40 protein-coding genes (2 of these 40 running past the window's edge) are annotated in these 57,671 nt (G+C 46.8%); 18 read left to right on the top strand and 22 right to left on the bottom strand.

Going from position 1 to position 57,671, the window contains the following annotated elements; all coding sequences use genetic code 11:
• Nucleotides 1-1,889, top strand: partial view of a TRAP transporter permease gene (locus M0413_RS02280; RefSeq protein ID WP_249553036.1) — the 3' portion only. 145 nt of this gene lie to the left of the window's left edge; the window shows 1,889 of its 2,034 coding nt (coding positions 146-2,034); its start codon lies off the left edge, out of view; its stop codon occupies nucleotides 1,887-1,889.
• 35 nt (nucleotides 1,890-1,924) lie between these two features.
• Nucleotides 1,925-2,323, top strand: coding sequence for a DUF1850 domain-containing protein (locus M0413_RS02275; RefSeq protein WP_047535123.1), 399 nt, complete (start codon nucleotides 1,925-1,927; stop codon nucleotides 2,321-2,323).
• A gap of 64 nt (nucleotides 2,324-2,387) precedes the next feature.
• On the opposite strand, the gene M0413_RS02270 is transcribed toward M0413_RS02275, so the two are convergent.
• Nucleotides 2,388-3,356 (bottom strand): sensor domain-containing diguanylate cyclase, encoded by a 969-nt coding sequence (locus M0413_RS02270; RefSeq protein ID WP_037427374.1) that lies wholly within the window; start codon nucleotides 3,354-3,356, stop codon nucleotides 2,388-2,390.
• A 143-nt stretch (nucleotides 3,357-3,499) separates the two neighbouring features.
• Nucleotides 3,500-3,835, bottom strand: a complete 336-nt coding sequence (locus tag M0413_RS02265) for an FKBP-type peptidyl-prolyl cis-trans isomerase (protein ID WP_011070807.1) — start codon at nucleotides 3,833-3,835, stop codon at nucleotides 3,500-3,502.
• A gap of 190 nt (nucleotides 3,836-4,025) precedes the next feature.
• Here M0413_RS02265 and trxC point away from each other — a divergent pair, with 190 nt between their 5' ends.
• Complete coding sequence (trxC, locus tag M0413_RS02260; protein WP_037413568.1) at nucleotides 4,026-4,448, top strand: thioredoxin TrxC; 423 nt, start codon at nucleotides 4,026-4,028, stop codon at nucleotides 4,446-4,448.
• 66 nt (nucleotides 4,449-4,514) lie between these two features.
• Here trxC and M0413_RS02255 read toward each other — a convergent pair whose 3' ends face one another.
• Nucleotides 4,515-5,915, bottom strand: coding sequence for a DASS family sodium-coupled anion symporter (locus tag M0413_RS02255; protein WP_249553130.1), 1,401 nt, complete (start codon nucleotides 5,913-5,915; stop codon nucleotides 4,515-4,517).
• A 659-nt stretch (nucleotides 5,916-6,574) separates the two neighbouring features.
• Here M0413_RS02255 and M0413_RS02250 point away from each other — a divergent pair.
• Entirely contained in the window at nucleotides 6,575-7,738 is a 1,164-nt protein-coding gene (locus tag M0413_RS02250; RefSeq protein WP_283771886.1) for an MFS transporter, read from the top strand.
• Between the two features lie 71 nt (nucleotides 7,739-7,809).
• On the opposite strand, the gene M0413_RS02245 is transcribed toward M0413_RS02250, so the two are convergent.
• Genes M0413_RS02245 through M0413_RS02235 form a run of 3 tightly spaced genes read right to left on the bottom strand, consistent with a single transcriptional unit; the run spans nucleotide 7,810 to nucleotide 9,983 of the window.
• Nucleotides 7,810-9,429 (bottom strand): PepSY-associated TM helix domain-containing protein, encoded by a 1,620-nt coding sequence (locus tag M0413_RS02245; RefSeq protein ID WP_249553034.1) that lies wholly within the window; start codon nucleotides 9,427-9,429, stop codon nucleotides 7,810-7,812.
• 5 nt (nucleotides 9,430-9,434) lie between these two features.
• On the bottom strand, nucleotides 9,435-9,725 hold the full coding sequence (locus M0413_RS02240; RefSeq protein ID WP_047535138.1) for a hypothetical protein: 291 nt from the start codon (nucleotides 9,723-9,725) through the stop codon (nucleotides 9,435-9,437).
• 3 nt (nucleotides 9,726-9,728) lie between these two features.
• Entirely contained in the window at nucleotides 9,729-9,983 is a 255-nt protein-coding gene (locus tag M0413_RS02235; protein WP_249553032.1) for a hypothetical protein, read from the bottom strand.
• A 334-nt stretch (nucleotides 9,984-10,317) separates the two neighbouring features.
• Here M0413_RS02235 and M0413_RS02230 point away from each other — a divergent pair, with 334 nt between their 5' ends.
• Entirely contained in the window at nucleotides 10,318-11,205 is an 888-nt protein-coding gene (locus tag M0413_RS02230; protein WP_037413580.1) for a prohibitin family protein, read from the top strand.
• A 107-nt stretch (nucleotides 11,206-11,312) separates the two neighbouring features.
• Here the strand turns inward: M0413_RS02230 and M0413_RS02225 are convergent, their stop codons facing one another.
• Both M0413_RS02225 and zntR read right to left on the bottom strand, forming a co-directional pair.
• A complete protein-coding gene (locus tag M0413_RS02225) occupies nucleotides 11,313-12,818 on the bottom strand; it encodes an SO_0444 family Cu/Zn efflux transporter (protein WP_249553030.1) in 1,506 nt (501 codons plus the stop codon).
• A 2-nt stretch (nucleotides 12,819-12,820) separates the two neighbouring features.
• Nucleotides 12,821-13,312: a Zn(2+)-responsive transcriptional regulator gene (zntR, locus tag M0413_RS02220; RefSeq protein ID WP_249553028.1), complete on the bottom strand. Its 492-nt coding sequence runs from the start codon at nucleotides 13,310-13,312 to the stop codon at nucleotides 12,821-12,823.
• Nucleotides 13,313-13,647: 335 nt separating this feature from the next.
• On the opposite strand from zntR, the gene purH reads away from it, so the two are divergent.
• The 4 genes from purH to M0413_RS02200 all read left to right on the top strand — a co-directional run bounded on the left by purH (nucleotide 13,648) and on the right by M0413_RS02200 (nucleotide 20,443).
• A complete protein-coding gene (gene purH, locus M0413_RS02215) occupies nucleotides 13,648-15,246 on the top strand; it encodes a bifunctional phosphoribosylaminoimidazolecarboxamide formyltransferase/IMP cyclohydrolase (protein ID WP_249553027.1) in 1,599 nt (532 codons plus the stop codon).
• Between the two features lie 105 nt (nucleotides 15,247-15,351).
• A complete protein-coding gene (purD, locus tag M0413_RS02210) occupies nucleotides 15,352-16,650 on the top strand; it encodes a phosphoribosylamine--glycine ligase (RefSeq protein ID WP_249553026.1) in 1,299 nt (432 codons plus the stop codon).
• Nucleotides 16,651-16,829: 179 nt separating this feature from the next.
• Nucleotides 16,830-20,039 (top strand): ImpA family metalloprotease, encoded by a 3,210-nt coding sequence (locus M0413_RS02205; protein ID WP_249553025.1) that lies wholly within the window; start codon nucleotides 16,830-16,832, stop codon nucleotides 20,037-20,039.
• Nucleotides 20,040-20,221: 182 nt separating this feature from the next.
• Nucleotides 20,222-20,443 carry a hypothetical protein gene (locus M0413_RS02200; RefSeq protein WP_037413589.1) on the top strand — a complete coding sequence of 74 codons (222 nt, stop codon included), beginning with the start codon at nucleotides 20,222-20,224 and terminating at the stop codon, nucleotides 20,441-20,443.
• On the opposite strand, the gene M0413_RS02195 is transcribed toward M0413_RS02200, so the two are convergent.
• The 3 genes from M0413_RS02195 to hemE all read right to left on the bottom strand — a co-directional run bounded on the left by M0413_RS02195 (nucleotide 20,440) and on the right by hemE (nucleotide 25,339).
• Nucleotides 20,440-21,243: an SDR family oxidoreductase gene (locus M0413_RS02195; protein WP_055648707.1), complete on the bottom strand. Its 804-nt coding sequence runs from the start codon at nucleotides 21,241-21,243 to the stop codon at nucleotides 20,440-20,442. The genes M0413_RS02200 and M0413_RS02195 overlap by 4 nt on opposite strands.
• 75 nt (nucleotides 21,244-21,318) lie before the next feature.
• The gene (gene pdeB / locus M0413_RS02190) at nucleotides 21,319-23,889 is read right to left on the bottom strand and encodes a cyclic di-GMP phosphodiesterase PdeB (protein ID WP_047535157.1); all 2,571 of its coding nucleotides are present in this window, start codon (nucleotides 23,887-23,889) and stop codon (nucleotides 21,319-21,321) included.
• A 385-nt stretch (nucleotides 23,890-24,274) separates the two neighbouring features.
• Nucleotides 24,275-25,339: a uroporphyrinogen decarboxylase gene (gene hemE / locus M0413_RS02185; protein WP_249553024.1), complete on the bottom strand. Its 1,065-nt coding sequence runs from the start codon at nucleotides 25,337-25,339 to the stop codon at nucleotides 24,275-24,277.
• 461 nt (nucleotides 25,340-25,800) lie between these two features.
• Here hemE and rsd point away from each other — a divergent pair, with 461 nt between their 5' ends.
• Complete coding sequence (rsd, locus tag M0413_RS02180; protein WP_086023981.1) at nucleotides 25,801-26,286, top strand: sigma D regulator; 486 nt, start codon at nucleotides 25,801-25,803, stop codon at nucleotides 26,284-26,286.
• Nucleotides 26,287-26,469: 183 nt separating this feature from the next.
• Here rsd and acnB read toward each other — a convergent pair whose 3' ends face one another.
• Entirely contained in the window at nucleotides 26,470-29,067 is a 2,598-nt protein-coding gene (acnB, locus tag M0413_RS02175) for a bifunctional aconitate hydratase 2/2-methylisocitrate dehydratase (RefSeq protein WP_047535159.1), read from the bottom strand.
• A gap of 421 nt (nucleotides 29,068-29,488) precedes the next feature.
• On the opposite strand from acnB, the gene hxpB reads away from it, so the two are divergent.
• A complete protein-coding gene (hxpB, locus tag M0413_RS02170; RefSeq protein WP_011715645.1) occupies nucleotides 29,489-30,145 on the top strand; it encodes a hexitol phosphatase HxpB in 657 nt (218 codons plus the stop codon).
• A 69-nt stretch (nucleotides 30,146-30,214) separates the two neighbouring features.
• Here hxpB and M0413_RS02165 read toward each other — a convergent pair whose 3' ends face one another.
• The 9 genes from M0413_RS02165 to ampD all read right to left on the bottom strand — a co-directional run bounded on the left by M0413_RS02165 (nucleotide 30,215) and on the right by ampD (nucleotide 48,653).
• A complete protein-coding gene (locus M0413_RS02165) occupies nucleotides 30,215-32,257 on the bottom strand; it encodes a M13 family metallopeptidase (RefSeq protein ID WP_218677974.1) in 2,043 nt (680 codons plus the stop codon).
• A 211-nt stretch (nucleotides 32,258-32,468) separates the two neighbouring features.
• Nucleotides 32,469-34,688 (bottom strand): patatin-like phospholipase family protein, encoded by a 2,220-nt coding sequence (locus M0413_RS02160; RefSeq protein WP_249553023.1) that lies wholly within the window; start codon nucleotides 34,686-34,688, stop codon nucleotides 32,469-32,471.
• A 225-nt stretch (nucleotides 34,689-34,913) separates the two neighbouring features.
• A complete protein-coding gene (locus tag M0413_RS02155) occupies nucleotides 34,914-39,386 on the bottom strand; it encodes an EAL domain-containing protein (RefSeq protein WP_249553022.1) in 4,473 nt (1,490 codons plus the stop codon).
• A gap of 167 nt (nucleotides 39,387-39,553) precedes the next feature.
• Nucleotides 39,554-40,981 carry a dihydrolipoyl dehydrogenase gene (lpdA, locus tag M0413_RS02150; RefSeq protein WP_011715641.1) on the bottom strand — a complete coding sequence of 476 codons (1,428 nt, stop codon included), beginning with the start codon at nucleotides 40,979-40,981 and terminating at the stop codon, nucleotides 39,554-39,556.
• A 149-nt stretch (nucleotides 40,982-41,130) separates the two neighbouring features.
• The gene (aceF, locus tag M0413_RS02145; RefSeq protein ID WP_249553021.1) at nucleotides 41,131-43,131 is read right to left on the bottom strand and encodes a dihydrolipoyllysine-residue acetyltransferase; all 2,001 of its coding nucleotides are present in this window, start codon (nucleotides 43,129-43,131) and stop codon (nucleotides 41,131-41,133) included.
• 12 nt (nucleotides 43,132-43,143) lie between these two features.
• Entirely contained in the window at nucleotides 43,144-45,810 is a 2,667-nt protein-coding gene (gene aceE, locus M0413_RS02140; RefSeq protein WP_037413614.1) for a pyruvate dehydrogenase (acetyl-transferring), homodimeric type, read from the bottom strand.
• A gap of 80 nt (nucleotides 45,811-45,890) precedes the next feature.
• The gene (gene pdhR, locus M0413_RS02135; protein ID WP_011070781.1) at nucleotides 45,891-46,643 is read right to left on the bottom strand and encodes a pyruvate dehydrogenase complex transcriptional repressor PdhR; all 753 of its coding nucleotides are present in this window, start codon (nucleotides 46,641-46,643) and stop codon (nucleotides 45,891-45,893) included.
• 382 nt (nucleotides 46,644-47,025) lie between these two features.
• The gene (ampE, locus tag M0413_RS02130; protein WP_037413617.1) at nucleotides 47,026-47,877 is read right to left on the bottom strand and encodes a beta-lactamase regulator AmpE; all 852 of its coding nucleotides are present in this window, start codon (nucleotides 47,875-47,877) and stop codon (nucleotides 47,026-47,028) included.
• 230 nt (nucleotides 47,878-48,107) lie between these two features.
• Nucleotides 48,108-48,653, bottom strand: a complete 546-nt coding sequence (gene ampD / locus M0413_RS02125) for a 1,6-anhydro-N-acetylmuramyl-L-alanine amidase AmpD (RefSeq protein WP_249553019.1) — start codon at nucleotides 48,651-48,653, stop codon at nucleotides 48,108-48,110.
• A gap of 223 nt (nucleotides 48,654-48,876) precedes the next feature.
• Here ampD and nadC point away from each other — a divergent pair, with 223 nt between their 5' ends.
• Complete coding sequence (nadC, locus tag M0413_RS02120; protein WP_249553017.1) at nucleotides 48,877-49,758, top strand: carboxylating nicotinate-nucleotide diphosphorylase; 882 nt, start codon at nucleotides 48,877-48,879, stop codon at nucleotides 49,756-49,758.
• Nucleotides 49,759-50,285: 527 nt separating this feature from the next.
• The gene (locus M0413_RS02115; RefSeq protein WP_249553128.1) at nucleotides 50,286-50,696 is read left to right on the top strand and encodes a pilin; all 411 of its coding nucleotides are present in this window, start codon (nucleotides 50,286-50,288) and stop codon (nucleotides 50,694-50,696) included.
• A 37-nt stretch (nucleotides 50,697-50,733) separates the two neighbouring features.
• On the opposite strand, the gene M0413_RS02110 is transcribed toward M0413_RS02115, so the two are convergent.
• A complete protein-coding gene (locus M0413_RS02110) occupies nucleotides 50,734-52,173 on the bottom strand; it encodes an O-antigen ligase family protein (protein ID WP_249553016.1) in 1,440 nt (479 codons plus the stop codon).
• Nucleotides 52,174-52,489: 316 nt separating this feature from the next.
• On the opposite strand from M0413_RS02110, the gene pilB reads away from it, so the two are divergent.
• The 5 genes from pilB to zapD form a co-directional block, all read left to right on the top strand.
• Nucleotides 52,490-54,199: a type IV-A pilus assembly ATPase PilB gene (pilB, locus tag M0413_RS02105; protein WP_249553014.1), complete on the top strand. Its 1,710-nt coding sequence runs from the start codon at nucleotides 52,490-52,492 to the stop codon at nucleotides 54,197-54,199.
• 119 nt (nucleotides 54,200-54,318) lie between these two features.
• Nucleotides 54,319-55,590, top strand: coding sequence for a type II secretion system F family protein (locus M0413_RS02100; protein WP_188871158.1), 1,272 nt, complete (start codon nucleotides 54,319-54,321; stop codon nucleotides 55,588-55,590).
• 134 nt (nucleotides 55,591-55,724) lie between these two features.
• Entirely contained in the window at nucleotides 55,725-56,651 is a 927-nt protein-coding gene (locus M0413_RS02095) for a prepilin peptidase (RefSeq protein ID WP_249553012.1), read from the top strand.
• Between the two features lie 126 nt (nucleotides 56,652-56,777).
• Complete coding sequence (gene coaE, locus M0413_RS02090; RefSeq protein ID WP_047534370.1) at nucleotides 56,778-57,395, top strand: dephospho-CoA kinase; 618 nt, start codon at nucleotides 56,778-56,780, stop codon at nucleotides 57,393-57,395.
• Nucleotides 57,388-57,671, top strand: the 5' end (the start) of a protein-coding gene (zapD, locus tag M0413_RS02085; RefSeq protein ID WP_037413632.1) for a cell division protein ZapD. 451 nt of this gene lie beyond the right edge of the window; only the first 284 of its 735 coding nucleotides appear in the window; it begins with the start codon at nucleotides 57,388-57,390; its stop codon lies beyond the right edge, outside the window. The genes coaE and zapD overlap by 8 nt, the downstream gene beginning before the upstream one ends.

The following is a 57,671-nucleotide window of genomic DNA, read 5'->3' as shown; positions in this document are numbered from 1 at the left end:
TTGGTTTTTTACTTTTAGTGGTTTTTTTAAGTTATCCCGCCGTGGGCAAGTCTCGCCCTTGGCAACCCTTAGCTTGGCAGCTTGGCCTTGCGGGCATGGCAACGGCCGCCTATCAATGGATTTTTGAGGCCGATCTGATCCAACGTTCGGGTGAATTAACCGATGCCGATATGGTCATGGGTATTATTTTGATTGTATTAGTGTTTGAGGCCGCGCGGCGGGTGATGGGTTGGGCATTACCAATCATTTGCTGTATTTTCTTAGCCTATGGCTTATTCGGCCAATACCTCCCCGGCGACTTAATGCACCGCGGCTATGGCGTTGATCAAATAATCAACCAGTTATCCTTTGGCACCGAGGGGTTTTATGGCACTCCAACTTATGTGTCGGCCACTTATATCTTCCTGTTTATTTTGTTTGGTGCCTTTTTAGAACAAGCAGGCATGATCCGTTTGTTTACCGATTTTGCGATGGGCTTATTCGGCCATAAACTGGGTGGCCCGGCCAAAGTCGCCGTGGTTTCCTCGGCGATGATGGGGACAATCACAGGATCGGGCGTCGCCAACGTGGTGACCACTGGACAATTTACCATTCCACTGATGAAACGCTTTGGTTACCGTCCCGCCTTTGCCGGTGGTGTTGAAGCCACCTCCAGTATGGGTAGCCAAATCATGCCGCCGATTATGGGCGCAGTTGCCTTTATCATGGCCGAAACCATTAACGTGCCGTTTATTGAAATAGCCAAAGCGGCCTTACTGCCAGCGTTACTGTATTTTTGCTCCGTTTTTTGGATGGTGCATTTAGAAGCCAAACGCGCCAATCTTTGTGGCTTGCCTAAAGATCAATGTCCCGATCCTTGGGCGGCGGTTAAAGCGCGTTGGTATCTGCTTATTCCATTGTTTATTTTGGTTTATTTGCTGTTTTCTGGCAGAACACCGCTGTTCTCGGGCATGGTCGGTTTAGCGCTGACCTCGATAGTGATCTTAGGCTCAGCCATTGTGCTGCGCCTGCCTTCTAATGCCCTGCGTTTTGCCTTTTGGATTGCCCTTGGCGTACTGTGCGCGGGCTTCTTCCAGATGGGGATTGGCGTGGTATTTGGAGTCATTGCCATACTCGTGGCCATCTGTTGGTTTATCAAGGGCGGTAAAGATACTCTGACTATTTGCTTACATGCATTGGTCGAAGGTGCCCGCCACGCCGTACCAGTTGGGATTGCGTGCGCCTTAGTGGGAGTGATCATCGGTATTGTCTCGCTCACGGGAATAGCCTCCACTTTTGCCAGCTATATTCTCGCTGTCGGGCAGGATAACCTGTTCTTATCCTTAGTATTAACTATGCTCACTTGTCTGGTATTAGGCATGGGAATACCCACCATCCCTAACTATATTATTACCAGCTCAATTGCCGCACCGGCGTTACTGGATTTAGGCGTGCCGCTGATCGTCTCCCATATGTTTGTGTTTTACTTTGGGATTATGGCTGACTTAACACCACCCGTTGCCTTAGCCTGTTTTGCGGCCGCGCCGATTGCAAAGGAGTCGGGGCTTAAGATCAGTCTGTGGGCGATTCGTATTGCTATCGCGGGCTTTGTTATCCCCTTTATGGCGGTTTACGATCCAGCACTAATGCTGCAAAGCGATAGCTGGTTGGCAACGGGTTTTGTGGTGCTAAAAGCAACCGTTGGTATTGGTATCTGGGGCGTAATTTTTACGGGTTTCTTACTGCAAAAACTCTATTGGTGGGAACGGGTTATCGGCTTCCTCGCTGGAGCCAGTTTGATCCTTGCCACCCCGCTCAGTGATGAAATTGGCTTTGGACTGGCGCTACTGTTTATCGTGCAGCACAGCCTCAGAGCCCGCAAACTGAAACGTCTTGCCGAGCAGGGGTAATGTTTTGGAAGTTTATGCAAAGGTAAGGCAATAGCATGCTAGGTCTATGTTTAGGCCTAGCTGGCACACTGTGGGCACAAGTGCCCACAGAGCAGTTCACCCTCGCGTGGAACCACAGCATCGAAAAAATTCGCTGGGAAGAAGACTATCAGCTCACACCACAAGGCTTAGTGTTAGTTGAAGCCAGAGTGAAAGGCACAGGTGCGGGTATGGAAATCCCTGATGATGCGGTGTTTAACAATGGAAGTTGGCATTATCAGCCCAAGCTGCCCGTGCTGCCCAAATTACGCTTAGGTCGCATCCCCGAAGCGGGAGATTTTGAGCTGTGTTTCGCCAACGCCACAGGTAAAGTGCAATGCCAAGCCATGAGTCATTGGCTTGGCCCTCCAAATAAGCAAGATGCCGCTGTTGAGGTATGGAGTTGTGAGCAGTGAAATATCACTTTATAGCGACGCGCAAGCAAGGCGCGATGCTGCCCATTAGCGCTCAATAATGCTCTTAACGAGAGAAGCTGTAGCCGTTTTTCCCTTGATGTTTAATGCGATACATGGCGGCGTCTGCACGCTCGCAACTTTCAGCAAAACTATCACCATCACTAAAAATATCAATGCCGATGCTCAGTCCAATCGCCACTTCATGACCTTCAAGTAAAAAAACCTGTCGATAAACATCAAGCAAGGATTGTGCAAGCATGCTTAATGATTCAATCTCGGTGGATGGCAGTATGATCACAAACTCATCACCACCTAACCGTGCGATCTTCGCTTGCTCCCCCGAATGAGCGACCAAAGAATCTGCAACGTGCACTAATAAATTGTCGCCAAATTTATGGCCGTAACGGTCATTTAAGGCTTTAAAACCATCAAGATCGATAAAAAATAACGCACCACTCATGCCGGGCTGCAAGCACTCATCGAAGGCCTTGGCTATAGCTTGGCGATTCATCAGGTTGGTAAGTGGGTCGCTATGGGCGAGTAGCGCTAAATCGAGTTCATAACGCTTTTCTTGGGTGATATCGATATGGCTGCCCATCATCCGCAGCGGTGTACCATCAGGTAAACGTTCTACAATGCGGCCCCGATCCGACACCCAAGTAACGCTGCCATCTTTATGCAGCATTCGGTGCACAGCCTGGTAATAATCGGCCTTGCCATTCACATGATCTTCAAAGGCTTGGATTACCCAGTCTTTATCTTCTGGGTGTAATTTGCTTTTCCAGATATCAACATGGGCTGCTAACTCATCGGGGCTAAAACCGAGCATTTCGCCCCAGCGCATATTGAAAATGGTTAAATTCCCACTTGGAATATGCTGTTCCCATAAGCACAAACCATTGCCATCAAGGGCGGCGAATAGTTTCTCTTCGGCACGACGATTCAACGCCGTTAATTGAGCGTTTTCACGTTTAAGCTGTGCAATTTCGGCCTGAAGTTGCTTAATCTGTTCTGCTGCCGTATCCGATGCCACAGAAAAATCTCTTTCCTTAACGTGGGGAAACCTCGTCCAGTGTAAAACAAACAATGCCGAAGTGACATAGTGAGGAGGGCGAGAAAACCCTAGATCATACTCGCCCTATCGAGCTTACACAGACTCTTACTATCTTGTCATACTTAGTCGCGAGTCAGTACTTCAAGCAATTCGATTTCAAAAGTGAGATCAGAATTGGGTTTGATATGAGCCCCAACTTGGCGCTCGCCGTAGGCTAAATGAGCTGGCACCAATAACTTGCGTTTGCCGCCCACTTTCATCCCCATAATCCCTTGGTCCCAGCCTTTAATCACTCGGCCAGTCCCAATCACACATTGAAATGCCTGACCACGGTCATAGGAGGAATCGAACTGCGTACCATCCTGCAAGAAACCGCGGTATTGGGTAGTGATCAACGCGCCTTTTACAGCCTCTTTTCCATCACCGACAACCAGATCGATTATTTCTAATTCAGTCATTTAATTAATCTCTTACTCTTCACTTAACACAGTGATTTATCAAAGTGTCTATTCTAACATCGGCACTCCTACTTGTCGGCGTGCCGTGGGGATTTTGTGGCTTATACCAATCTTGCTTGATCCTATCCTCCTTTAAATTCCACTTATTCAACCCCATATCTAGATCATCCCCGAGCTTAGGAGCCAGATTATGATTATCGCTTGCCCCCACTGTGACACCTTAAACCGCGTGCCCCAAGAGCGGTTAACTGAGCAGCCGACCTGCGGCAAATGCAAACAGAATCTGTTTGCGGCGGCTCCGATTGAACTCACAAGTGCCAATTTTATCAATCATGCCCATAAATCAGAGTTGCCCTTAGTTGTTGATTTTTGGGCCAGCTGGTGCGGTCCCTGTAAGAGTTTTGCGCCTATATTTTCTGAGGCCGCAAAAGTATGGGAGCCAAGATTCCGCTTCGGTAAAATCAATACTGAAGAACAACAAGCCCTTGCGGCTCAATTTAATATACGCTCCATTCCTACCTTAATGATTTTCAAGCAGGGACAACTCCTCGCGCAGCAAGCCGGCGCCTTACCTAAGCCAGCGTTCGATCAATGGTTAAAACGTTATAGTTAATGTGTCCTTCGCCCATAAAAATACCCAGCTAAGCTGGGTATTATTATTTGGATGAATCAGAGGCGATTACACTTCCCAGAAGGTGTGAGCAATAATGCCCAGCACTATCATGCTGAGGAAGTTAACTATCATGCCCACTCGCACCATTTCCGACTGCTTGATATGGCCAGAGCCATAAACAATGGCGTTAGGCGGCGTCGCCACAGGCAACATAAAGGCGCAGGAAGCTGCAATACCAATTAGCACGGATAGCATGACGGGGGATACCCCCAATGCTTCGGCAATCGCCGCAAATACAGGCACTAACAGCGCCGCACTCGCGGTATTACTGGCAAATTCGGTTAGCATTACCACAAAGGCGATCACCGCAAACACAAACAGCGACATGTGGGTGCTGCCAAAAATATCCGTCATCCAGTGCGCGAGGAACACACTGGTACCGGTAGTTTTGAGCACGGCACTCAAGGTCAAACCGCCACCGAATAAAATCAACACGCCCCAGTCAGTGGTCGATTCAATCTTCTTCCAACCAACTAAACCGAGCCCCGCCAGTAATACCACAGCACCGAGTGCAACGACGGTATCAAACTGGGTTATTCCGCCAAGCGCTTTTGCCAAGGGCACACTGAAAATCCAGCAAAATACGGTCGCAAGGAAAATAACCAGCGTCAGTTTTCCTTGGAACGTGAGCTTTTGATCTTCAAGTGCAAGCTCGCATTTAGCCGACAAGTCTGGCTTAAAGTACCAATAGAGCGCAATGAGCATCATAGGGAGCATTAAGATCACGGTTGGAATGCCAAATTTTAGCCAATCGCTAAAACTTAACCCCACCTGCGCTGCGGCAATCGCGTTGGGCGGACTGCCGACTAAAGTACCAATACCGCCGATATTAGCGGAATAGGCGATCCCCAATAATAGGAACACATAGGTACTGTGATAGGTTTTACGATCTAATTGCTGCAAAATTCCCAGTGCCAGAGGCAGCATCATTGCCGTGGTTGCGGTATTACTGATCCACATCGACAGCAGCGCAGTTACCCCAAACAACATTAAGCAGGCAATACTCAGCTTGCCTTTAGAGGCCAGCAGCAATTTTTGCGCGATTAAGGTATCAATCTTTTGATTGTGCAATGCAGCTGCAAGCACAAAACCACCGAAAAATAGATAGATAATTGGATTGGCAAAGTTACTCATGGCCTCTTTAGTTTCAAATACCCCAAAGAATACCGCCAAAATAGGCACTAAAATCGCAGTAATACTGATATGAATCGCTTCGGTTAACCACAGAATGGCTGCAAAGACTAAAATCGCAAGCCCCGTATTCACTCCCTGCTCAAAGGGTAATCCGTAATACAGTGCAAACAGCAGCACAATATCCGCCATTAAGACCAGCATGTTTTTCTTTTCAAGCCCAGTATTGGCGGGCGAATGATTAGGGGGAACCGACGTTGATTGCGTTAAGGACATGGTGACTACTACCTTCATACCATTATTTTTTCTAGCAAATTTAGGGCATAGGTCACACCAGTAAAAGCAGTTTATTTTGTACTTTAGCTACATAGCAACAACAAAATGCTAAGACTTAAAACGCAAAAAACCCATTTTCGCGATAAAAACCACCTATTTTTGATCTTAAGTGATGAACAAAACTTTCAAACGGATAAAAATACTGCAAAAGCTTGATAAAGCTGTAACTAAATAAATATTTAAAACTGTGACAAAGATCAAATCTCAGCGTAATTCAAAGTGATAAAAGCCTTAATTTAATATTAATTTTTAACAATATAAAATGCTAATTAATTGCATAACATCCAGATAATCATCCCACTGACTTTTCATCGCTAATAACAAAGCTTATGAGCACTAGAGCGTGTTAATATTTCGAGATTAGATTTTGTTCGTTCTGATAAGTAAGTGATCACCAAACAACGCGTTGAATGTTGCTTTTTCACCCAAACCAATAACATTTAAACTTCAATATCTATATGAATAATAAACACAAATATTATTCACCATCTCAGTCAATCTAACTCACTTTACCCCGTCAGCAATCCAGCCTAGAGTCGCGACCGTAATCGTGCCTTCTGTTTATTTTTTTACCTGTTTTGGTACCGCTTGTGGAAAATATGCTGTTAGCTCAACCCAATCAAAAGCCAGGGCTTTTTGTTCCAGTGGCAGGACTTAGTCTATTTGCTTTAGCGTCAGGCTACTTGATGAGTTTGATCCCACTCTCACTCACCTACTTTGATTTGAGCCTTGATCTTGCACCTTGGCTGGCGAGTATTTTCTACCTTGGCTTATTACTGGGCGCACCTTGTATTGCACCGATTGTCAGCCGCATAGGTCATAGTAAGGCCTTTATTTTGTTTTTAAATATCTTACTGTGCAGCGTTGTAGTGATGGTTTTGCTGCCACAGAGCAGTGTTTGGTTAGCAGCACGCTTGATTGCAGGCATCGCCGTGGCGGGGATTTTTGTGGTAGTTGAATCCTGGTTACTAATGGCCGATACCCAAAAACAACGGGCAAAACGTTTAGGTTTATATATGACCGCCCTCTACGGTGGCACCGCCATCGGGCAACTCGCCGTAGATTATTTAGGCACCACGGGTAATTTACCCTACTTGGTGGTGATCGGTTTGCTGGCCGCCGCCAGTTTGCCTGCACTGTTGGTTAAACGTGGCCAACCACAGTCCAGTGAACAACACGCTATTGCCCTTTCCGACCTAAAAACCTTAAGTAAACCCGCCGTGATCGGCTGTTTAGTCTCGGGATTATTACTAGGCCCCATCTACGGCTTATTGCCTGTGTATGTGTCGCGAGACATGGGTTTTGCCCAGCAAACAGGGCAATTTATGGCGCTGATCATTATGGGCGGCATGATAGTTCAGCCCTTAGTAAGCTATTTATCCCCGCGTGTTGAAAAGAGTGTGTTGATGACCGCCTTTTGCTTAGTGGGTGCAGCGGCGCTGTTGTTACTGATGCAAACATCGCTTGTGGGATTATGGTTAGGTTTTGTGTTACTCGGTGCCTGCGCCTTTGCTCTCTATCCCATCGCCATCAGTCTGGCCTGCGATCATTTACCCAGCAGCCAAATCGTCTCCGCCACTCAGATTATGTTGCTCAGTTATTCCGTAGGTTCGGTTATTGGTCCGGTTGCCGCCAGTCGTTTTGATGATGTAGAACATGGCTTACCGCTCTACTTAGCAGCAAGCTTTTTAGTCACGGTTTGCTACCTCAGTGCACACTTACTGGCCCGAAGTAAAGCTCGCCTACCCACTGCGAAGGCTTAGTCCAGAGCCGTTAATGTTAAGTCTCTCCCCCTGTGAATAGCAATGGGCGCCGATAACGGCGCTCATTGTGATTACGATGTTTGTTGGGTTAATTCTGCCACAGGCACTTTGGCGGGAATGGCCCAGACACTGTCCTGCGGCCCATTAAACACCCGATGGCGAGTAAGCTTGTAACCATAAAAGAACATCCCGCTAAAGGCCAAGGCCGCCAGATCGACGCCTAACGTTGCCGCAGAATAAGGTGCCCATAAGCCTAAACTTGGCGCGATTACCGCAACTAAAGACGTGATTGGCATCGCCAATGTAGCCAAGGCGCACAAAGGCAAAATCACTAGCGCCGCCTTGGCTGCACCACGCCAAAAGGCGAAAGCCACCAGCAATCCAAACACCAGATAATAGAGCCACAAATAGACGTGGTTAATATTGCCAACGTGTACATATAACCATTTACCCAGCAGCATACTTACCGCTAAAGCGGCAACAGAGCCAAGGCAAATCCCCACTGTGGCGCTGGCCATTAAACGGCAGGCACGGGTTTGCTCAGTTGCCAACTTTTTACGACGCTTTTCCAGCCACAGCAAATTGCCACTGTAAAATAAAAAAGCACCGCTCAAACCTAAAAAGAAATACACCCAGCGCCCGAGGTCGCCACCATAACTGCCAAAGTGTAACCCAAAGAACACTGCGACCGTTCTAGCCCAAATCCCCCTGTCACTTTGGTCAATAGTGCTATTGGATACGTTGAGGCTATAGGGATGCAGATATAAATAATCAGTGACGGGTCCACGCATAAAACCATTGGGGTTATATAACCCCAAGCGCAAGGTCGCACGGGGATTATCCAAGTTCATAAAGGTCATTTCATTCACTTGATAATCGGGGGCGATTTGCTGCACCTTGGCTAACACAGTGGTGACCTTTGGCAAATCGGCAAGTGTATAGGGCGTTCTGTCAGGCGCGGGCTGGATAAAGAGCGGTTTTTCACCATAAACCATATGCTTAAGCCCATCGTAAAGCTGATCATGGAAGGCAAACACAATCACAGTTACACATATCACTAGATGAAATGGCAGACTGGTAATGCCTACTAAATTATGGGCATCAAGCCAGAAACGACTCTCACCTTTATCTTTACGCAGAGCAAAAAAGCTTTTGGTTAAGGTGGGCAGTAAAAAAATCACCCCAGAAACCAATGCTAAGAAGTATAAAACGGCGGCTATCCCCAACACATAGACACCTGCCTGATCGTGACCGACTTCGCCGGCAATCCCTGCGGTGCGATGTAATTGGTCAATCAGCTCAGCCAACTCACTGGGCGTACTTAACTGTGTCAGTAGCTGCCCATTTTCGTCAAGACTGGCATGCCAAAGCTGGTGACTCATGCTGAGTTCACGCTCCGAGCCCTGTTGATACCAGGTCATCGGCGATTGATGCGCATCATTTAAGTGCAAACTAAAACCGGTTTTGGCCTTATCATCTTGCGCTAACACTTGCGCGACTAAATCATCCAGTTTGTCAGCGGGCACTTGAGGCAAAGTTAGGGCTGGCGGCATTGACCAAGCGTCAATCGCCCCCTTAAACATGGTGAGCGAACCAGCATAAAAGCCGATAAACAATACGATTCCCGCGATGATACCAGTCCAAATATGGATAGACTGATACACACGTAACACATCACTGCGAACTTTCATCCTTGTCACCTAAAGGTATATAACACTATATAAGTCAAAACGTTAAACAAGCCCAAGTAGCCAATTGCCCTGAGTCCGGTTTTAAACATAAAGCTAAAACTTAAGATCAATAACCAGATAGGCGTAATCAGCCACATGTTGAACTGCACTTTAGTATCGGCATCGATGCCGCCTGGGCCAAACCAGGCAAATAACCCCACCAATCCAAGTGCTAAGGTAAATCCTAAAATCAATCCAGCCAGTGACTTAGTCCACCAGTCGGGTTGCAATTTATCCTGTTCAGCTAAACGTGCCATGAGTTATTTCCGACCGAAAAGTGAGATAAAAGGCACTAACCCCGTCAATAACATCAACAGGGCTAACCAAATAAAAATCGCGGCGCTAAGGGTAAATAGACTGAGCCAACCGAGTAAACTGGCAAAGGCAAAACCATAGGCGAGTAACCGCCAAGGCCGCTTAGGAAGGGAGCTTGCAAATAGTTTTTGCTGCTTGTTCGTCACATAAAATAACAAACAGGCCAACAGCGTCGCTAACACAGATATAAGTTGCAACACGGGATGTTTTCCTCTCACCACAAAGCGTTAGCATTCGAGTCCATTTGCCTATGCTCGGTGTATATCCTATAAAAAGATAAACGCATGAAAGCAATGGAAGAATTTGAATCTCAGGACTCTAGCCATGGTGAGAATAATTCGCAATAAGATTTACAGTGTAAGGATGAGTTGTGATATTACTGTCACATATTGATAAGCTAGATACCCAATTGTTGCCAGTCGTTAACCATTAAGATACATTTTGCAGCAACCGTTTCGTCTCGATATAAATAGTCATCAACACGATCCGCGCTCACTCCAACCCCATCTCGACGACCCTAGCAAAGGAAGCTAAATGATAAAAAATGAACTCAACCTGCCAAGTTCCTTTGGCCTATCTAAAATCATTCCTTTAGTGATTTTACTCATCCTATTTATCTCACTCTTTGGCAGTTGGTACACGGTTGACCAAGGTGAACGCGGGGTGATTCTACGTAACGGTAAGATCATTGGTACAGCAGAGCCGGGACTTGGGTTTAAACTGCCCATGTTTGACACCGTAGTAAAAATCTCAACCCAAACCCACACGACTAGCTACAGTTCACTACAAGCCTATAGCCGTGACCAACAACCCGCGACACTTAACGCTTCAGTCACCTTTAGCGTACCGCCGGATCGGGTCGAAGAAGTCTATGCCAACTTCAAAAGTATCGATGCCATGGTGGCGCGCTTACTCGACCGCCAAGTGCCAACGCAAGTTGAAAACATTTTTGGTAAATACACCGCAATTTCAGTAGTACAGGAGCGGATCAAATTTGGTATCGATGTGACCAATGCCATCACCCAATCGGTGAAAGGGCCAATCGAGATCACCTCGGTACAGATTGAAAATATCGATTTCTCCAACGCTTATGAGAAATCTGTTGAAGACAGGATGCGCGCAGAGGTTGAAGTACAGACCCAACTGCAAAACCTAGAGAAAGAAAGAGTCAGCGCCCAAATCGCCGTGACCCAAGCGCAAGCGGAAGCAGACTCACAACTCGCCCGCGCGAAGGCTGAGGCCGAAAGTATTAGGATTAAAGGGGATGCTGAAGCCTCTGCGATTAAGAGCCGCGCCGAGGCTCTGGCACAAAATCAAAACCTTGTCGAACTGACCAAGGCCGAGAAGTGGGACGGCAAGCTACCTACCACAGTCTTACCCACCGGCACCCTGCCGTTTATCGATGCAAAGAAGTCGAACTAACAAACGACTAAGCATCGCAAGTAAGCTATTTGCCACTAGCGATACGCATTAGGCTTTACCATAAAAAATCCCCAGTCATTGCTGGGGATTTTTATTTAGCGTTAGCGCTATGAACAGCAATCGCTGCGGCGTAACCAACTTCTTGGGATCTTCTCAAACACCACTTTCGCCATCAACAACGCCAGTACTATGCCCGAAGTGGCCACTAACCAACTTGGTAGCATTTGGTGTTCATGACCAATCTGTGGCATTACCTCAAAGCCAAAGTTCGCCACTAGATAGTTCACTAAGGCACCAGCTACTAAGGCAACACCTAACACACCGCCAAGATAGCCGTAGAGCGCACGCTTACCCAGCTCCTTAGTCACTACACCTAAAGTAGCGATATTGGTTGCAGGGCCTGCCATCATAAACACCAGCACGGCGCCGGGGGACACGCCAGCGAGTAACAAGCCCGCTGCAATCGGCGTCGAAGCCGTTGCGCAGATATACATAGGGACAGACACTAGCACCATCACCAGCATGGCCAGCAACCCATCACCCCACTTAGCCAAAAAGTCAGCAGGAACATAGGTTTGTACTAATGCTGCGAAGAATAAACCCACTAGCAGCCAGAGGGTCGTATCACGCACAAGATCCGTCGCCGCATATTTAAGCCCAATACCAATACGTGCAATCACAGATTCTGACTTCAACTCAGTCGCCATATCCTGAGTCGACGCACAGCAGCTCTCGCCTTCGGCTTGATGGCTCTCAGCCGTTTTCGCGCTTGAGCTACCACAACAAGCGCCCTTCTTCACTACGACTATTTTTTCAGGCGCGACTGTTTGAGTACCACAGCATGAACCAGCATTTTCAACCTTGACCGCACTGACTTTAGCCGCATTAACCATACCGACAGTGCCCATACTTGGGCCACTAGCCGCCATTAGACTAGGCTTAGCCATAGGTGTCATTTTGATTTTCGGTTCGGTTGATGGCGCTTTCGCGTTATCACTGCCGCAACAGGAAGATTTGACCGGCGTAATTGCAGGCGCCTTAGTCGAGGCGCAGCAGCTTTTTACCGCTTCGGCTTTTACCACTGTCTCTGGTGACGGGGATTTTGAGGCGCAGCATGAAGCGACAGGCGCAGCGCTAGCTAATGCCTTATCTGACTGAACCTTGTCTAACTGAGCCGTGTCTGACAGGGCCTCGGCCTTAGCCGCTGGTTTGCCATCGTCATCATCACGTCCCACCAGTAAGCCCGCAACAATGGCGCTAGTGATCGCTGCAATCGGGCGCACTATTGCCATAAAAGGGCCGAGTAACACGTAGGAAACGGTCACCGAATCGACGCCAGTTTCAGGGGTGGAGACTAAAAAGGAGGTAGTTGCCGCTTTCGATGCCCCAGAGCGGCGCAGCCCCACGGCAGCGGGGATCACACCGCAGGAACACAGAGGTAAAGGCGCGCCCAATAACGCTGCCTTGACCACAGTTTTAAAGCCATGTCCGCCGAGCTGCTTTTGCATCCAGGCCATAGGCACGAATACTTTAAGTAAACCCGCCAGAATCAAGCCAAGCAGCAGCCAAGGGGCGGAATCTAAAAACAGATCAATAAAATTCTTCAGTAACATAATTAATCCCCTAATTTATCTGCAGTTGCAGCAATATGTGCATGATCTGAATGAGAGCCTTGCCCATGGTCATGCTCAAACCGAACTCGCTCGGTACTCGACTCTAGCGCCTCTAAAATCGAGCAATGTTCGGCGCTACGAGGCCCGCCGCAGCAGGCATCCGACAAGCTCTGCAAACTGGTTTGAAAATGCAGTAACTCGGCAATCTTCGCCTGTACCTGCGCCAGCTTCAGGTCCACCATGCCCTTTACATCGGCACAGGCCCAATTGGATTTATCAAGATCGATAGACAACAGCTCACTGATTTCACTTAAGGTAAAACCCACCGCCTTCGCCCGCAGAATAAAACGCAGCCGCGCCGCGTCGGCATCGGTATAGACCCGATAGCCAGAGTCGGTTCGGCTCGAAGGCGAAAGTAGACCGTGTTTCTCATAGAATCTGAGGGTATCGGCCTTCACCTCGCATAAATCGGCTAACTCACCAATTCGGTACATAGTTAATCCTTTGCAGTTTTACTCGAATCTTCTCAAGCAACACTGACAATCAATATGATGGAGCGAGTATAAACCTTAGAGCCTACTCCAAGGTCAAGGGCTATTTTCAAATTTACACTTCACCCCAAAATCATTCCACTTTGTTCTGATATCAATATTGTGAAATCGCGCAGAAAAAACACCCGTAAATCCCGTTTTACGGTAGAATACGCGCGCCTGACGTTGGGACAAAAAATATAAGTAGGACCAAGGGGCTTTTGGAAAGCAGAACCGATTGAAGTTGTTCTGTTTTCCGAAAGATCCTTGAAACTAAAATAACTGGACCCTGTACCCAAATGACTGTTGCAAATAATGCCAGACCCATTCGTCGCGCGCTGTTAAGCGTTTCAGATAAAACCGGAATTCTCGAATTCGCCAAAGCATTACACGACCAAGGCGTTGAACTGCTGTCAACGGGCGGCACCGCTCGCTTGTTAGCGGATAACGGCGTGCCTGTTATCGAAGTATCTGACTATACAGGACACCCTGAGATCATGGATGGTCGCGTTAAGACCCTGCATCCTAAAGTGCATGGCGGCATTTTGGCGCGTCGCGGTCTTGATGAAAATGTCATGGCTGCCAACAATATCAATGCAATCGATCTGGTTGCGGTTAACCTCTACCCTTTTGCCGATACCGTTGCTAAAGCCGGTTGCACCTTAGAAGATGCGATTGAAAACATCGACATCGGTGGCCCGACTATGGTGCGCGCTGCGGCGAAAAACCATAAAGACGTGACTATCGTGGTAAATGCGGCCGACTATAATCGCGTATTAGCCGAAATGGCCGCCAACAATGGCAGCACGACTCACGCAACCCGTTTCGATTTAGCGATTGCCGCCTTCGAACACACTGCGGGTTACGATGGCATGATCGCCAACTACTTCGGCACTATGGTTCCAGCGCATAGCACTGATGAGTGCTTCGAAGACTCAAAGTTTCCACGCACCTTCAACACCCAATTAGTGAAGAAGCAAGATCTGCGTTACGGTGAAAACAGCCACCAAACTGCTGCCTTCTATGTTGACACTAAGATCGACGAAGCCTCAGTCGCAACTGCCGTTCAACTGCAAGGTAAGGCACTGTCTTACAACAATATCGCCGATACCGATGCCGCCCTTGAGTGTGTGAAAGAGTTCAGCGAGCCCGCCTGCGTTATCGTTAAACACGCTAACCCATGTGGTGTTGCACTGGGTAAAGACTTGCTCGATGCCTATAACCGCGCCTACCAAACTGACCCAACGTCAGCCTTTGGCGGCATTATCGCCTTCAACGGCGAGTTAGATGCAGCAACCGCTAGCGCTATCGTTGAGCGTCAATTCGTTGAAGTGATTATTGCGCCAGTCGTGAGCCAAGGTGCCCGCGATGTAGTGGCCAAGAAAACCAACGTGCGTCTGTTAGAGTGCGGTCAATGGGATACTAAGACCAAGACCTTAGACTATAAGCGCGTAAACGGTGGCCTGCTGGTGCAAGACCGCGATCAAGGCATGGTTGGTTTAGATGACATTAAAGTCGTGACTAAACGTCAACCGACCGAGAGCGAGCTGAAGGACTTAATGTTCTGCTGGAAAGTGGCTAAGTTTGTTAAATCTAACGCGATTGTTTACGCCAAAGACGGCATGACCATCGGTGTCGGCGCCGGCCAAATGAGCCGCGTCTACAGCGCTAAGATTGCCGGTATCAAGGCTGCCGATGAAGGCTTAGAAGTGGTTAACTCTGTGATGGCGTCCGATGCCTTCTTCCCATTCCGCGACGGTATCGATGCCGCAGCGGCGGCGGGCATCAGCTGCATCATCCAGCCAGGTGGCTCAATGCGCGATGCTGAAATCATCGCTGCTGCCGACGAGCACGGCATGGCCATGGTAATGACGGGCATGCGCCACTTCCGTCACTAATGCCACCTACAGCCAGCACGCCATGTGCTGGCTGTTTCGTTTATCGCACTCTGTAGCGCTAAGAATCTAACCACAAGAATTTAAAACTCAAAGGGATGACTTAACATGAAAGTATTAGTTATTGGTGGCGGCGGCCGCGAACATGCCCTAGCTTGGAAAGCGGCACAATCCCCACAGGTAGAGCTGGTTTATGTTGCACCGGGTAACGCGGGCACAGCCCTCGAGCCAAAGTTAGAAAATATCAACATCAGCGCAACGGATATTCCTGCACTGCTCGATTTTGCAAAAACTAATCAAATCGAACTCACCATCGTCGGCCCGGAAGCGCCACTGGTATTAGGCGTGGTCGATGCCTTTAACGCTGCGGGTTTACCTATTTTCGGCCCAACGAAGGCGGCAGCTCAGCTCGAAGGTTCAAAAGCCTTCACTAAGGACTTTTTAGCCCGCCACAATATCCCAACCGCGGGTTATAAAAACTGTACCGAGATTAGCGATGCCAAAGCCTTCGTGCGTGAATTAACCGCAACGACTGGCTATCCAGTAGTGATCAAGGCCGACGGTTTAGCCGCAGGTAAAGGCGTGATCATTGCCCAAGACCAAGCTGAAGCTGATGCGGCGATTGATGATATGCTCGCGGGCAACAAGTTTGGTGATGCCGGCTCTCGCGTGGTTATCGAAGAGTTCTTAAAAGGCGAAGAAGCCAGCTTTATCGTGATGGTCGATGGTAAAAATATCCTTGCCATGGCGACCAGCCAAGATCATAAAGCCCGCGATAATGCCGATCACGGTCCAAACACTGGCGGCATGGGCGCTTACTCCCCAGCGCCCGTGGTCACCCAAAGCGTACACGATTGGACAATTGCTAATGTTATCCGCCCAACGGTTGATGGCATGGCCGCCGAAGGCAATGTTTACACTGGCTTCCTGTATGCAGGTCTAATGATCGCACCAGACGGTAGCGCCAAGGTACTGGAATACAACTGCCGCTTTGGCGATCCAGAAACCCAACCTATTATGATGCGCTTAAAATCAGACTTAGTTGAGCTATGTTTAGCGGCAACCCGTGGCGAGCTAGATAAAGTCACCGCTGAGTATGACGAGCGCGCCGCAGTTGGCGTAGTACTGGCCGCCGGCGGTTATCCAGATGACTATCGCAAAGGCGATGTGATTGACGGCCTCAGCCTAGGTAATCACGATGCCAAGGTCTTCCACGCCGGTACCGAAATGAAAGGCGGCCATGTAGTCACTAATGGCGGCCGCGTGTTATGCGCTACAGCCTTAGGGAACACAGTGACCGAAGCACAAAAAGCCGCTTATCAATTGGTTGATGAAATCCATTGGGATGATGTGTATTTCCGTACCGATATTGGCTATCGCGCCATTGCCCGTGAACAACAGAGCTAAGGGTTAATCCCACTAAAAATACCGGCCTAATGCCGGTATTTTTATGCCTTAAATTTGACGATCGTCAAATTTAAGATAATGATTTATATAAATTTTATTAAGATATTATCTACTTTAGCCCGTATTATTCCGCTACAATGCTACATAATTGTTAATTCCAAAAATAATAAGGACTCCCTATGGAGATTAGACTTATATCTACCGCCATCGCCTTACTGATTGGCGGTTGCGGGGGCGGCTCTGAGGATGCGAGCACCACCACACCACCCGTTCAGCCACCGACTATCACCCAATATACCGCCAGTGCAAGTCAGGTATCGGGCGGCAAACTCACTCCCGCAAGCCAAAAAGTCGATTCGGGCAAAAGAGCCAGCTTTAGTGTTCAAGCGGACGCAGGCTTTGTACTAGAAAATATTAGTGGCTGTGGCGGTTCATTAGCCGAGTTAACTTATACCACAGCGGCGATGTCGGCGGATTGCACGATTACTCCAGCCTTTATCAGCAATGCTGAAAATGCCATTCGCCATCAAGATCATACCCTTGCCAGCGCCATTGAGCTGATTGACTTCAGCACTGCTGAACTGGCCAGAATTGATACCGTGCGTAAAACGCAAATCACCCAGCTCTATCAAGGTGTAGGTAGCAGCATTAGCTGGCATCCGACCCACGACTCCATTACCTTTTCGAGCTTTATGCCGGAAAACACTTTTACCCTACTGCCATCAAATGTGGATGGCAGTGGTGCCAGTGCCGTTCGCGGCCTAGTGATGGCGGGCGAGCAACAGGGACAAAGCTATGCCGCTATGGGTGGCAACTTATTTAGCGTCAACACTTCTGCGCAGACAGATATACTGTTGAAAAATCTCATCTCATGGCTGACTAAAGGTGGCGATCAACAGGATGGCCTCAGCATAGTCACGGCCCAAATGCCGAGCCGTGCCGACAGTTGGTATTTCCCCCATAACGAAGGGATCCGCACTTGGCTAAGCAAGTACTATCCCGATGCTCACAGTGTCAATACCGCCAATAGCTGCGACTACAGCGCCCTCGCCAGCTGTATCGATACCTTAAAACCCGATTTAATCGTTATCAGCGATATTGACCGCGACAACCTAGGTTACGCGGGCATTCAAGCGGCGATTGCCAAAGCCAAGGCTGCGGGTATTCCCCTGCTACTCTCAAATTATCGACGCGAACAAAGCGCTATGCTCTCGCCACTCTATCTTGAGATGGGACTCTCTACCGCGGGCAACTATTGGTCGAAACTCAACGCCGACAATCTGAGTGTAAGTAGCATTCTGGCTGAAGATAAAGCTCTTGAAGATGTTAAGAAACTACTGGCAAATCTGCGGGAGCAGCGCTTTGACACGCAGGTATTAAATGACTGCACAGGTAATTATTTGAGCTGTAATAGCAGCGCCTTTGTTGAGGCCTTTAAAGCGGGTGCCGACTGGTATCGCAGCAGCGCTGAAACCTTAGATATCAATGACATTGATGTGTTTAGTCGCACTAACTTCTCACTGATAAAGGCCGGTTTACTGCTCGCCGATAAATACCGTAGTGAAATTGATTATCCCATCGCCTACAGCGAGTTCACCCAATGGCAGCAAGCGCTATTTGCCGATTGGACAGTGAGCTACGCCCGCGCCCATAACCTTGCCCAAGCCGATTTAGGGGAATATGTCACCGACAGAGCCAATCTAAGTAAAGGCACTAATGCTCACTACGCTTATCCGGCCACAGTATCAGAGCGCAAAACCATTAGCGTACCTTATACGGGTCAATGGACCAGCACAGGCTGGTACGCCTTACCGGGACAAACCATCACGCTCAGTCGTTTGGATAGCACCAATGCCAACGTTGACATTAAGCTGAATTATCATAGACGTAATACTAACCGCGCCTATGAGCAAAAGGTTTATCGCGCGCCGCTTGAGTTAGCGCAGCAGCGTCTTAAGCTCGCCAAAGGGCAAAGCATCGAGTTTTCAACCCCCTATGGCGGCCCGATTTATTTCTATATCAGTGGCGGCGAAGGCGCGCTCAGTGTCGATGTGCAAGCAAAAAATGTGGCTAAGCACCCGAGTATCATGGATTTTTCTAATCCTGCTGAAATCACAGCCTTCAATGACAAAATTCAAAACACTGAGCTGCCCCATGTGGATCTGCGCACCGATGGCGCTGAACAGCATTTACGCCGCGACCGTTTTATGAATGCCATTGGCGGTAAGATCCCCGATGTTACCGCCTTGCTCAAAAGCATCGTCGAGGACCATATCAATAGTGTTTACACCTTAGCAGGACTTAAGATCCAAGGTAAAAGCTTAACTGAGTCGTTACCCGCCGAGGTGCTATCAAGCTGTCAGGCACTGTTTGGGCAAGATTGCACCGATGCCAGTCTGCATACCCGCAGCATCATCCAACACGCTAACTATGACCAGAATGCCCAATGTGGATCGGGTTGCAGTGGGAATCCTTGGGATGCCGCTTGGAATATTTCACCCACGGGTTGGGGAGATAACCATGAACTTGGCCATAATCTGCAAACCAACCGCCTCAATGTGCAATATGCCACTGCCGCCAATAGCGATAATTGGACAGGTTATGGCAGCCGTGCAGGAGAAAACTCCAACAATATCTTCCCCTATGTGGTGCTATGGAAGACCCATTATTTGCGTGATGGTAATACCAACACCATCAATGATGGTCATATGAATCACAAAGATCTCTTTTATGTGTTTATGTCCGATGCCATAGGCACTAAGGATACCAGTGGCAAACGTGTAGTCTTTGGCGCTAACTGTAAAGTGTTAGATATCGGCGAAGACCGATATACCGCACCTTGGGCAAGTAATGATTATGCGGTACATAATGGCTATCGCATGGGGTTTTATATCCAAATGGCCCTCAAGGCCCATGGCATGACGCTAAGTGATGGCACAACCTTAAGTAATGGCTTTAATCTCTTTACCTTGCTGTATCAGCACAGCCGTATTTTCGGTAAATACGCTAATAACGCCAGCGATTGGGAGGCAAACCGCAGTAAACTCGGTTTTGACTTGTTCCCCTTCGATGGCCATAGCGTCTACGGTGGTAAAACGGTCAGAGATATTCCTGGCAATGACTTTATGTTGGTTTCCTTAAGCAAACTCACAGGCAAAGATTGGCGCAGCCATTTCGATATGCTAGGACTGCGTTACTCTAGTCTTGCAGCCATGCAAGTCACAGCAAACGCCACCCTTGGCACGGTACCAATGGGTATGTATGAGCTCGAAACTGATTTACCACCCGCTAATATGAGCCAAGGCTTAACCTTTATCCCACTGTCACTGAGCGATAGCAGCACACTTTGGAAAGGCACAGGCTCACCTAACCAATGCGCGAAACCTTAATACCCTAGACATTAAAGCACTAGAAGTTAAGACACTGAAAATTAAGTGCAATAAAAAATAAACCTCGCAAATGCGAGGTTTATTTTTGCCTAAAAGCGTGATCTAACGCACACAAGTTGCGAAGTGGATAGCGCACTATTTGACCTCTATAATGATATCCAATAATAAATCAGGGGTTTTCTATGGGTTATTCAATCAAAGACATTATTTATCAAGGCGAAAAGTCCGGCGTGCATAATTGGCAAACACTGTCGGGACAGAATTTTTACTGGCATCCTGACTGGCTTCATATTGCCGAGGATCTCACAGGCCATAAGGCAACAGCCAACATCCAAGCTGATGGTGATAAAGCAACTCAAAATGAAGCTGAACAAGCCATCGTTAAACACCTCAATAAAAGCTAATGGCCTGAGGCAATTGCTTTACGGGCTATTTTATCGATTAAGCCCGGTGCAATCAGCTTAAGCCAACGTCCGAGCCGGCCGCGAAGAGAAGTGATAAGCTGCCGGCCTCGGGTTGCTATCACAGGTAGCATCATGTCGGCACATTGCTCTGCGGAAATAATTTTAGCTTCCTGCATTGGCGATTTACCGAGTGGCTTACCCGCACCATCTAAGGCTCGCTTATGGATTTGCGAGACGACAAAATCAGGGCAAATCACCGTCACGGCCACATTATCGTCAGCAAGCTCAATCCGTAGCGAATCAAAAAAACCGATAACAGCATGCTTAGACGCCGCATAACCACTACGAGTTGGTACGCCTGTTAACCCAGCCACCGAAGCCACCACCACGACCTGACCTTGGCTCGACTTTAAATAGGGTAAGGCGGCATGGGTCAAATAGGCAGGGCCTAAGTAATTAACGCGCATGATATCTTCAAGAACCGCTAGTTGGGTTAACTCATCAAAACGCGACCACATCGTCATGCCCGCATTATTAACCAAAATATCGAGACGGCCATAATGGGCAATCGTGGCTTGAATTAGGTCTTCACACTGGGAGGCACTGCTAACATCAGCGGCAAAAACAAAGGGAGTAGGACCATAGTTAGCAATTTCGAGGGCAAGTGAGGCAAGACGCGTTTCGTTGCGAGCACTCAATACAAGTTGGCATCCTACCCGCGCCATGGCAATCGCCAGCGCACGACCAATACCTTCAGAAGCCCCTGTAATAATAACCACTTTACCCGTCAGTCCATCCATAACCATATCCTTGTTACTAATATGTTAACTTCGGTTAAGGGTAAATTGGCATAATCACCTAAAAAGCGCAATCCCCTATGCGCGTTGCGCTAAGCTCATCTCAAACTGCTCACAATAACTTGCTAGAGGTTGCGGCCGTCCTATCGCATAACCTTGAGCATAGTTGATACCAATCGCTTGCAATCTATCGATAATCTCTTGGTTTTCTACAAATTCGGCGACCGTCTCAATTCCCATTACTCGGCAAACGTCTTGAATAGATTTCACGATGGCATAGTCCTTGGCATTGACGGCAAGGTTTTTAACAAAGCAGCCGTCGATTTTGACGTAGTCCACGGGCAGTTCGCGTAAATAGCCGTAGGAAGCAAAGCCACTGCCAAAATCATCCAATGCAAAGGAAAAACCGAGTTTGCGCAATTGCCTGAGCATTTCCATGCCGCGGTGACGGTTTTGAATCGCAGTCGTTTCGGTAATTTCAAAGCAAACGCATTGGCTAGGAATATCAAAAATCTGCTGCTGCTTAGCAATATATTCCACCATGCCTTCGGCGCCGAGACTATTGCCCGAAAGGTTGATTGAAATGCAGTGATCCGGCCAAAGCTGCGAATTTAGTGACAGCCATAAAAAGGCTTTACGTATCACTTCTTTATCAATTTCAGGCATCAGCTTAAAACGCTCTGCGGCAGCAATAAACTGGGCAGGCGCCAAAATGCGACCACAAGGCTCTTGGATCCTGAGCAAAATCTCCATCCGTTGGCGTTTAGAACTCGCACCTAATCCTCGGATGGGCTGGTAGTAGAGCAAGAGTTCATTTTCCTCAATTGCTTGGGCAATACGCATCGCCCATTTAGGCGCATTACGCTGGTAGGTCAGTTCTTTATCTTTATCATCATAAATATGAATTTGATTGGCGCCCTTAGCTTTAGCGGCAATACAAGCGATATCCGCATCCTTGAGTAACTCCTGCGCATTGATATAGGGCGCACGCCCAAAGGCAACACCAATACTTAAACCGACTTTGTAGTTGCAATTTTTATCGTGTAACACTTGCAACGATACCTGGGCAATAATGTGCTTTAGCAACTGCACCACGGCTAACGCCGAGCGATCGCAGATCACCAGTCCGAACTCATCCCCTCCTAAGCGAGCGAATAACTCCTGAGGCCCAAGACATGATTGGATTGCCTTAGCGACCATGGCCAGCATGCGATCACCCGCAGTATGGCCACAACTATCATTGATCAACTTAAACTGCTCTAAATCCAAATAACATACCGCAAGGCTCCTCGTTTGACCGGCGAACTCGGGCAGTTGTTCTTCAAACGCTTGGCGATTAAGTAACCCGGTAATACCATCAAAGTTTGCGCGTTTTTGTAGCTGGTGCTTAAGGCGTTCTTCTTGGGTGATATCCCGCAGTACCACTACAGTACCGACAATCTCTTTTTCATGATTAAGCACGTTACTAATGCTACGTTCAATAATCCGTGGCGTTGTGGTTAACAGTTTGATTTTAGCGACTTGAGGTGTCGTTTCGCCAAGGCGAATACAGTGAAATACCGCTTGATTTAACTGCTCTCCAGCCTTTAATAAGCTAGCAAGACTCTCACCAACGGCATCACAACTGGCCACATCAAGCAGTGTTTCAGCCTTTGGATTCATGTAAATGACGTTTGCATCGATGTCGGTCAAGATAACGGCTTCAGCAATCGACTCTAAGGTTATTTTACCGCGCTCTTTCTGCTGATAAATCCTCGCGAGTAAGCTGTTTACGCGATTCGCCAATACAGATAACTCTTCATTACCCTCGCTGGTCACAGGCCGATATACACTCGCCATAGGATCAACGAGCGCTAATTGCTGCATCAAGCTATTAAGGGGCTGTAACAAGCCTGAACGCAACCAAACATAACCCAAGGCGACAATGAATACCCCCAGTAATATCACCGCAAGCGACACCCAGTCGAGACTAAGCTTTACATCTCGAAAAGGATCATCAGAAAATTCAACCTGGAGATAGATTGGTTGTTGACTAATGAGACTCGGCAGCGCAACCGAACTTGGATGTAAGGTATTATGTGTTGTTACAGCATTAGACATGCTGATCCGCGCGACAAGGGAGGTTTGGGCGTATTCCAGTAGATCGCGCTCAGTAAGTTGCCGCACTAACAGCACATACTCACCCAAATGTGAAGCGACCGCAGTGACGACATATCCTTTATCGCCAATTAAATAGGCGCTGGCAAACTCAGGCTTAGCCTGCGTTGTTATCGCCTTGGCGATTTCCTGCCGATTCACATCATCTATTGATTGCTCATTTTGAAAAACACTCTGCAAATTTCCATCTCGCAGAATAAACCAACTTAAATTGGCAGACATGGAGCTCTCAAGCCACGAAGACTCGAGGGCTTTTAACTGCTCGCTATCGAGATGAGCTAATGGCGAGGCATAAATATTAGTGAGAAACCCTAACCGATCGACATCGATGCGGAACTGCTGCTGAATATTCGCCAGCTCGCGCTGTACATTATCCTGACGTAACAATTCGACCCTATGGTCAAACCAAACCCCGAGGCAATAGGAGACAAGCACAACGGCTGGTAAACAGAACCCTGCAATAAATACCAATATTTTGTTGCCTATGCGCATCTTTTACCACGGCTTACGTAATTAAATTAACAAACGGCTTTATTTAGTCCCTTATAGCGCCATGCAACATATCTCATTTGCAAATAGTATTAAATATCACTTTGCTTTATCCGTTGCTAAAGTAGGCAATAGCATGCATTTAATTGCTTTAAACGCCTTTGATTTAACGCAGCTATTCGATAAAAAAGTTTTAAAAAGTTAGATGGTAACCGAGCTCCAATGCACTAACACCGCGGAGACATACGCTATAAAGCACGCGATTAATTAATGCACTCGCTAAACCACAAGTTAATACCCAATTAACAACGCCCAAGTGGAAGTTTCTGACGCTGTGATAAACGCCATAAAAAACGGACCCTCAGGTCCGTTTGTTATTTAGTGCAGCTTATTTATGGTACTGCTTAGATTGAGCGTGAACCGCCTTAATAAAGGCACCTGCATGCTCTGGGTCCACATGCTGGTGAATACCATGGCCTAAATTAAACACATGGCCTGTACCTTCACCGTAGCCAGCCAGAATTTGAGCGACTTCTTCTTCGATACGTGGGATTGGTGCATATAACATGGATGGATCCATGTTGCCTTGCAGAGCAACTTTATGACCAACACGGCGACGGGCGTCAGCGATATCGACAGTCCAGTCTAAACCTAAAGCATCACAGCCCGTTTCAGCCATCGCTTCTAACCATAAACCACCGCCCTTAGTGAATAAGGTCACTGGCACTTGGCGGCCATCAGCAAAGCGAGTTAAGCCATCAACAATTTTCTGCATATAACGCAGTGAGAACTCACGGTAAGCAGTGTGCGATAACGCGCCGCCCCAAGAGTCGAAAATCATTAAAGATTGCGCACCATTAGCCACCTGTGCGTTTAAATATAAGGTCACTGAATCTGCAAGCTTATCAAGCAACATATGCAATGCAGCAGGCTCGACGTAGGCCATTTTCTTAATTTTTTCGAAGGTTTTGCTCGAACCGCCTTCAACCATGTAAGTGGCTAGAGTCCATGGCGAACCAGAGAAGCCGATTAATGGCACTTGGCCATTCAGTTCACGACGAATCGTGCTAACGGCCTTCATCACATAACCCAGTTCATCTTCTGGGTCTGGGATTGATAATTTTTTGATGGCATCGATAGTATCTGTTGGGCGCTCAAAACGTGGGCCTTCACCCGCCTCAAAATACAGACCTAATCCCATTGCATCGGGAACAGTCAAAATGTCGGAAAACAGAATCGCCGCATCCAGCTCATAACGACGCAGCGGTTGTAGTGTCACTTCACAGGCCAATTCATGGTTTTTACATAAAGACATGAAATCACCCGCTTGAGCGCGAGTCGCTTTATATTCAGGAAGGTAGCGGCCTGCTTGACGCATCATCCAAACCGGAGTCATATCGACAGGCTGTTTTAATAGGGCGCGTAAATAACGATCATTCTTTAATTCTGCCATTTGGCTTGATTCCTAGACTTTTATTGAGATCCGCTGGGTCGGTAGTTTAGCATTTACGCGAATAATGTAACCAATATGAGATAATTTATGTGAGCTATTCCCCATCATTGCTGTCCATTTAAGCAGTTATCCTCAAAATGCTAGCCAGATAACATACTGTTTATTAATCGAACTCAAAGTCACAGTCAGACAGAAAAAAGTTGCACCAGTTCCCCGCCTTTGGTATAAAAAGTCTGCGCTAGCAAGAACAATCAAGAAGCTCGTCGCATCGAGCCTGCTATATACATTACTCGCCCAACGATAGGTTTCTATCGTTGGGCTTTTTATTTCCACATTTTTTTATACAAAACAGCTGGTTTGTCCATTTACCAATTATCGCAAATCCCGATAAAAAGGGTTGATCGAAGAGCTATTTCTCCCCTACATTAGAGTTATGTCCTAGCACTTAAATGGAATGCATCATGCTGAGAGAACTCGAAAAAGCAGAACAAAAGTGGGGCGGTTCAAATAAGCTTATAGATCAATGGCTAGAAAATCGTCGCAAACTCTTGGTGCATTATTGCCAAATTGCTGGGCTACCGCCCTACACTAATGCGGAAAAATCGCTTCCCTCTTTTGAGAACGTTAAGTCATTTTGTGATTTATTAGTGGATTACGTTTCTGAAGGTCATTTCGAAGTGTATGACCAAGTGATTAACGCCTGCGAAAAATTTGGCGCCCCTTGCAAAGCGGCTATTCAACAGGTTTTGCCTAAGATCACCCCAACGACCAACGCAGCGCTAGACTTTAACGATAAGTACGCTGAAACGCAGGACGATCAAGTGATGTATCAGCTCGATAAAGATCTCTCCGAACTGGCGCATACCATGGAAACGCGTTTCGAGTTAGAGGATAAACTCCTCGAAGTGCTGCACAGCAAATACTCAGAGCACGCCCAGCAAGCTTAATGCGGTATGATAAGCCACGCTAAACACTGCGCTAAAGAGATGCCTGACCGATAAATAATCAATTTATCCTCTATCTTTCGTTAAGTTGCTATGTGATTGTTTGCGCATTAACAGTACAGTAAAGCATTCAATAGAAACAAAAAAGCCAGCTTTCGCTGGCTTTTTCATTATCATATCAATCGATTATACAGCTGATTGAAAGATCACTTGTGATGCTTTCTTAGTGTAAGAATCGATTTGATCGAAGTTCAAGTAACGGTAAGTGTCAGCTGCGGTTGCGTCTAACTCTTTCGCGTATTCTTGGTATTCTTCAACCGTAGGCAGACGACCTAACAATGCTGCTACTGCCGCTAATTCCGCAGACGCTAAGTATACATTAGCACCTGTACCTAAACGGTTCGGGAAGTTACGGGTAGAAGTAGAAACCACTGTCGCACCTTCAGCCACACGTGCTTGGTTACCCATACACAGTGAACAGCCTGGGATCTCGATACGCGCACCAACGCGACCGAAAATACCGTAGTAGCCTTCCTCGGTCAGTTGGTCTTTGTCCATCTTAGTCGGTGGTGCAATCCAAAGACGTGTTGGTAGCGTCTTAGCGAACTTGTCTAACATCTTACCGGTCGCACGGAAGTGACCGATGTTAGTCATACAAGAACCCACGAACACTTCGTCAATCTTAGTTTGCGCAACAGATGACAATAACACGGCATCGTCTGGATCGTTTGGCGCACACAGGATTGGCTCTTTGATCTCGTTCAGATCGATTTCGATCACTGCTGCGTACTCGGCATCGGCGTCAGCACTCATCAGCTCAGGATTCGCTAACCACTCTTCCATGCCTTTGATACGACGCTCGATAGTACGACGGTCACCGTAACCTTCAGCGATCATCCACTTCAGCATAGTGATGTTCGAGTTCAGGTACTCGATGATTGGCTCTTTGTCTAACTTGATAGTACAACCCGCTGCAGAGCGTTCTGCTGAGGCGTCAGACAGTTCGAATGCTTGTTCTACTTTCAGGGTTTCTAAGCCTTCGATTTCCAGTACGCGACCAGAGAAGATGTTGATCTTACCTTTCTTCTCAACCGTCAGCAGACCCATTTCAATCGCTTTTAATGGGATAGCATGTACTAGATCACGTAGGGTGATACCAGGTTGCATCTTGCCCTTGAAGCGTACTAATACTGATTCTGGCATGTCCAGAGGCATCACACCGGTCGCAGCAGCGAAGGCAACAAGACCAGAACCCGCTGGGAATGAAATACCGATTGGGAAACGCGTATGTGAGTCACCACCAGTACCTACTGTGTCTGGTAATAACATACGGTTTAACCAAGAGTGGATAACACCGTCACCTGGGCGCAGAGACACACCGCCACGGTTCATGATGAAATCTGGCAGTGTGTGGTGCGTGTTAACGTCAACTGGTTTTGGATAAGCGGCAGTGTGGCAGAATGACTGCATAGTCAAATCGGCACTGAAGCCTAAACAAGCTAAGTCTTTCAGCTCGTCACGGGTCATAGGCCCGGTAGTGTCCTGTGAACCTACAGAAGTCATCTTAGGCTCACAGTATTGACCTGGACGTACGCCAGCAACACCACAGGCTTTACCGACCATCTTCTGTGCAAGGGTGTAACCTTTGCCATTATCAGCGATGTCCTGTGGACGTACGAATACGTCAGACGCTGGTAAACCTAATACCGCACGTGCTTTGTCAGTTAAACCACGACCGATGATCAGTGGAATACGACCACCTGCACGCACTTCGTCTAACAGTACGTCGGTTTTCAGGCTGAACTCAGAAATCACTTCATCTGAGCCATGACGCTTAACAACACCAGCGTATGGGTAAATGTCGATCACATCGCCCATTTCCATTTTGCTGACGTCGAGTTCGATTGGTAGTGCGCCCGCATCTTCCATAGTGTTGAAGAAAATCGGCGCAATTTTGCCACCTAAGCAGAAACCACCAGCACGTTTGTTAGGTACGAATGGGATATCATCGCCCATGAACCACAGTACTGAGTTAGTCGCAGATTTACGTGATGAACCAGTACCTACAACGTCACCCACGTAAACTAATGGGAAACCTTTGGTTTTCAGTTCTTCTAATTTCTTGATTGGACCTACGCTGCCAGGTACATCTGGCTCGATACCATCACGTGCGTTTTTCAGCATAGCTAAGGCGTGCAATGGGATATCTGGACGTGACCAAGCATCGGGTGCTGGTGACAGGTCGTCGGTGTTGGTTTCACCAGAGACTTTGAATACGGTCAGGGTGACTTTGTCCGCTAATTTTGGACGGCTTAAGTACCAGTCTGCATTTGCCCACGCTTCAACCACTTGTTTAGCATAGACGTTACCGGCTTCCATTTTCTCAACCACATCGTGGAAAGAGTCAAACATCAGCAAAGTGTGAGATAAGGCTTTAGCAGCTAAAGGCGCCAGAGCGGGGTTATCTAACTGAGCGATCAGCGGCTCGATGTTATAGCCACCTTGCATAGTGCCTAATAACTCAGTCGCACGTTCGGCAGATAGTATGGGTGAAGTTGCAGTGCCTTTAGCAACCGCATCTAAGAACGCGGCTTTTACATAGGCGGCTTCGTCAACACCGGGGGGAATTCGATTTTCGAGCAGGTCAAGAATAACAGCTTCTTCACCAGCGGGGGGATTTTGAACCAATTTAACCAGTTCAGCCACTTGATGTGCATCTAATGGCTTAGGGACTACGCCCTCTGCAGCACGTTCTGCGACGTGTTTACGATATGCTTCTAGCACGGCAACATTCCTCTTTGTTTGGCGCTCTAACAACGAAACTGCACGTCTTCTCAATTGAAGCTGACAGTCCGACATGATCGACCCGTATTTCCGGCCAGCAGTATACTACAGCTTTGCAAAAGTATGAATCAGGTCACACTCGGCAAAAGACGAAATAAGGGCTAAATCCGGAGGTGCAACTCAACTTACGGCAACAATAAAACAATGGAAATTAGACAATAGTTTGAAAACAGATAAAAAACCATAATCTACAAATAGTTAACATACGTTCATCAATTTAAAATCGAACGATTATTTTTTTGGACATCAATTCCTTTCCACCAAAAATATTTCTCAACTTTGTGTGTTTAGGCTTTGAAGATGACGGGCTTAAACTTACACTCAAGCTCGAATGACCCATTTCCCATCCCTTGGAGTAGTAATGACATCCCTTAGTATTCAAGCTGTTATCTTTGATATGGATGGTGTGTTAATCGATTCAGAACCCCTTTGGCAACGGGTTGAGTATGAAGTCTTATCGGCACTTGGCGTGCCCGTCACTATCGAAACGATTCAACAAACCACAGGTTTACGTATCGACCAATGTGTCGACTATTGGTATCACAAAGCACCTTGGGCCGATTACGACAATGCCAAGGTCAGCACCGCCATCGTCGATAAAGTCGCAGAGGAAATCCTGCGAACGGGCGAAGCCATGCAAGGCGTTCAACAAGCCATTGATTACTGCCAAGCTAAAGGCTTAAAGATAGGCCTAGCCACCTCTTCTTTTTACACCATTATCGAAGCCGTACTCAGTAAACTCGGCCTAAGCGATAAGTTTATGGCGGTACAATCCGCCGAAGGTCTCACCTATGGCAAACCCCATCCCGAGGTGTACTTAAATTGCGCCGCCGCGTTAGGAGTCGACCCGCGTTATTGCCTCGCGATTGAAGACTCTTTCAATGGTCTTATCGCCGCCCGCGCTGCCAATATGCAGACCGTCGCCATTCCCGCACCGGAGCAACGCGGGCAGGCCAAATGGGTTGTCGCCCATCACCAAGCCGACAGCTTGTTAGATTTACCGGCTATCTTGGGCTAATCACAGCAACAATTGACGCAAATAAAAAAGCCAGACATCCGTCTGGCTTTTTCATTTTCATCCTATGGATTACCAGATTTTTACGCGCTCTTCTGGTTTTAAGTACATCTTATCGCTCTCTTTCAGCTCAAAAGCTTTGTAGAAAGCTTCAATATTGCGCGGTGTCCCCATCGCGCGGTAATGGCTGGGTGAATGAGGGTCAGTCAACAGACGACGACCTAACTCTTCATCACGGTAATTACGACGCCATACCTGTGACCAACCGACGAAGAAACGCTGCTCGCCCGTTAAGCCATCGAGCACGGGAGCAGGTTTACCGTTTAAGCTCATCATATAGGCGCGAGCAGCTACTGTTAACCCACCTAAGTCACCGATGTTTTCGCCTAAGGTTAAATCACCGTTCACAAACTTACCGGGCAACGCTTCATAGCCAGAATACTGCGCCGACAGTTGCTTACCGCGTTTTTGGAACTCTTCACGGTCTTTATCAGACCACCAATCACGCAGGTTGCCGTCGCCATCGTACTTAGCACCTTGGTCGTCGAAACCATGGCTGATTTCGTGGCCAATTACCGCACCGATACCACCGTAGTTAACCGCATCATCGGCTTCCATATTGAAGAATGGCGGTTGCAGAATCGCCGCAGGGAATACGATTTCATTGCCAACAGGGCTGTAATAAGCGTTCACCGTTTGTGGTGTCATATGCCACTCGGTACGATCGATTGGCTTACCTAACTTGTTGATCATGTCTTGATATTCGAAGTTGGCATAACGCATATAGTTACCCACCAGCTCATCAGGCTTGATCTCTAACGCTGTGTAGTCTTTCCACTTGTCTGGATAACCAATCTTGTAGGTAAACTTAGACAGTTTTTCTTGAGCCGCGACTTTCGTTTCAGGCGTCATCCACTCGAGTTCGTTGATGCTGACTTCAAAAGCTTTGATCAAGTTTTTGATCATGGTTTCCATGCGGGCTTTTGCTTCTGGTTTGAAATATTGCTTAACGTACTCCTCACCGACTAACTCACCAATCACTTGGTCGGCGCCATCTACCGCCTTTTTCCAACGTGGTTGTTGTTCTTCAATACCCATTAAGGTTTTGCCTTTAAAGGCAAAGTTAAGGTCAACGAAGTTTTTGCTTAACAGCTCAGCATAGCTATCCACTAAGTGGAACGTTAAGTAATCCTGCCAAGCTGAAACGGGGAAGGCATCAAAATTAGCGCCTAACTTTTCTAAGTATGATGGCTGACGCACGATGACTTCAGTCACTTTATCGCCAAGGCCCGCACTGGTCGCAAAGGCATTGATATCAAACTTGCCAGTGAGTTTTTGCAGCTCGGCACGGCTCAGTTTGTTGTAAGACTTGTTAGCATCGCGAGATTCAACGCGGCTCCACTGGCTCTTAGCGATCATCATCTCGATGTCGGCTACGTTTTTCGCGGCACGTTTTGCATTTTTATAGCCTGCTTCAGTCAGAATATCAGTCACATATTTCGCCATTGCTTGGCGATTAGCGACAAACTTAGCGTCATCTTTTAAGTAGTAATCGCGGTCTGGCAAGGTTAAGCCCGACTGGCTTAAATACACTGCATATTGGGTAGAATTTTTCGCGTCGTTATTAACGTAGAAACCAAAGGGAATACCTGAACCGCTGGTGAGTAATTTCCCCATCACCGCGGGTAATTCACTGTGATTTTTCACTGCAGAGATGTCCGCCAGTAATGGATTTAATGGGGTTACACCTAAGGATTCGAGCAAATCGGTATTCATAAAGCTGGCGTTAAAGTCACCGATTTTTTGATTATTAGAGCCAGGAGCAGCATCTTTTTGCGCTGCGGCGGCATCGATGATTTTTTTCAACGCATCTTGGCTTTGATCGTACAGCACAGAGAATGCACCGTAGTTAGACTTGTCGGCAGGGATAGGCGTATTCGCTAACCATTTACCGTTCACGCTGTAATAAAAATCGTCTTGATGGCGAACTGAGGCATCAAAGTTTTGTAATTCAATGCCAGAAACCGCGGCGACTTCAGTTTTAGGCTCGCTGCTGCAAGCGGCTAAACCTAGGCTCAGGGCAATCCCCAGCGCCAGTGTGCTAATCTTCTTCATTGTTTTCCCCAGCTTCCGTTGAGAGTGTTGTTATTTTTTCCTGCAAAACCTTAGCATTTTGCCTAGTTTGGCTGTAGCAAGATTTTGTAAAAGGTTATGACACTTAGTGATATTTGCGCAAACCAGTATAAACGCGATTTTTAGATTATGCGGGAATAGTGTTCAGCAGGAAAAACGAAGGGCATAACCTTAGTTATGCCCTTCGATCGATTTAGAAGGCTTTACCGACAAATAAATACAAGGATTTATCACCCATATCTGTAATACCAAAGCCCAGTGCTGCCGGCCCCATAGAAGTATCTGTACCTATGTAAAGGCTAGAAGCATAGATAAGGTCTGAGAGGGATACCTCTGAGCGTTCATACCATACATTTCCCGCCTCTAAACTTAGCCCTAAATAGAGTGGGTAATCTCTCATACCTAATAAGGCATCTCGGCCCAGATCATACTGATAGACAAAGGCGCCAAAGAGCTTATGCGCCCCTGTGAGCGAGTCCTTGTGATAACCAGAAAGGTTTAAGAAACCGCCCAAATCGGACAAGTGTAACGTATTAAGTCCGTCATTATTATTTGTCGCAAGCGACGCTTTACCCACAAAGGCATGATTGCCAACGCTGAGCGCGCCTTTCCAATCGGCTTCAACCTGAACACTAAATTCGTTTTTATTGTTATCAACGACATCGTCAAAATCTTCATTACGCACATACACATTTAAGGTGATGCGGTTACCCGAAGTCGGGAAACTAATACTGTCTAAGCTGTCATAACCAACCCTCAAGTAAGCACCGTAGGAGTTAAAATCAAAATCCTTCAGCAACCAGGCATCATTGACGATAACGCCTTTCTCCCCCACTAAACCAAATTCAATAAACCCTTGCAAGACATAGTTATAACCAATTCCTAATTCAATAGTGTGGGTTTTCTTGTCAAAGACAAAAACACGGTTATTGTTATCGTAGAGATCCCAATTATGAACATCGAATTGATATCGGGCTCGACTATAAAACTCTTGATCTCTATCTAGCGGTTGATAAAACTCGGTTGCAAATAGCTTTTCGAATCCAAGCTTAACTTCGTTTCGCCACTCTCCGCCATTAAAGGTTAAGTCTGTCATGGTATAAGCCATATCAAAGCTGATGGCTGAATCAGAGCTAAAATCGTCCTCCCAATTAAAGCCTAGTTGGAAGTAATTTGGTCCCCAAGATTTAGCTCGGGTGGTCACCGTCAGCACTCGACCTTCTTCAGACTCGACAAACTCGGCATCCACGCGCTCAAACTTATTGAGGGAATAGATGCGTTTTAAGGCATCGTTCAATTCATCTTTAGTAATATTCTGACCAGGTTTAAGTTCTAGGGTTTCTTTTAATAAATTAAGGCTAACTTTTGAGTGGTTATCAAACACAATTTCCTTGATAGGATGAGCGATATCCGCCATGACAGTCTTACCCTTGGCCCTTTTACTCTCAACATAGGCGGCATATTGTTCTTCGCTAACGCTCATCTTTTGCAATTTAACTAACTGGCTGGTCGCCGCTTCTTTGCCGAGGGTTAACGCTAAAGGCATGATGGTAAAATCGGTTGTGCTTAGGGCATCGATCGCAGGACGGATCAACACATCATTATCAGTCAATAATTGCTTTTGTTTTTCAGTACTGGCGTTAGTCAAGAAATTGGACAACTGATCTAATACGGCAATAGTGCTATCGAGCTTATCTTTTTTTACCAGTGGCGAGCCAATATCCACTGCAATGATAATATCAGCGCCCATCGCCTTCACCACGTCCACAGGCATATTGTTGGCAATACCACCATCCACCAGTAACTTACCGTCGATTTGCGTAGGTTGTAATGCACCTGGCACCGTAGCAGAAGCCTGCATTGCTTTGATAATACTGCCATGGTTAAGCACTACGGGTAGACTGGTTTCTAAATCCGTCGCCACGGCACGATAAGGAATGGCTAAAGCATCAAAATCACCAAATTGCTCCACTAAATCCGTGGACTGCCGTAATAACTGCGACATGGTCTGCCCACGCAATACCCCACTTGGCGCTTTCACCTCGCCTTCGGTATAACCAATATTGAGCGGAATATTATAGCGATCTCGTAACTGTTTATCTCGATAACTCAATACATTACGAGGGATGGTATCCGAATAACCACTATCCCAATCAACCCCCATCATGATGGTTTCGACTTCACTTGCACTGTATCCCAAGGCATACATACCCGCGACATAAGCGCCGATACTCGTACCTGCAATATAGTCCACAGGAATATGATGTTCTTCTAAAATTTTAAGTACACCAACATGGGCGGCGCCTTTAGCACCACCACCGCTTAACACTAATCCTATTTTTGGCCGTTCAGCCGCACATAAGGGAGTCAGCAACACACATAAAAAGAGAGAAGCTACTATTCGGCGCATCATAATGAGTACTTTTATGGGATAAAAAATTTCGAGTTAATATTAGCAAATTTATCTATTTAACCATCAGTCATATTTTATCTGAACCGATGAGTTGAAAATTTGCCATTAATGATCGCGTTATTTCATTTACGTTTAAACACAAGTGCTGTAAACAGATAATTCAACATAAAACCCCAACTTGAGCCGAGGCTAAAAATACGCAATTAAGCACACATAAATTGCAGATTAAGATTGCAATGAGTCAAGCGGAGACTGTAACTGAAGATATTTTTCAAAATCACTGACAGACATTGGTTTAGCAAAGTAATAGCCCTGCACAATATAACAGCCACGGCTAAAAAGCTGCTCTAACTGCTCAACGGTTTCAACCCCTTCAGCTACTACGGTTAATTTTAAGTTACGTGCCAATTCAATAATACTACTCACAATAGCCTGATCGGCAGAATTCGAGGCGATATCGATCAAAAATGAACGGTCAATTTTGAGTGTATTCACCTCAAAATTGCGTAAATAAGCTAAAGAGGAATATCCGGTGCCAAAGTCGTCAATCGCGACTTCAATGCCAAGCTCGTCAAGCTGCATTAAGTGGGCTTTAGCCACCTGCAACTCTTTCATTAACACTCCTTCGGTAATTTCTAAGCATAAAGATGAAGCGGGCATACGGGTGGCATCGAGAATTTTCTTCACGCCATCGATAAAGTCTGGCTGACGGAAATGCACAGCTGAAATATTGACCGACAATTTAAATGGCTCAGCGGTTTGCATTGCCCATTTGGCCCCATCCAAACACGCGCGGCGTAAAACCCAGCGATCAATATCAACAACCAAACCACAAGCTTCGGCAACTTTAATAAAAATATCGGGTCGCACAAAACCATCGACGGGATGTCGCCAACGAATGAGTGCTTCCATGCCAATAAATTTATCCCCCTGCAAAATATCAATTTGTGGTTGATAATACAGTTCAAATTCTTGCCGCTCTATCGCTTTACGTAAATCAGCCTCCAAACGTAAATGGTATAACGCTTGGGCATTGCGCTCTGATGAATAATATTTGAAGTTACCACGACCTTCTTCCTTGGCATGATACATGGCCAGATCCGCATTTTTTATGAAGGCTTCTGACTGCATTGCATCATCGGGCCAAATACTGATCCCAATGCTGGTTGAAATATAAAACTCGCGGCCAAACAACCTAAATGGCGCGACGATTTGTGCCAACAACTGTTCAGCTAAGTGGTTAATATCACTTAACTCTTTAACATTCTTCAGCAAAATAACAAATTCATCGCCACCAAAACGGCAGAGTAAATGGTCACTTCCGATACAGGATTGTAATCGATTAGATGCTTCAACTAAGAGTGCATCGCCCATACTGTGGCCATAGGAATCATTGACATGCTTAAATCTATCTAGGTCAAGAAACAGCAATGCTAACTTTTCACCACTTTGCTCAGCCGCTTGAATAGATTGCATCAAACGATTGGCGAATAACGAACGGTTAGGGAGTCCTGTTAATACATCGTAATTTGCCAGACGTCTAAGGTCGGCCTCGGTGCGTTTCCGCTCAGTGATATCTGAAAATACTACTACATAGTGAATGGCATTTTCATTCAATGACTGCATCACCGACACGTTAAGCCATACGGGATAAACTAGGCCGTTTTGTCCGACTAACTCACGCTCACCCGTCCATGAGCTATCCTGACCAAGTAACTGGGCAACTTCCGTAGATAACCCGTCCTTCATTTGCACAAATTGCGAAAATGATAGGCCGACTAAGCTCTGTTGTTCTGAGCCTATGATGTGCTGTGCGGCATGATTGGCAACACGAATATTTTCATCTACGTCTAAAATGAGTACACCTTCTGATGTATTTTCAAACGCTTGGGCTAAAAGACTGACTTCATCTTCAAGCTGCCGCTGCAAGGTTATATCACTATAAATCCCCGCTACCCGCTCAATAACTTGGGTTTGTTTATTGCGAGCCACAGGACGCCCGCGCACCCTCAACCAGCCCCAGTTACCATCGCGACGATGATATCGATATTCGGCTTCAAACCGATCAACCTCTCCTGCAAGCATGCTATTCCATTGCACCAGTACTTTTTCCCGATCCAAAGGATGTACGGGAAGTGATTCAAGAGTAAGTACAATTTCGTTGGCATGACTTCCCAAGACATAACCGCGGTTATCGAGATAAAAACATTGGCTATCCCTGTGCCATTCCCAAAGATCAGAGTCGCTGCCACGTAACGATTGCCTGAGACGATCATCACTCTCGGTTAGCGCTTGGTTCATCGCCATAAAGGTGCGAACCTGACGCTGTCGATACCACGCTAAACTCAGCGCAATAATCGAAAACACTAATAATAATAGACCTTTAAACCCTTGAGTCAGCCACCAGTGCTGCTCAACATAGAAGGGAAAAGTAAAGGGCTTATCTGACCAGATTCCATTGACTTGGCTTAACACCTCAAGTAGATATTCTCCCGCTGCTAAGCCTGCGAGGTTTACCTGCGACTCACCTTGGAGCAGCACATAGTTATCTTCCTCCCCTTGATATCTGAGTCGATATTTAAATTGTATTGGCGAATCATCAAGGTAATCGAGGTTAGTGATCTGCAGGCTTACCATATTGGCGTCAGGCTTAATCACCATCAACGGTTTGGGTAACAACGAGACTTGGGTATTGTTGTCGTAATAAACCGATACCGACTCCAACATCACATGATCATCGGCAATACGGTTGACCATCTTGTCCACATCAAGGTTCATCACCCCTTCAGGAGTACCAATATACAGACCTGAAACGGCAGAATAAAAATAGGCACCTTCATTCATTTCATTAGAAATTAGGCCATCAAGTTGGTTAAACATTGAGATTTGCCCTGTAGCTCTATCTTGACGGATTAGCGAATCAGCACAGGCAACGACATTGGCATTGGTTGTTTTTTGGATAAAAAATACTGAACTACAATTTACTTGCCATTGTGAACTTAACGAAACCAGTTTGCCGCTGTGGAGATTTAATTCGAATAAGCCCCTTTCATAGGAGCCAAACCACATCACACCGGGAGATATTTCTTCAATATGGCTAATTGAGGGCACAGAGTTTAAGCCACTGAACAATTGTCTTTGATCGTGAAAAAGATTTTGCTCGTCAATATAACCAAATACCTTTCGTCCACCTATCCATAATTTACCGTCAGAGGCTCGATATAAAGTACGAATGGTTGGCCGCTTAAGCTCTGGCGAATTCCCAGTTGCCCCATCAAAGTTAAATGGCTGCGGCTCAAACAGTCCTTGCTCCCAAAAATACAGCCCCGTACCCGTTGCAATCCAAAACCGTCCTTTGAGTTTCGGATCGGCATAAGTGCCATAGATGAGTTTATTTTTAAATGCTTCACCACCATGCGTCCACTGGGCAAAACTGATCCCTTTTAAGGTCAACTTATCCACGACAAACAAACCACTGGTGGTCGAAACTAATAAATAGTGGTCAATAAAGCGACTGATGCCGTAAACACTCTCGTGCGGCTTTAATCCCTCAATATCTACGGTAATTGCTTTTTGAGTGTTTCGCCCGACAAAGCTGACATTTGACGCCCCAAACCATAATCCTTCATCACTCGCAAACACCGACCACACCATAGCGTCAGATAATTGGTGTGGCGGTTCGCCAGTATAAGTATCAAGAATGAAATCCGGTTGCGAGGCCAGTAAGGCTAAACCATCTCCAGAGCCCCCAACCCACATCAAACCTGATTTATCAAATAATATCGCCTTTAATGTTTCCATATTGGCTTGAGTTTTAAGCTCTTGTTGATAATTTTCAATCTGATGGGTATCTGGAGACCACTTTAATAAACCTGCCCGACTCGAAAACCAAATCTCACCATTATGGCCTTCAGCCATAGCAGTGCTCCAATCGGGTAATTCAGGAACAGGGAAAATCTGTAAGGTTTTTGGTTCTAATCGGTAAATCCCTCGACTCGTTGCAATCCAAATACGCTGTTTTGAATCCTCAAGCATATCCAGAATACTGCCCATAGGTTCAGTCCATTGGTAATCAACAACTTTTTCCCCGGCACTGTTAAGGAGTAACAATTGAAATTGACCCGCAACAAGAAACTGACCATCAGGCATGCTCAATAACTTGCGCCAGGGTAGATCGCGATTAACGGGTAACTGACTCACTAAAGTTAAGGTCAAGGTTGAGGGGGATAAGTCGTAAATCTGGCCGTTATCAATCAACAAGCGCCATTCTTGGGCATTTTTACGAGCAGCAGAAATTAACACTCCACCAGGGAAATGAGGGAATAAATTAGGTGACCCCATCTGGGTAAATTGATTTTTTGCGATGTCATAAAGATAGGTTGCGGCATTGGTACTGACTAACAGCATATCGCGATCGATATTGACAACTGTTGTCAAAAACTCATCAGCAAGGCGTAACTCAGAACCCGTTTTATCAATTCGCCTCACTTTAGAATTACTAACCCGATATAAACCTTGCTCGGTTGCAGCCCATATAAAACCATGGTCATCGAGTGTGAGCGCGCGAATACTGGTCGCTTCAAGTCCGTCCCTGTCGGAAAAAACCCGTTGTACAAAACTACCCGCCCAAGCCGAATGAAGACCTGAACAAAAAACCAATATTGATGCCAAAAGGAAGTGGATTATTATTTTTTTCATTTGACGACTTACTTAACACCATAGTTTTACTGTAGCAGTTCAACAGTCTGAATACACCCGCACATTCACATTAACTTTACATTTTTACTTAGGCAATAAAAAAGCGCCCTAAAGGCGCTTTTACGAATATAAGTTTCAACTTATTTCAGGACGAGACAAAGGTTAAATTACTTTTTCTTTGCCTTTGGGTTTGGCAGGTCAGTAATAGAACCTTCGTAGATTTCAGCCGCTAGACCCACTGACTCGTGCAGAGTTGGGTGAGCGTGGATAGTTAATGCTAAATCTTCAGCATCACAACCCATTTCGATGGCTAGGCCAATTTCGCCTAACAGTTCGCCACCGTTCACACCCACGATAGCACCACCGATTACGCGGTGCGTGTCTTTATCGAAAATCAGCTTAGTCATACCTTCGCTGCAATCTGAAGCGATTGCACGGCCAGATGCAGCCCATGGGAAAGTCGCTGTTTCGTAAGCAATACCTTGCTCTTTCGCTTCTTTCTCAGTCAGACCAACCCAGGCCACTTCAGGGTCTGTGTAAGCGATTGATGGGATGACTTTTGGATCGAAGTAGTGCTTCATACCCGCGATCACTTCGGCCGCTACGTGGCCTTCATGCACGCCTTTGTGAGCGAGCATTGGTTGACCAACGATGTCACCGATTGCGTAGATGTGCGGTACGTTTGTACGTAATTGCTTATCTACGTTGATGAAACCACGCTCATCAATCTTAACGCCCGCTTTTTCAGCGTCGATCAGCTTGCCATTTGGCGTACGACCGATAGCCACTAACACTGCATCGTAACGTACTGGTTCAGTTGGCGCGCTCTTACCTTCCATCGAAACGTAGATACCGTCTTCACGGGCTTCAACCGCAGTCACTTTAGTTTCGAGGATCAGGTTGAATTTCTTCTTGATTTGCTTAGTGAATACGCGAACAACGTCTTTGTCAGCCGCAGGGATCACTTGGTCGAACATTTCAACCACGTCGATTTCACTGCCTAAAGATGAATACACAGTACCCATTTCTAAACCGATGATACCGCCGCCCATAACCAGCAGTTTGCCAGGAACTTCTTTCAGTTCTAATGCGTCAGTCGAATCCCAAATACGTGGGTCTTCATGGGGAATGAATGGCAGTTTGATTGGGCGAGAACCCGCAGCGATGATCGCTTGGTCAAACTTAACAACGGTCACAGTGCCGTCTTCAGCTGTCACTTCTAAGCTGTTAGGGCCAGTAAATTTACCGAAGCCATTAACAACGTTTACTTTACGCATTTTAGACATGCCACCTAAGCCACCAGTCAACTGGCTGATCACTTTTTGCTTGAAGCTGCGTAACTTGTCTAAATCGATGGTTGGCTCGCCGAACACCACACCGTGTGCAGCAACGGCTTTGGCTTCTTCGATGACTTTAGCAACGTGTAACAGGGCTTTAGATGGGATACAACCCACGTTCAAACACACACCACCTAAAGTGCTAAAACGTTCAACGATAACGGTTTCCAGACCTAAGTCAGCCGCACGGAAGGCAGCAGAATATCCCGCAGGACCTGCACCTAATACCACTACCTGAGTTTTGATTTCGTTACTCATGTTTTCCTCTAATTCTCATTCAATCCGTTGGAGGGGAGTAATCCTGCCAACCGAAAATGCGCCAGCGCGTAAGGTGGGCGCATTTTAACCTGTGTTTGATACTGATCACAATAAACAAAAGGCCACTCAAGATGAGCAGCCTTATTTGTTTACAGAATCAAAGTACGAATATCGGACAGAATTCCTGACAGGGTCACGCTAAAGCGTGCAGCCATAGCACCATCGATCACGCGGTGATCGTAGGATAGCGACAGTGGCAACATCAATTTAGGCTCGAATTCTTTACCATTCCACTTAGGCTTAATTTCAGATTTAGACACACCTAAAATCGCCACGTCTGGGTAGTTAACGATTGGGGTAAATGCAGTACCACCAATGCCGCCTAGGCTTGAAATAGTGAAGCAGCTACCCTGCATATCAGCAGATTTGAGCTTACCATCGCGAGCACGGATAGAAATATCGGCCAGCTCACGAGATAACTCGATAATGCCTTTCTTATCCACGTCACGCACCACTGGCACAACCAAACCGTTTGGCGTATCAACCGCCACACCGATGTGGTAGTACTTCTTCTGGATCAGTGATTCACCGTCGCTGCTTAAGCTTGAGTTGAACACTGGGAACTGTTGCAGCGTTTTCGCCACAGCTTTCATCATAAAGACCAGCGGAGTGATCTTATAATCGGCTTTCTTCTTCGCCGCCGCGTCGTTCTGCTGCTTACGGAACTCTTCCATTTCAGTGATATCAGCTTCATCGAACTGAGTCACGTGAGGAATAGTTACCCAGTTGCGGTGCAGGTTTGGACCAGAGATTTTCTGGATACGGCTTAATGGAATTTCTTCCACTTCACCAAACTTGCTGAAATCCACTTTCGGTGCGGCAATCACTTGCAGACCACCACCGTTACCCGCTGCAACGGAAGTTGCCGCTGTCGCCTTAGGACGAGACAGTTCGTATTTCACATACGCCTGAACGTCTTCCTTCATGATGCGACCTTTACGGCCAGAACCCGTCACTTGAGTAAGATCCACACCAAATTCACGGGCCAAACGGCGAACCGCAGGAGACGCATGAACCGCACCAGTAGACACAGGCGCACCTGCACTTGGGTGATGTGGAACCGGTGGACGGCTCGGCGCGGCTGCAACAGGTGCTGGTGCCGCTTCTTGGGCGACTGGTGCAGGTGCTGCGGCTTGAGGCGCAGGAGCTGCACCAGCAGTCACAGTTTCAATCGTCGCAATCACGCTACCTTGCGAAACCTTGTCACCGACTTTAACGGTTAACGACAGCAGTTTACCGGCGAATGGTGCAGGCACTTCCATGGTCGCTTTATCGGTTTCTAACGTGATCAAACCTTGGTCAGCAGTGATCATATCACCCACAGACACTAGCACTTCGATCACATCGACATTGCTGGCATCACCAATATCTGGCACTTGGATTTCTTTAACGGCAACCACTGGAGCAACAGCCGCCGCAGGTGCAGCTTGAGCGACAGGTGCAGAGGCTGCTGGCGCGCTTGCTTGTGGAGCAGCGGCAGCAGGAGCTGCGCCACCCACTTCGAGCATGATCACTAATGAGCCTTGGGAAACCTTGTCACCCACAGCCACTTTCACTTCTTTTACCACACCCGCGAATGGCGATGGTACGTCCATGGTCGCTTTGTCGGTTTCAAGCGTGATAAGGCCAGCGTCAACCTCAATCTTATCGCCAGCGGCGACTAAGACTTCGATAACAGACACATCGGTGTCACCACCGATATCCGGCACAGTGACTTCAACCACTTGGGTTGCGCCCGTCGCTGTCGCGGCAGCCACAGGGGCTGGAGCCGCTTGTACTGGAGCAGGTGCTGCTGGGGCTGGCGCAGGAGCGGCAGCTTGAGCAACTGGCGCAGCAGCTTGAGCGGATGCGCCCGCTGCTTGCATCATCGCAATCAAGGTACCTTCGCTGACTTTGTCACCGACGGCCACTTTCAATTCGGCTAACACACCCGCGAAAGGCGCAGGAATGTCCATGGTCGCCTTGTCGCTTTCAACGGTCAGAATCGACTCTTCCGCTGCTAAGGTATCGCCCACAGAAGCACAGATTTCGATAACCTGTACTTCATCGCCGCCGATATCAGGAACAAAAACTTCTTTTAATTCAGCCATTTTTATTGCCTCTTACGCGTACTGTGGATTGATCTTATCAGCGTCGATGCCGTATTCCTTGATGGCATTCGCTAGCACATCAACAGGCAGCTCTTTACGATCAACCAGTGACTTCAGTGCCGCGATAACGATGAACTTAGCGTCCACTTCGAAGTGGTGGCGCAGGTTGTCACGGCTGTCTGAGCGACCGAAACCGTCAGTACCTAACACTTTGTAATCGGTTGGCATAAATGCACGTAACTGCTCGCCGTAGATCTTCATGTAGTCAGTCGCTGCGATTGCAGGCGCATCACTGGAGATCACTTGGCTGATATACGCTTGTTTTGGCGTTTGCGTTGGGTGCAGCATGTTCCAACGTTCTGCCGCTTGACCATCGCGAGTCAGTTCGTTGAAGCTGGTCACGCTGAATACGTCGGCAGTGATACCAAAGTCTTTCGCCAGCGCTTGCGCCGCTTTACGGGTTTGCTCAAGAATGGTGCCACAGCTCAGTAACTGCACTTTGCCTTTACCAGAACCACTCACCGTTTCCAGCTTGTAGATACCTTTAACGATACCTTCCTCGGCACCTTCTGGCATTTCAGGCTGAATATAGTTTTCGTTCATTGTGGTCAGGTAGTAGAAGATATCTTCTTGTTTTTCGCCGTACATACGACGGATACCATCTTGAACGATAACGGCAATTTCATAACCATAAGTTGGATCGTAAGTAATACAGTTAGGGATAGTGTTAGCCAATACGTGGCTGTGACCGTCCTGATGCTGTAAGCCTTCGCCGTTCAGGGTTGTACGGCCTGAAGTACCACCAACTAAGAAGCCGCGTGCACGCATATCACCTGCAGCCCAAGCCATGTCGCCAATACGTTGGAAACCGAACATTGAGTAGTAGATGTAGAATGGGATCATCGGTGTATCGTTGACTGAGTAGCTGGTCGCAGCCGCAACCCAAGATGACATTGCACCCAGTTCGTTAATACCTTCCTGCAGCACTTGACCAGTTTTATCTTCACGATAGTAAGCCACTTGGTCAGAGTCTTGCGGTACGTATTTTTGGCCTTCGTGAGCATAAATACCCACTTGGCGGAACAGACCTTCCATACCGAAAGTACGCGCTTCGTCAGGGATAATTGGCACAATGTTTTTGCCAATTTTCTTGTCTTTTAACAGCGCAGTCAGTACGCGAACAAACGCCATGGTCGATGAAATTTCACGGCCATTTGAGCCTGCTAAGATCGAATCGAAAATCTTCAGTGATGGCACTTCCAGCTCTTCGCTGAACTTCTCACGACGTTGTGGCACGCTACCATGCAGCGCGGCACGACGGCTCATCATGTACTTCACTTCTTCCGAATCTGGACCTGGGTGGTAGAACGGCAGATCTTCTAATTGATCGTCAGGAATCGGGATATTGAAACGATCGCGGAAGTAACGGATAGACTCGATACCCATTTTCTTCACGTTGTGGGCGATGTTCTTACCTTCACCCGCATCACCGAGGCCGTAACCTTTAACGGTTTTCGCTAGGATCACCGTTGGGCGACCTTTAGTCTTACGCGCATGGTCTAATGCCGCGTACACTTTAACTGGGTCATGACCACCACGGTTTAAGCGCCAAATGTCATCATCTGACATGTTCGCTACCATTTCTGCGGTTTCTGGGTATTTGCCGAAGAAGTGTTCGCGAGTATAAGCGCCACCTTTGGCTTTACAGTTTTGGTATTCACCGTCAACGGTTTCTTCCATTAACTGCAATAACTTACCGCTGGTATCACGGGCCAATAATGGATCCCAGTAACGACCCCAAATCACTTTCACGACTTCCCAGCCAGCGCCGCGGAATTCACCTTCCAGTTCTTGGATGATCTTACCGTTACCGCGTACTGGGCCGTCCAGACGTTGCAGGTTACAGTTGATGATAAAGACTAAGTTATCTAATTCTTCACGGGCAGCTAAACCAATCGCACCTAAGGCTTCTGGCTCGTCACACTCACCGTCACCTAAGAAGCAGTAAACGGTTTGCTCAGAACAATCTTTCAGACCACGGTCAGTCAGATATTTTAAGAAGCGCGCTTGGTAAATCGCTTGGATTGGGCCTAAACCCATAGAAACCGTTGGGAATTGCCAGTAGTCAGGCATCAACTTAGGGTGCGGATAAGAAGATAAACCTTTGCCATCCACTTCTTGACGGAAGTTAGCCAGTTGGTCTTCAGTTAAACGACCTTCCAAGAATGAACGCGCATAGATACCTGGGGCAATATGACCTTGGAAATACACTAAGTCGCCGCCGTCTTTCTCGTTTGGCGCACGGAAGAAGTGGTTGAAGCACACGTCATAAATGGTTGCGCTCGACGCGAAACTCGAAATATGGCCGCCTAACTCTAAATCTTTCTTAGAACCACGTAGCACCATAGCTAAGGCGTTCCAACGGATGATGGCGCGAATGCGACGTTCCATCTCTTGGTTGCCAGGCATGTGCGGCTCTTGACCCGCTGGAATGGTGTTCAAATAGGCTGTGGTCGCAGTGTAAGGCAAGTGCGTGCCATTGCGACGGGCTTTATCGATCAGTTTCTCTAATAAGAAATGGGCGCGTTCAGGGCCTTCCTGTTCTAATACAGCTTGCAGGGCATCAACCCATTCCTGAGTCTCTAACGGATCTAAGTCTTGTAGCATATCTTCAGACATGACACTGTCCTTCTCTATATACATGATAATGAATGGTGTTTGCGGCATATTCCGCTTTAGCAAGTGCTAAAGTCGGGAACTTAAGCGCCACTCTTTAAACGGCGCAAACTTCGCTGCAACCGGCTATCTTCTTCCCGCACAGATAACATCACCTCTTCGATGTAACTTAAATGTTCATTCGAGGCTTCTCTAGCGGCTTCAGGATCACGACGAACGATTGCAGCGAGCAGAGCACGTCTGTGATCGTTAGCCATAGTGGAAGCTTCTTCGCGGCGGCTTAAAAGCTCCAAGTTTTGCGCCACATTCTTATGCAGCACAGGGGTTAAACTGAGTACGAGATGCAACATAGCCACATTGTGTGACGCTTCAGCGACGGCGCGATAGAAGCGCACAATGGCAGCAGCTTGTTGTTCGATATTGGTGGCGGCTTCCACCTCAAGGATCATCCGCTTGATATTTTGCATATCGGCGTCTGTGCCACGCAGGGCGGCAAAATAGGCCATCATGCCTTCGGTCGCATGACGAAACTCCAGCAAGTCATATTGGCTTTCTGGATCGGCTGTCATTAATTCAACGATAGGATCGGCAAGACTCTGCCAGAGTTGCTCTTTGACATAAGTACCGCCGCCTTGACGGCGCATTAATAGCCCTTTCGCCTCAAGTTTTTGAATCGCTTCACGCAATGAGGGACGAGATACTTCGAACTGGATGGCCAGTTCACGCTCCGGTGGTAATTTCTGGCCCGGCTGTAAACTACCTTCGAGGATCATTTGCTCGAGTTGCGCCATGATCACATCAGAAATTTTTGGCTGATTAATTTTACTATAGGCCATTTGGCGCTCAGCTCCGTTGTAAATTGGTCTTACCAATTTTTATGAGTGAGCGCACTTTATCAAATCACACTTTTGATGTCCAGATTGAAAATCAACCTTAAAAGGTGATCTCACTCAAAACCGCTCACGATGAGAGAGCATAGCCTAAAAAACTCATCATGGGGTCAGACCATTAAACCACAACGAGAGCAAGTGCTAGCGGCTAGGTTCTGGAGCGCTGTAAAAAGCGCAGCTGCTAGAAAAAGCAGAACGGGCTGCGCCCTTATAGATTCTAGATTTTAGGTTCTAGATTCTAGAGCCACGAAGTGGCGTCCTAGAGCAGCGCTTTTTGCTGCGTCCTAGCCGCAAAGCGGCCTAGATTCTAGAAGCTGCGTCTTTCTTATTAACTCACCAACCCAAAAATAGTCAGCAGTGATAACACAGCAACCATCAGCGTAAAGTTGCGTTTGCTTAATACTAACAATGCTAAGGTCGACTGCACACAAACAGGCGCGCTAGACACCTCGGGTAAAGGCTGGGCAGCGAGTGCCGTTTCAGTGACCACTTGCCTAGCACTGGCATTGATATTTAACGCATTATTGCGCCACGCCGCGAGCCCTTCACTAAACTGACCACTGAGCGCATAGCCAAAGGAAAACACTCGGCTTGGGAGCCAATCAAACGCAAACATAATATCTTCAATCAGCGGTAAATTAAGTGACTTACGTATATTTTCCTCCGCATAAAAGCGCGCAGTGCAATATAACACTGCCCCCACAGGTCCAAGAAAAATAAGGCATAATGCCACTGCACCGTAGTAACGATAGTTAATCCAAGCAACACTCTGCCCGACCTTGGCACCTAAATCTTTTTCCGAAACCGCCTCCAAACACTCACTACAATCTAATTCAGCGGCATAGTGATAACAGGCCTGCACATCGGAACGACACGCCGCCTGCATATATTTTTTAAAAGTATCACGCTGTTTTTGATGATTAAAACAAATAATCGCCACCAGCACCCATAGCGCGAGACTTAATACTCCCCAAAACATACCCGACGCAATCCAACCCAACAGATAAACCACACCCGCGGGCAATATCAAAGCCAGCAACATATTAGTGTTATTAAGCGACGCTTTATCGCCAAAAAAGCTGGATTGGTAAGATTGCAGTACACGATCACACTGCCAAGAGGCGGGAAGAAACTTTAGTCGCTCCACAAGAATGGCGACCAGTAATGAAAATAATGCCATCGATAGTACTCCTTGTAAAAAAGCAGGACGGACTAGAAAAAGCAGAGCGGGCTTCGCCCTTCTAGGCCCTAGATTCTAGGTTCTAGGTTCTAGGCTTTAGAGCGCTGCAAAAAGCGCAGCTGCTAGAAAAAGCAGAACGGGCTGCGCCCTTATAGAATCTAGATTTTAGGCTCTAGATTCTAGAGCGAGCTTGCGAGCGTCCTAGCAGTTGCGCAGCAACCTCCTAGATTCTAAAAGTCGCGCAGCGCCGTTAAATACTTTTCCCAGTCAAAGCTTGGGCCAGGGTCAGTTTTACGCATTGGCGCAATATCACAATGCCCAACAATCCGCTCGACACTCAAGCTAGGGTATTGTGCAAACAAGGCTTGAGTCAATTCAACAAGTTGTTGATATTGTGCGGCAGTATAGGGCTTAGTATCCGTCCCTTCGAGCTCAATGCCAATGGAAAAATCATTACAATTTTCCCTTTCACTATAACGGGACACGCCAGCGTGCCAAGCTCTATCTTCACAACTCACATACTGCACACATTCACCATCGCGGCGAATTAAAAAATGTGCTGATACCTTAAGCCCCGCTAAATCGGCGAAAGTTTCATCGGCACTGGTATCTAAACAGCCTTGAAATAATTGATCGATGTAAGGTAAACCAAAACATCCCGCGGGCAGGCTGATATTGTGGATCACCAACAGACTAATCTCCCCAAAGGGGCGTTGATTAAAATGTGGCGATTCGCAGCGCCGCGCCGCGCGATACCAACCAAACTCAAAACTCATGTTTACTCCTTAAAAACGGAACGTCGCTAAGCGACTGCTAGGAAAGCAGAGCGGGCTTCGCCCTTCTAGGCGCTAGATTCTAGATTCTAGAAGGAGCAAAGCGACGCTCTAGCACCTAGCGGCGCAGCCATGATAATCTTAAGCCCAAATGCAAGCAGGCAGACGATTGACCCATGTTAACCCATGCCCACTCGCCCGACGTATAAAAGCAAGGACTCCGATCATGCTAGAAAACGATATTCGACATGCCGTAAAAACCGCGCTCAATGAAGATCTTGGCGGCACTGAAATCAACGAGCATACCAAAACCATTGCCTACGGTGACATTACTGCCGAACTTATTCCGGCAGATAAATATGCCGAAGCGACCTTAATCACCCGCGAAGAAGGGGTTTTTTGTGGCAAAGCCTGGGCAGAACAAGTCTTTAATCAATTAGGTGGCGAAGTCGCGCTGCATTGGCATGTCGATGATGGCGATCTTGTGTTACCCAATCAAGTCTTGTGTGAATTATCCGGCCCCGCTCGCGCCTTATTGACAGGCGAGCGCACTGCGATGAACTTTATCCAAACCTTATCCGGTGTCGCCACCCTCACCAAACACTATGTAGACAAACTTGCTGGCACTCACACACAGCTGCTCGATACCCGTAAAACCATTCCAGGACTGCGCACCGCCCAAAAATATGCTGTGACCTGTGGCGGCGGTAAAAACCATCGAATCGGTTTATTTGATGCCTTCTTAATTAAAGAAAACCACATTATGGCCTGTGGTGGCATACGCCAAGCGGTGGATGCAGCGCGCAGTTTACACCCCAATAAACCCGTTGAGGTCGAAGTCGAGTCCTTAGCCGAACTGGCATTAGCACTGGATTCTGGCGCAGATATTATCATGTTAGATAACTTCGATATCACTATGATGGTCGAAGCGGTTGAACTGAATGCAAAAAGCCAAGCTAAAGACAAAGGGGCAAAACTTGAGGTATCGGGCAATGTGACCTTAGACACCTTGGTAGAATTTGCCAAAACGGGGGTGGATTATATTTCCGTTGGCGCCCTCACTAAGCATGTCCGCGCCTTAGATCTATCAATGCGACTGAAAGGTTAAAAAGAAGGTTATAGGTTATAGGCTCTAGGGACTAGTTCCTAGGGCCTAGCTCGTAGCTCCTACATTCTAGATTCTAGAACGAGCTTGCGAGCGCCCTAGCAGTTGCGCAGCAACGTCCTAGATTCTAGCTTCCTGCCCTTTACAGCATAAACCCACTAAATAGCCTAACAAAACACAGGTATAATGCGCGCCGATGTTTTGACGTTGTTTTAAATGCGTCAACTTAACTAACATTGTCAAACGTTTGTTAGAACGCAATACGTTTTAGCGTCAAGTTTTTAGACAAAATAATCATTTAATTAATACTTTATGCGTAAAAGTTGTTTCATTTTACTTAACTTTGTACTAACTTTTACCTAGGCGAGATGGCCGTTTCGGCCTTCCTTATCAAAATTAGCTCAAAGTGAATTGTCGCTAGCCAAAAAACCAGCAATTCATCCCAAGCAATTAAGATAAGCAGCCGAAACGAACACAATCGATAAATGACACTTTGCACTGTATTGGAGTTAAAAATGAAAGGTATCAAAATGAATAAGAATGCTCAGGGTTTTACCTTGATCGAACTGATGATTGTAGTAGCCATTATCGGTATTTTGGCTGCTGTAGCATTGCCAGCTTATAAAGACTATGTAACTTCGGCTCAAGGTAGCGGTGCAATGAAAGGCGTTTCTACATTCGCCCAAAAAATCCCAACCTGTATTCAAACTGGTGTTGGATGTGCAACAATCAAAGCAGAAGTTAATGCTAATCCTAAATTTACCACTATAGGTGACGTAACGCAGGATAAAGGCATTACGTTGGTGTGGAGCGAAGCAAAATGTAAGCTCACAGCAACATTCACTGATACTGGCTCTGTTACCTTCGCAATGGATAAAGTTGGGACTGGAACCGACGACGATTTAGCTCTCTGTAAAAAAGCCGCTGGTATCGGCAGCTAATATCACAAATCTTTCTAAAGCCCCTTCTGGGGCTTTTTTATTTTATTATCCCAGTTAACCATAATCTTGGATACATTAGCTGATTAAGCGCGGGATCACCAAGGCTCGCGATTAATAGTGCAGCACAGGTTATCACTGCTGCAATTAATACCACTTTCCAAGGTAATGCTATCACTCGCAGTTGATAGTGGCGGCAATTAAGTGCCAATAACGATACCAATAATGCTTGGGATAATGGCATTACTATCACCCCATCAAACATGGCATAAATCCATATCGCGCATAGTGCAAATACCAACACTATATCGGTAGCGTCCATCTCTATGCCTATATGTGAGCTGGTGTCGAGGCTACATTGTGAGTTTTTAGCCAAATGCTCACTCGGTATTTCCCCTACTTTTTCCCCCAATAAGGTAAGCCGCTTTAATTTTGCCCATAATGTTATTAGCGACCAACTCGTAGCCAAGATAAACGCAACCACACCAAACTCATATAAAAACTGCATGAGGGCATTATGTGGGTGGGCATTAGGCAAAGGTCTAGCCTCTGCCCAAGCAAAACTCATTGGCCCGTAACCTAAGCCAATACGTTCAGGGATCGCCTGCAAAATATAAATCCACATATCAATCCGGCCAGAGCTATTGGTTCTTAATTGCCAAATTGGGCTATCAAAAATAAACAGTGGAATAATAATGATCAGCACCACCCATAAAAGCGTGCCGAAAGCCACCGCCTTTAAAATAGGGCGAATAAACCCTTTACGCAGATCGGTAGATAAAAAGCGATATACCACAACAGCCGCCACTACCAGCGCTAATACTGCGCCGCGAGCCTCCGATTGCAGCAGGATTAACCACAACACACTAAAGGTCACCATGGCTGCCCGTTTATATTTTTTAAGTGGTTCGATATAAAAAGATAAACACAACAGCGGCAGCAGCATAACTTGCAATTGATTGAAAAACCTTACATTCATAAAGCCTGCCACTAAAGAATGCACATCGGGCCGATTGTCATCAAGGGCATGAAATAGCAGCAGCAAAAAAAACTTAACTGCAATACAAATTGAGAAAAATAATGCAAATCCAAAAAAATATTGCAGCGCAGCAGTTCTGCCTATATCCGCAATCAATACACCAATGACGTAAAACAAACAGAGCAATAATAAAAAATTGGCTAATTCAACGAATGACCAAAATGGATGTTGACTAAAAAGGGTTGATAACAAACCGAGTATAAATAGGCTTACCACCACCCAAAGTGTAAAAGGCGATGGGGCGATCATCGGAATACTCGATCGCCACAAAAGGCCAACCGCTGAACACACGATAAATATAATTACTAGGATTCGCTTAAGATCGTAAGCGTTATCCACCCCCAGATATCCTGTGATATAACCTGATAATACCGAGCCAAGGAAAAATAGCGCGAAGAAAGTGAGCAGGAAAATCCGGCTAAAAATCGGGATTGATTGCAATATCTGTTTCCTTAATTGAGCATTCCATCACGTATTTATCCCACAATATTGGCGTTAAAGTGCCTCACCAAATCACCGATTATTTACGCGTTTTAGTCAAGTAAATCAAAGTGGCTTGATTATAAGGCATTGTTATTTATCGACCATTAATCCACAGTACAGTTTATGGTAAAATATAGCCACTTTTGAAAGCTGTACATAAATTCGCATCCTTATGATGATACTCATTTTTTTGTGATTATTTGAGCTTTTTTATATATGACAAATAACCATTTTGCCGCTATGATGGAAAAACTAATGGAGATAGGAGTTTTTCATGCCATCCGCTGGCCTTCACCTGGGATTATCCACCCTTTTCATCCGTAAAGGTCTGCTTAATGAAGAGCAGATGGCGAGTGCCATCACCAAATCCCGCCAAAACAAACAAACTTTAGTCACTACCTTAGTGCAGACTAAGCTCGTGTCTGCCCGCAGTATTGCCGAGCTTTGCTATGAGGAATATGGCACTCCGCTGTTGGATTTAGCCGAATTTGATGTTAGCGCCATCCCTGAAGAGTTTCTAAATAAAAAACTGATTGAAAAACACCGCTGCTTACCGCTATTTAAGCGCGGCAATCGCCTCTATATCGCCACTTCCGACCCCACAAATATTGCCGCCCTTGAGGAATTCCAATTTAGTGCTGGCCTACATGCCGAAGCGATTTTGGTGGAAGAAGATAAGCTCGCTAAGGCCCTTGAAAAGGTACTCGAAGAAGATATTACTGGCCTTGATTTAAGCGGCATGGATGAAGCAGCACTTGCTGGTATTGAAGTTACCGATACCGATAAACGCAATGAAGACAATGCTGGTGAATCCAGTGACGATGCCCCTATCGTCATTTATATCAATAAGATACTAACCGATGCTATTCGTAAGGGCGCTTCAGACTTACATTTTGAGCCCTATGAAAAACGCTATCGTATCCGTTTTCGTATCGATGGTATTTTGCATGAAGTCTCCGAGCCGCCAATCAGCCTAGCCGGACGACTCTCAGCGCGCTTAAAGGTAATGTCAAAGCTGGATATTGCCGAGCGCCGCGTCCCCCAGGATGGCCGGATTAAAATGAAGCTATCCCGCACTAAGTCTATCGACTTTCGGGTAAGTACCCTGCCGACTCTGTGGGGCGAAAAAATTGTAATGCGGATATTGGATTCTTCTTCCGCACAGCTCGGTATCGAAAAACTCGGTTACGAACCCGATCAAGAAAAGCTCTACCTTGAGATGCTAGCCAAACCCCAAGGGATGATTCTGGTGACAGGCCCAACGGGTTCGGGTAAAACCGTTTCGCTCTATACAGGCTTAAATATCCTCAATACCGCCGAGCGTAATATTTCCACCGCCGAAGACCCGGTGGAAATTAACCTTGAGGGGGTAAACCAAGTCCATATTAATTTAAAAGCGGGTTTAACCTTCGCCTCAGCACTACGTTCGTTTTTGCGCCAAGACCCCGATGTGGTGATGGTCGGGGAAATCCGTGACCTTGAAACCGCCGAAATTGCCATTAAAGCCGCACAAACAGGCCACTTGGTTCTATCAACCCTGCATACTAACTCGGCGGCAGAAACACTCACCCGTTTAATTAATATGGGCGTACCCGGCTATAATATTGCCAGCTCAGTCAATTTAATTATTGCTCAGCGACTTGCACGGCGACTTTGCCCTGAATGCAAGCAACCCGAACAAATACCTGAACATGAGCTAAAGCGTTTAGGCTTTAGTGATGCGCAAATCGCCCAAGGGTTTATCACCTATAAACCCGTGGGTTGTGAGCATTGTTCTGGTGGCTATAAAGGACGGGTAGGTATTTACGAAGTGATGAAGATGTCAGATGAAATTGCCCGTACTATTATGGAAGGGGGCAATTCATTGCAAATTGCTGCTCAAGCCAAGGCCCAAGGGATGCGCGACTTGCGGCAATCTGGACTACTAAAAGTGCTCCAAGGTGTCACCAGTATTGCCGAAGTGAATCGGGTAACCAGTTTTTAATAGCGGGACGGACTGCGCCCTTCTAGGAGCTAGGCTCTAGATGCTAGAGCGAGCATGTGAGCGTTCTAACAGTTGTGCAGCAACGTCCTTCTTAGCTTTACAACCAACAGGGATAATTTATGGCTACGGCAACCACAGTAAAAAAGCCTCGCCCAAAAAAGATTGAGCAAAAAAGCCAACCTAAAATTTATACCTTTGAATGGAAAGGTGTTAACCGCGACGGCCAAAAAACCAGTGGCGAACTGAGGGGGGCCTCTGCTGCTGAGGTTCGTAGCAAGTTAAAATCTCAAGGGGTAAATCCTAAAACCGTTCGCAAACAATCGGCCGCCTTATTTAAATTAGGCGATGCCAAAATTACCCCTATGGATATTGCTATGGTGACTCGGCAAATTGCCACCATGCTTGCCGCTGGGGTGCCATTAGTGACTACCATTGAATTACTGGGTCGCGGCCATGAAAAAGCAAAAATGCGTGAGCTGTTAGCGACAATTCTATCGGAGATCCAGTCAGGTATTCCGTTATCTGATGCTTTGCGTCCCCACCGACGTTATTTTGATGATCTTTATGTCGATTTAGTGGCGGCGGGTGAACATTCAGGCTCACTCGATGTAGTGTTTGATCGTATTGCGACCTACCGTGAAAAATCTGAAGCATTAAAATCTAAGATTAAAAAAGCCATGTTTTATCCGGCAGCAGTAGTAATAGTCGCTATTTTAGTAACAGCACTATTATTACTGTTTGTGGTGCCACAATTTGAAGATATTTTTAAGGGCTTTGGCGCCGAGTTACCTGCATTTACCCAATTGGTTTTGCATATCTCCCGCGGCCTACAATCCTCTTGGTATATCTTTTTGGGTGCCATAGTGGCTGGCGTATTTTTATTTGTGAGGGCTCATAGGAACTCGCAAATCGTGAGAGACAGAGTTGACGAAGTCATCTTAAAAATTCCAGCTATTGGTCCCATTCTACACAAAGGCGCTATGGCGCGTTTTGCCCGTACCTTAGCCACCACCTTTGCCGCTGGTGTCCCCTTAATCGACGGCTTAGAATCAGCCGCAGGGGCATCGGGCAATGCGGTATACCGTAAAGCCATCTTAAAAATCCGCCAAGAAGTGATGGCGGGGATGCAAATGAACGTGGCAATGCGAACCACTGGGCTGTTCCCCGATATGCTGATCCAAATGGTGATGATTGGCGAAGAATCAGGCTCGCTTGATAATATGCTTAATAAAGTTTCAACTATCTATGAGATGCAAGTAGACGACGCTGTCGATGGTTTATCCAGCCTAATTGAACCTATCATGATGGTGGTCATTGGTACTGTTGTTGGTGGTCTTATTGTCGCTATGTATTTACCCATCTTCCAAATGGGTAAAGTGGTTGGCGGCTAGAACGCTGCAATAAGCACAGCTGCTAGAAAAAACAAAGCGGTCTGCGCCCTTATAAATTCTAGGTTCTAGAGCAGCGAAGCGTCCTAGAGGCCTAAAATCCGTTTTACATTGAACAATATAATTAAGTAAGAATAATGACTGAATTTTTCACTTTATTAGGTCACACCTTTGACCAAGCACCTTCGCTTTTTATTTGCTTAAGTTTTGTGTTTGCCGCCACCATTGGCAGCTTTTTAAATGTGGTGATTCACCGTTTCCCGGTAATGATGAAGCGCGAATGGCAACAGGAATGTAATCAGTATCTGCAGGAATATCATGCAGATATTGTTAAGCAAGTAGGAATAGAAAAGCTCAATAAACCGATCGATCACTATCCTCCCAAATACAATCTTGTGGTACCTGGCTCTGCCTGCCCTAAATGTAAAACCGCCATCAAGCCTTGGCATAATTTACCCATTTTAGGTTGGTTAATGTTGAGGGGAAAATGCGCTGCCTGTCATGCCCCCATTTCCTCACGCTATCCGATTATTGAGCTAATAACAGGGTTACTCGTTGCAACACTCGCCTGGCATTTTGGCCCCAGCGGGCAATTTATATTTGCTGCAATACTCACTTTTGTGTTGATTGCGCTCACCGGAATCGATCTGGATGAAATGCTGCTTCCCGATCAAATGACCCTTCCCCTGCTATGGTTAGGACTACTCATAAACCTCAACCATACCTTTACCAACCCAACCGATGCGATTATTGGTGCCGCAGTAGGCTATTTAAGTTTATGGTCGATTTTTTGGCTATTTAAGCTGTTAACCGGTAAAGAAGGCATGGGCTATGGTGACTTTAAACTGCTTGCCGTATTTGGTGCTTGGCTTGGTTGGCAAATGTTGCCACTGGTGATTTTACTTTCATCCTTAGTGGGTGCCCTCGTTGGCATCACGCTGATCGTGACCAAACGTAATCAACTGGCAAATCCGATTCCCTTTGGTCCTTACATTGCCGCCGCAGGTTGGATCGCCCTAATATGGGGTCAACCTATTGTGGATTGGTATTTAAGTACGTTATAGGACTGGCTTCAGCCTTATAGGTTCTAGGCTTTAGGTTCTAGAAGGAGCGCAGCGACGCCCTAGCAGGACGAAGTCCGCTCTAGGTCCTAGCAGCGTCACGTCCGTCATCGCTTTTAAGAGAGTTTTATGTCCAAATTTGTTGTCGGTTTAACGGGCGGGATTGGCAGTGGTAAAACGACCGTGGCGAATCTGTTCGCGGCAGAAGGTGTTTGCCTAGTCGATGCCGATGTCGTTGCCCGAGAAGTCGTCGCACCAGGCACCTACGGATTAAACGCCATTATTGACCATTTTGGGACAGAAATCTTAACGGCCTCGGGTGAGCTTGACCGCGCAAAACTTAGGCAGCGAGTGTTTAGCGATGAACAAGCGCGTCAGTGGTTAAATCAACTGCTGCACCCTATGATCCGCCAAGAAATGCTTTTGCAAGTCAAAAATGCCACCTCAGACTATGTAATTATGGTTGTACCCTTGCTATTTGAGAACGGGTTAGATAGGTTAGTCAATCGGACTTTAGTGGTGGATATTTCGCCAGAATTACAAATAAGCCGTACTGTAAAGCGGGACAATGTCGATGCAACTCAAGTAAATAACATCATTGAGAGCCAGTGTAGCCGCAGTGAAAAACTCGCTAGAGCCGATGACATTATTGATAATCAGGGAGAGATATCAACTCTAAAACAAGAGGTGCAAGCATTGCATCAGCGCTATTTACAATTATCTGGTAATCACAACGCCCATGACTGACTTAGTTTATGAACAGCCTTTAAATGAGAAGATCCGCAGCTACTTGCGGCTCGAATACCTCAACAAGCAGCTCTGTAATAACCTAAATCACGACCACCAGCATAGATGTTTCTACCCTCTCTTTTCCCTGTGCGAGCTCTCGGAGCGCTGCGACTACCGCAATGAGGTCCTCAAAGATATCGAGCGAAATCTACTGCAACTGAGCAAATGGCAAGAACTCGAGCATGTCGATAGCGAACAAATCCGCTTTTATATTCAAGCCTTAACCCAAGCCAG

Source organism: Shewanella sp. 8A (assembly GCF_023475945.1).
Lineage (GTDB): Bacteria > Pseudomonadota > Gammaproteobacteria > Enterobacterales > Shewanellaceae > Shewanella > Shewanella xiamenensis.
The sequence above is the reverse complement of the archived record's forward strand: the minus strand, read 5'-3'. Positions and strand labels throughout refer to the sequence as shown.

Excerpts from the sequence above, each read along its gene's own strand:
- M0413_RS02275 (WP_047535123.1), top strand. The coding sequence starts at position 1,925 with ATGCTAGGTCTATGTTTAGGCCTAGCTGGCACACTGTGGGCACAAGTG.
- M0413_RS02265 (WP_011070807.1), bottom strand. The coding sequence starts at position 3,835 with ATGACTGAATTAGAAATAATCGATCTGGTTGTCGGTGATGGAAAAGAG.
- trxC (WP_037413568.1), top strand. The coding sequence starts at position 4,026 with ATGATTATCGCTTGCCCCCACTGTGACACCTTAAACCGCGTGCCCCAA.
- M0413_RS02255 (WP_249553130.1), bottom strand. The coding sequence starts at position 5,915 with ATGTCCTTAACGCAATCAACGTCGGTTCCCCCTAATCATTCGCCCGCC.
- M0413_RS02250 (WP_283771886.1), top strand. The coding sequence starts at position 6,575 with ATGCTGTTAGCTCAACCCAATCAAAAGCCAGGGCTTTTTGTTCCAGTG.
- M0413_RS02245 (WP_249553034.1), bottom strand. The coding sequence starts at position 9,429 with ATGAAAGTTCGCAGTGATGTGTTACGTGTGTATCAGTCTATCCATATT.
- M0413_RS02240 (WP_047535138.1), bottom strand. The coding sequence starts at position 9,725 with ATGGCACGTTTAGCTGAACAGGATAAATTGCAACCCGACTGGTGGACT.
- M0413_RS02230 (WP_037413580.1), top strand. The coding sequence starts at position 10,318 with ATGATAAAAAATGAACTCAACCTGCCAAGTTCCTTTGGCCTATCTAAA.
- M0413_RS02225 (WP_249553030.1), bottom strand. The coding sequence starts at position 12,818 with ATGTTACTGAAGAATTTTATTGATCTGTTTTTAGATTCCGCCCCTTGG.
- zntR (WP_249553028.1), bottom strand. The coding sequence starts at position 13,312 with ATGTACCGAATTGGTGAGTTAGCCGATTTATGCGAGGTGAAGGCCGAT.
- purH (WP_249553027.1), top strand. The coding sequence starts at position 13,648 with ATGACTGTTGCAAATAATGCCAGACCCATTCGTCGCGCGCTGTTAAGC.
- purD (WP_249553026.1), top strand. The coding sequence starts at position 15,352 with ATGAAAGTATTAGTTATTGGTGGCGGCGGCCGCGAACATGCCCTAGCT.
- M0413_RS02205 (WP_249553025.1), top strand. The coding sequence starts at position 16,830 with ATGGAGATTAGACTTATATCTACCGCCATCGCCTTACTGATTGGCGGT.
- M0413_RS02200 (WP_037413589.1), top strand. The coding sequence starts at position 20,222 with ATGGGTTATTCAATCAAAGACATTATTTATCAAGGCGAAAAGTCCGGC.
- M0413_RS02195 (WP_055648707.1), bottom strand. The coding sequence starts at position 21,243 with ATGGATGGACTGACGGGTAAAGTGGTTATTATTACAGGGGCTTCTGAA.
- pdeB (WP_047535157.1), bottom strand. The coding sequence starts at position 23,889 with ATGCGCATAGGCAACAAAATATTGGTATTTATTGCAGGGTTCTGTTTA.
- hemE (WP_249553024.1), bottom strand. The coding sequence starts at position 25,339 with ATGGCAGAATTAAAGAATGATCGTTATTTACGCGCCCTATTAAAACAG.
- rsd (WP_086023981.1), top strand. The coding sequence starts at position 25,801 with ATGCTGAGAGAACTCGAAAAAGCAGAACAAAAGTGGGGCGGTTCAAAT.
- hxpB (WP_011715645.1), top strand. The coding sequence starts at position 29,489 with ATGACATCCCTTAGTATTCAAGCTGTTATCTTTGATATGGATGGTGTG.
- M0413_RS02165 (WP_218677974.1), bottom strand. The coding sequence starts at position 32,257 with ATGAAGAAGATTAGCACACTGGCGCTGGGGATTGCCCTGAGCCTAGGT.
- M0413_RS02160 (WP_249553023.1), bottom strand. The coding sequence starts at position 34,688 with ATGATGCGCCGAATAGTAGCTTCTCTCTTTTTATGTGTGTTGCTGACT.
- M0413_RS02155 (WP_249553022.1), bottom strand. The coding sequence starts at position 39,386 with ATGAAAAAAATAATAATCCACTTCCTTTTGGCATCAATATTGGTTTTT.
- lpdA (WP_011715641.1), bottom strand. The coding sequence starts at position 40,981 with ATGAGTAACGAAATCAAAACTCAGGTAGTGGTATTAGGTGCAGGTCCT.
- aceF (WP_249553021.1), bottom strand. The coding sequence starts at position 43,131 with ATGGCTGAATTAAAAGAAGTTTTTGTTCCTGATATCGGCGGCGATGAA.
- aceE (WP_037413614.1), bottom strand. The coding sequence starts at position 45,810 with ATGTCTGAAGATATGCTACAAGACTTAGATCCGTTAGAGACTCAGGAA.
- pdhR (WP_011070781.1), bottom strand. The coding sequence starts at position 46,643 with ATGGCCTATAGTAAAATTAATCAGCCAAAAATTTCTGATGTGATCATG.
- ampE (WP_037413617.1), bottom strand. The coding sequence starts at position 47,877 with ATGGCATTATTTTCATTACTGGTCGCCATTCTTGTGGAGCGACTAAAG.
- ampD (WP_249553019.1), bottom strand. The coding sequence starts at position 48,653 with ATGAGTTTTGAGTTTGGTTGGTATCGCGCGGCGCGGCGCTGCGAATCG.
- nadC (WP_249553017.1), top strand. The coding sequence starts at position 48,877 with ATGCTAGAAAACGATATTCGACATGCCGTAAAAACCGCGCTCAATGAA.
- M0413_RS02115 (WP_249553128.1), top strand. The coding sequence starts at position 50,286 with ATGAATAAGAATGCTCAGGGTTTTACCTTGATCGAACTGATGATTGTA.
- pilB (WP_249553014.1), top strand. The coding sequence starts at position 52,490 with ATGCCATCCGCTGGCCTTCACCTGGGATTATCCACCCTTTTCATCCGT.
- M0413_RS02100 (WP_188871158.1), top strand. The coding sequence starts at position 54,319 with ATGGCTACGGCAACCACAGTAAAAAAGCCTCGCCCAAAAAAGATTGAG.
- M0413_RS02095 (WP_249553012.1), top strand. The coding sequence starts at position 55,725 with ATGACTGAATTTTTCACTTTATTAGGTCACACCTTTGACCAAGCACCT.
- coaE (WP_047534370.1), top strand. The coding sequence starts at position 56,778 with ATGTCCAAATTTGTTGTCGGTTTAACGGGCGGGATTGGCAGTGGTAAA.